Source organism: Pseudomonas sp. A39 (genome assembly GCF_058145955.1).
The window spans coordinates 1-56,660 of sequence record NZ_JBYVMD010000029.1; the positions used below are offsets into that span (position 1 = coordinate 1).

Annotated in this window: 55 protein-coding genes (1 of these 55 running past the window's edge); 46 read left to right on the top strand and 9 right to left on the bottom strand. The window is 60.6% G+C overall.

Translation table 11 applies throughout. The features are described from left to right. Window positions 1–9: 9 nt before the first annotated feature. From cheR to AC3ZU9_RS20585, 6 genes are all read left to right on the top strand, one after another. Window positions 10–822 (top strand): protein-glutamate O-methyltransferase CheR, encoded by an 813-nt coding sequence (cheR, locus tag AC3ZU9_RS20560; protein ID WP_252121106.1) that lies wholly within the window; start codon window positions 10–12, stop codon window positions 820–822. 310 nt (window positions 823–1,132) lie between these two features. Further along, window positions 1,133–1,540 (top strand): flagellar basal body rod protein FlgB, encoded by a 408-nt coding sequence (gene flgB / locus AC3ZU9_RS20565; protein WP_490091242.1) that lies wholly within the window; start codon window positions 1,133–1,135, stop codon window positions 1,538–1,540. Between the two features lie 3 nt (window positions 1,541–1,543). Continuing rightward, window positions 1,544–1,987, top strand: coding sequence for a flagellar basal body rod protein FlgC (flgC, locus tag AC3ZU9_RS20570; RefSeq protein ID WP_015885456.1), 444 nt, complete (start codon window positions 1,544–1,546; stop codon window positions 1,985–1,987). Between the two features lie 16 nt (window positions 1,988–2,003). Then, window positions 2,004–2,729 carry a flagellar hook assembly protein FlgD gene (flgD, locus tag AC3ZU9_RS20575; protein WP_093545481.1) on the top strand — a complete coding sequence of 242 codons (726 nt, stop codon included), beginning with the start codon at window positions 2,004–2,006 and terminating at the stop codon, window positions 2,727–2,729. Window positions 2,730–2,760: 31 nt separating this feature from the next. Next, the gene (gene flgE, locus AC3ZU9_RS20580) at window positions 2,761–4,065 is read left to right on the top strand and encodes a flagellar hook protein FlgE (protein ID WP_102061274.1); all 1,305 of its coding nucleotides are present in this window, start codon (window positions 2,761–2,763) and stop codon (window positions 4,063–4,065) included. A gap of 304 nt (window positions 4,066–4,369) precedes the next feature. Further along, window positions 4,370–5,317, top strand: coding sequence for a hypothetical protein (locus AC3ZU9_RS20585; protein WP_490091258.1), 948 nt, complete (start codon window positions 4,370–4,372; stop codon window positions 5,315–5,317). Window positions 5,318–5,409: 92 nt separating this feature from the next. On the opposite strand, the gene AC3ZU9_RS20590 is transcribed toward AC3ZU9_RS20585, so the two are convergent. Continuing rightward, a complete protein-coding gene (locus AC3ZU9_RS20590) occupies window positions 5,410–8,304 on the bottom strand; it encodes a ribonucleoside-diphosphate reductase subunit alpha (RefSeq protein WP_015885452.1) in 2,895 nt (964 codons plus the stop codon). 782 nt (window positions 8,305–9,086) lie between these two features. Here AC3ZU9_RS20590 and AC3ZU9_RS20595 point away from each other — a divergent pair. Both AC3ZU9_RS20595 and AC3ZU9_RS20600 read left to right on the top strand, forming a co-directional pair. Continuing rightward, a complete protein-coding gene (locus AC3ZU9_RS20595; protein WP_015885450.1) occupies window positions 9,087–9,812 on the top strand; it encodes a response regulator in 726 nt (241 codons plus the stop codon). Next, window positions 9,809–11,419: an ATP-binding protein gene (locus AC3ZU9_RS20600; protein WP_490091243.1), complete on the top strand. Its 1,611-nt coding sequence runs from the start codon at window positions 9,809–9,811 to the stop codon at window positions 11,417–11,419. The genes AC3ZU9_RS20595 and AC3ZU9_RS20600 overlap by 4 nt, the downstream gene beginning before the upstream one ends. Before the next feature lie 80 nt (window positions 11,420–11,499). Here AC3ZU9_RS20600 and AC3ZU9_RS20605 read toward each other — a convergent pair whose 3' ends face one another. Further along, window positions 11,500–12,216 (bottom strand): 4'-phosphopantetheinyl transferase family protein, encoded by a 717-nt coding sequence (locus AC3ZU9_RS20605; RefSeq protein ID WP_490091244.1) that lies wholly within the window; start codon window positions 12,214–12,216, stop codon window positions 11,500–11,502. 137 nt (window positions 12,217–12,353) lie between these two features. Here AC3ZU9_RS20605 and AC3ZU9_RS20610 point away from each other — a divergent pair, with 137 nt between their 5' ends. The 3 genes from AC3ZU9_RS20610 to AC3ZU9_RS20620 are packed head-to-tail and all read left to right on the top strand — an operon-like array spanning window position 12,354 to window position 14,701. Next, the gene (locus AC3ZU9_RS20610) at window positions 12,354–12,662 is read left to right on the top strand and encodes a hypothetical protein (RefSeq protein ID WP_043205769.1); all 309 of its coding nucleotides are present in this window, start codon (window positions 12,354–12,356) and stop codon (window positions 12,660–12,662) included. An 18-nt stretch (window positions 12,663–12,680) separates the two neighbouring features. After that, window positions 12,681–13,358, top strand: coding sequence for a response regulator transcription factor (locus AC3ZU9_RS20615; protein ID WP_015885446.1), 678 nt, complete (start codon window positions 12,681–12,683; stop codon window positions 13,356–13,358). After that, window positions 13,355–14,701, top strand: coding sequence for an ATP-binding protein (locus AC3ZU9_RS20620; protein WP_490091245.1), 1,347 nt, complete (start codon window positions 13,355–13,357; stop codon window positions 14,699–14,701). The genes AC3ZU9_RS20615 and AC3ZU9_RS20620 overlap by 4 nt, the downstream gene beginning before the upstream one ends. A 120-nt stretch (window positions 14,702–14,821) precedes the next feature. On the opposite strand, the gene AC3ZU9_RS20625 is transcribed toward AC3ZU9_RS20620, so the two are convergent. Further along, window positions 14,822–15,820 (bottom strand): AraC family transcriptional regulator, encoded by a 999-nt coding sequence (locus tag AC3ZU9_RS20625; RefSeq protein ID WP_015885444.1) that lies wholly within the window; start codon window positions 15,818–15,820, stop codon window positions 14,822–14,824. Between the two features lie 339 nt (window positions 15,821–16,159). Here AC3ZU9_RS20625 and AC3ZU9_RS20630 point away from each other — a divergent pair, with 339 nt between their 5' ends. The 3 genes from AC3ZU9_RS20630 (at window position 16,160) to AC3ZU9_RS20640 (ending at window position 19,204) form a co-directional block, all read left to right on the top strand. Continuing rightward, window positions 16,160–17,491: a dicarboxylate/amino acid:cation symporter gene (locus tag AC3ZU9_RS20630; protein WP_015885443.1), complete on the top strand. Its 1,332-nt coding sequence runs from the start codon at window positions 16,160–16,162 to the stop codon at window positions 17,489–17,491. A gap of 139 nt (window positions 17,492–17,630) precedes the next feature. Continuing rightward, the gene (locus AC3ZU9_RS20635; RefSeq protein ID WP_490091246.1) at window positions 17,631–18,617 is read left to right on the top strand and encodes an XdhC family protein; all 987 of its coding nucleotides are present in this window, start codon (window positions 17,631–17,633) and stop codon (window positions 18,615–18,617) included. After that, window positions 18,614–19,204, top strand: a complete 591-nt coding sequence (locus AC3ZU9_RS20640) for a nucleotidyltransferase family protein (RefSeq protein WP_102060962.1) — start codon at window positions 18,614–18,616, stop codon at window positions 19,202–19,204. The genes AC3ZU9_RS20635 and AC3ZU9_RS20640 overlap by 4 nt, the downstream gene beginning before the upstream one ends. Before the next feature lie 102 nt (window positions 19,205–19,306). On the opposite strand, the gene rne is transcribed toward AC3ZU9_RS20640, so the two are convergent. Next, window positions 19,307–22,504 carry a ribonuclease E gene (rne, locus tag AC3ZU9_RS20645; RefSeq protein ID WP_490091247.1) on the bottom strand — a complete coding sequence of 1,066 codons (3,198 nt, stop codon included), beginning with the start codon at window positions 22,502–22,504 and terminating at the stop codon, window positions 19,307–19,309. 759 nt (window positions 22,505–23,263) lie between these two features. Here rne and rluC point away from each other — a divergent pair. The 3 genes from rluC to AC3ZU9_RS20660 are packed head-to-tail and all read left to right on the top strand — an operon-like array spanning window position 23,264 to window position 25,877. After that, window positions 23,264–24,223: a 23S rRNA pseudouridine(955/2504/2580) synthase RluC gene (gene rluC / locus AC3ZU9_RS20650; RefSeq protein WP_015885439.1), complete on the top strand. Its 960-nt coding sequence runs from the start codon at window positions 23,264–23,266 to the stop codon at window positions 24,221–24,223. Beyond that, complete coding sequence (locus AC3ZU9_RS20655) at window positions 24,210–24,872, top strand: HAD-IA family hydrolase (RefSeq protein ID WP_490091248.1); 663 nt, start codon at window positions 24,210–24,212, stop codon at window positions 24,870–24,872. The genes rluC and AC3ZU9_RS20655 overlap by 14 nt, the downstream gene beginning before the upstream one ends. A gap of 21 nt (window positions 24,873–24,893) precedes the next feature. Continuing rightward, the gene (locus tag AC3ZU9_RS20660; RefSeq protein WP_490091249.1) at window positions 24,894–25,877 is read left to right on the top strand and encodes a S49 family peptidase; all 984 of its coding nucleotides are present in this window, start codon (window positions 24,894–24,896) and stop codon (window positions 25,875–25,877) included. Between the two features lie 72 nt (window positions 25,878–25,949). Here the strand turns inward: AC3ZU9_RS20660 and AC3ZU9_RS20665 are convergent, their stop codons facing one another. Further along, the gene (locus AC3ZU9_RS20665) at window positions 25,950–26,528 is read right to left on the bottom strand and encodes a Maf family protein (RefSeq protein ID WP_122810181.1); all 579 of its coding nucleotides are present in this window, start codon (window positions 26,526–26,528) and stop codon (window positions 25,950–25,952) included. Window positions 26,529–26,633: 105 nt separating this feature from the next. Here AC3ZU9_RS20665 and AC3ZU9_RS20670 point away from each other — a divergent pair, with 105 nt between their 5' ends. From AC3ZU9_RS20670 to AC3ZU9_RS20765, 20 genes are all read left to right on the top strand, one after another. Further along, window positions 26,634–27,164 carry a YceD family protein gene (locus tag AC3ZU9_RS20670; protein WP_015885435.1) on the top strand — a complete coding sequence of 177 codons (531 nt, stop codon included), beginning with the start codon at window positions 26,634–26,636 and terminating at the stop codon, window positions 27,162–27,164. Window positions 27,165–27,177: 13 nt separating this feature from the next. Next, entirely contained in the window at window positions 27,178–27,360 is a 183-nt protein-coding gene (gene rpmF, locus AC3ZU9_RS20675; RefSeq protein ID WP_003179396.1) for a 50S ribosomal protein L32, read from the top strand. A gap of 4 nt (window positions 27,361–27,364) precedes the next feature. Then, window positions 27,365–28,375, top strand: coding sequence for a phosphate acyltransferase PlsX (gene plsX / locus AC3ZU9_RS20680; protein WP_015885434.1), 1,011 nt, complete (start codon window positions 27,365–27,367; stop codon window positions 28,373–28,375). Window positions 28,376–28,501: 126 nt separating this feature from the next. Next, window positions 28,502–29,440 carry an ACP S-malonyltransferase gene (fabD, locus tag AC3ZU9_RS20685; protein WP_015885433.1) on the top strand — a complete coding sequence of 313 codons (939 nt, stop codon included), beginning with the start codon at window positions 28,502–28,504 and terminating at the stop codon, window positions 29,438–29,440. Between the two features lie 30 nt (window positions 29,441–29,470). After that, window positions 29,471–30,214, top strand: coding sequence for a 3-oxoacyl-ACP reductase FabG (gene fabG / locus AC3ZU9_RS20690; protein ID WP_015885432.1), 744 nt, complete (start codon window positions 29,471–29,473; stop codon window positions 30,212–30,214). Between the two features lie 191 nt (window positions 30,215–30,405). Next, entirely contained in the window at window positions 30,406–30,642 is a 237-nt protein-coding gene (gene acpP, locus AC3ZU9_RS20695) for an acyl carrier protein (RefSeq protein WP_003175607.1), read from the top strand. Window positions 30,643–30,771: 129 nt separating this feature from the next. Continuing rightward, window positions 30,772–32,016, top strand: coding sequence for a beta-ketoacyl-ACP synthase II (fabF, locus tag AC3ZU9_RS20700; protein ID WP_015885431.1), 1,245 nt, complete (start codon window positions 30,772–30,774; stop codon window positions 32,014–32,016). After that, the gene (pabC, locus tag AC3ZU9_RS20705) at window positions 32,016–32,831 is read left to right on the top strand and encodes an aminodeoxychorismate lyase (RefSeq protein WP_064055079.1); all 816 of its coding nucleotides are present in this window, start codon (window positions 32,016–32,018) and stop codon (window positions 32,829–32,831) included. Before fabF ends, pabC begins: the two co-directional genes overlap by 1 nt. A 1-nt stretch (window position 32,832) precedes the next feature. Further along, complete coding sequence (gene mltG, locus AC3ZU9_RS20710; RefSeq protein ID WP_102060957.1) at window positions 32,833–33,966, top strand: endolytic transglycosylase MltG; 1,134 nt, start codon at window positions 32,833–32,835, stop codon at window positions 33,964–33,966. A gap of 19 nt (window positions 33,967–33,985) precedes the next feature. Continuing rightward, on the top strand, window positions 33,986–34,618 hold the full coding sequence (gene tmk, locus AC3ZU9_RS20715; protein ID WP_015885428.1) for a dTMP kinase: 633 nt from the start codon (window positions 33,986–33,988) through the stop codon (window positions 34,616–34,618). Then, entirely contained in the window at window positions 34,611–35,600 is a 990-nt protein-coding gene (locus AC3ZU9_RS20720) for a DNA polymerase III subunit delta' (RefSeq protein WP_231808244.1), read from the top strand. Before tmk ends, AC3ZU9_RS20720 begins: the two co-directional genes overlap by 8 nt. 63 nt (window positions 35,601–35,663) lie before the next feature. Next, a complete protein-coding gene (locus AC3ZU9_RS20725) occupies window positions 35,664–36,449 on the top strand; it encodes a TatD family hydrolase (protein ID WP_490091250.1) in 786 nt (261 codons plus the stop codon). 494 nt (window positions 36,450–36,943) lie between these two features. Continuing rightward, a complete protein-coding gene (locus tag AC3ZU9_RS20730) occupies window positions 36,944–37,597 on the top strand; it encodes a TetR/AcrR family transcriptional regulator (RefSeq protein WP_015885425.1) in 654 nt (217 codons plus the stop codon). A 115-nt stretch (window positions 37,598–37,712) separates the two neighbouring features. After that, window positions 37,713–38,681, top strand: a complete 969-nt coding sequence (locus AC3ZU9_RS20735; RefSeq protein WP_015885424.1) for a GTP 3',8-cyclase MoaA — start codon at window positions 37,713–37,715, stop codon at window positions 38,679–38,681. A 138-nt stretch (window positions 38,682–38,819) separates the two neighbouring features. Continuing rightward, window positions 38,820–39,425: a DUF4823 domain-containing protein gene (locus tag AC3ZU9_RS20740; RefSeq protein ID WP_015885423.1), complete on the top strand. Its 606-nt coding sequence runs from the start codon at window positions 38,820–38,822 to the stop codon at window positions 39,423–39,425. Between the two features lie 16 nt (window positions 39,426–39,441). Further along, a complete protein-coding gene (locus AC3ZU9_RS20745; RefSeq protein WP_015885422.1) occupies window positions 39,442–40,002 on the top strand; it encodes a DUF1285 domain-containing protein in 561 nt (186 codons plus the stop codon). A gap of 70 nt (window positions 40,003–40,072) precedes the next feature. Beyond that, window positions 40,073–40,786: a GntR family transcriptional regulator gene (locus tag AC3ZU9_RS20750; RefSeq protein ID WP_046035657.1), complete on the top strand. Its 714-nt coding sequence runs from the start codon at window positions 40,073–40,075 to the stop codon at window positions 40,784–40,786. Then, entirely contained in the window at window positions 40,783–41,784 is a 1,002-nt protein-coding gene (locus AC3ZU9_RS20755; RefSeq protein WP_046035658.1) for an ADP-ribosylglycohydrolase family protein, read from the top strand. Before AC3ZU9_RS20750 ends, AC3ZU9_RS20755 begins: the two co-directional genes overlap by 4 nt. A gap of 136 nt (window positions 41,785–41,920) precedes the next feature. Further along, window positions 41,921–43,387, top strand: coding sequence for a purine-cytosine permease family protein (locus AC3ZU9_RS20760; RefSeq protein WP_015885419.1), 1,467 nt, complete (start codon window positions 41,921–41,923; stop codon window positions 43,385–43,387). Then, a complete protein-coding gene (locus tag AC3ZU9_RS20765; RefSeq protein WP_490091251.1) occupies window positions 43,380–44,297 on the top strand; it encodes a PfkB family carbohydrate kinase in 918 nt (305 codons plus the stop codon). Before AC3ZU9_RS20760 ends, AC3ZU9_RS20765 begins: the two co-directional genes overlap by 8 nt. 60 nt (window positions 44,298–44,357) lie before the next feature. On the opposite strand, the gene AC3ZU9_RS20770 is transcribed toward AC3ZU9_RS20765, so the two are convergent. Together AC3ZU9_RS20770 and AC3ZU9_RS20775 are read right to left on the bottom strand one after the other, a co-directional pair. Beyond that, window positions 44,358–44,624: a hypothetical protein gene (locus AC3ZU9_RS20770; RefSeq protein ID WP_015885417.1), complete on the bottom strand. Its 267-nt coding sequence runs from the start codon at window positions 44,622–44,624 to the stop codon at window positions 44,358–44,360. Window positions 44,625–44,675: 51 nt separating this feature from the next. Next, window positions 44,676–45,008: a hypothetical protein gene (locus AC3ZU9_RS20775; RefSeq protein ID WP_015885416.1), complete on the bottom strand. Its 333-nt coding sequence runs from the start codon at window positions 45,006–45,008 to the stop codon at window positions 44,676–44,678. 190 nt (window positions 45,009–45,198) lie between these two features. Between AC3ZU9_RS20775 and AC3ZU9_RS20780 the strand changes: the two genes are divergently transcribed. From AC3ZU9_RS20780 to AC3ZU9_RS20805, 6 genes are all read left to right on the top strand, one after another. After that, complete coding sequence (locus AC3ZU9_RS20780) at window positions 45,199–45,678, top strand: GNAT family N-acetyltransferase (protein ID WP_015885414.1); 480 nt, start codon at window positions 45,199–45,201, stop codon at window positions 45,676–45,678. A 174-nt stretch (window positions 45,679–45,852) separates the two neighbouring features. Beyond that, window positions 45,853–46,674 carry an SDR family oxidoreductase gene (locus AC3ZU9_RS20785; RefSeq protein ID WP_043205764.1) on the top strand — a complete coding sequence of 274 codons (822 nt, stop codon included), beginning with the start codon at window positions 45,853–45,855 and terminating at the stop codon, window positions 46,672–46,674. Window positions 46,675–46,706: 32 nt separating this feature from the next. Continuing rightward, entirely contained in the window at window positions 46,707–47,687 is a 981-nt protein-coding gene (locus AC3ZU9_RS20790) for a substrate-binding domain-containing protein (protein WP_043205762.1), read from the top strand. After that, window positions 47,684–49,183: an L-arabinose ABC transporter ATP-binding protein AraG gene (gene araG / locus AC3ZU9_RS20795; RefSeq protein WP_043205759.1), complete on the top strand. Its 1,500-nt coding sequence runs from the start codon at window positions 47,684–47,686 to the stop codon at window positions 49,181–49,183. The genes AC3ZU9_RS20790 and araG overlap by 4 nt, the downstream gene beginning before the upstream one ends. A 17-nt stretch (window positions 49,184–49,200) precedes the next feature. Continuing rightward, window positions 49,201–50,166, top strand: coding sequence for an L-arabinose ABC transporter permease AraH (gene araH, locus AC3ZU9_RS20800; RefSeq protein WP_046035678.1), 966 nt, complete (start codon window positions 49,201–49,203; stop codon window positions 50,164–50,166). Window positions 50,167–50,349: 183 nt separating this feature from the next. After that, window positions 50,350–51,153: an IclR family transcriptional regulator gene (locus AC3ZU9_RS20805; RefSeq protein ID WP_015885409.1), complete on the top strand. Its 804-nt coding sequence runs from the start codon at window positions 50,350–50,352 to the stop codon at window positions 51,151–51,153. On the opposite strand, the gene AC3ZU9_RS20810 is transcribed toward AC3ZU9_RS20805, so the two are convergent. Next, a complete protein-coding gene (locus AC3ZU9_RS20810; RefSeq protein WP_015885408.1) occupies window positions 51,154–52,206 on the bottom strand; it encodes an NAD(P)-dependent alcohol dehydrogenase in 1,053 nt (350 codons plus the stop codon). A 181-nt stretch (window positions 52,207–52,387) separates the two neighbouring features. On the opposite strand from AC3ZU9_RS20810, the gene AC3ZU9_RS20815 reads away from it, so the two are divergent. Continuing rightward, on the top strand, window positions 52,388–53,281 hold the full coding sequence (locus AC3ZU9_RS20815; protein ID WP_015885407.1) for an AraC family transcriptional regulator: 894 nt from the start codon (window positions 52,388–52,390) through the stop codon (window positions 53,279–53,281). Window positions 53,282–53,460: 179 nt separating this feature from the next. Here AC3ZU9_RS20815 and AC3ZU9_RS20820 read toward each other — a convergent pair whose 3' ends face one another. Further along, complete coding sequence (locus AC3ZU9_RS20820) at window positions 53,461–55,125, bottom strand: electron transfer flavoprotein-ubiquinone oxidoreductase (protein ID WP_015885406.1); 1,665 nt, start codon at window positions 55,123–55,125, stop codon at window positions 53,461–53,463. 522 nt (window positions 55,126–55,647) lie between these two features. Between AC3ZU9_RS20820 and AC3ZU9_RS20825 the strand changes: the two genes are divergently transcribed. Both AC3ZU9_RS20825 and AC3ZU9_RS20830 read left to right on the top strand, forming a co-directional pair. Then, window positions 55,648–56,397 (top strand): electron transfer flavoprotein subunit beta/FixA family protein, encoded by a 750-nt coding sequence (locus AC3ZU9_RS20825; RefSeq protein ID WP_015885405.1) that lies wholly within the window; start codon window positions 55,648–55,650, stop codon window positions 56,395–56,397. A gap of 2 nt (window positions 56,398–56,399) precedes the next feature. Then, window positions 56,400–56,660, top strand: the beginning of a protein-coding gene (locus tag AC3ZU9_RS20830; protein ID WP_122313494.1) for an electron transfer flavoprotein subunit alpha/FixB family protein. 669 nt of this gene lie beyond the right edge of the window; the window shows 261 of its 930 coding nt (coding positions 1–261); the start codon lies at window positions 56,400–56,402; its stop codon lies off the right edge, out of view.

Consider the following 56,660-nt stretch of genomic DNA (forward strand, 5'->3'; position numbering starts at 1 on the left):
ACGGGTAATTTGGATTTTGAACAGTTCCGGGTCTTCCTGGAAAAAGCCTGTGGCATATTGCTCGGTGAAAACAAGCAGTACTTGGTATCCAGCCGTCTCAACAAAATGATGGAGCAGCAGGGCATCAAGTCTTTGGGTGAGCTGGTACAGCGCATCCAGGGGCAGCCGCGCAGTGGGCTCAAGGAGATGGTGGTCGATGCCATGACCACCAACGAGACCCTGTGGTTTCGCGATACCTATCCGTTTGAAGTGCTCAAGAGCAAAGTGCTGCCGGAAGCTATCAAGGCCAGCCCGGGCCAGCGTCTGCGCATCTGGTCTGCTGCCTGCTCCTCGGGGCAGGAACCGTATTCGATTTCGATGTCCATCGATGAGTTCGAGCGAACCAACATGGGCCAGTTAAAGGCAGGCGCGCAAATTGTTGCCACCGACCTGTCCGGCACCATGCTCACCAACTGCAAGACCGGCGAGTACGACAGCCTGGCCCTGGGCCGTGGTTTGTCCCAGGAACGCCTGCAACGTTACTTCGACCCCAAAGGGGCCGGGCGTTGGGCGGTCAAGGCGCCGATCAAGAGCCGCGTGGAGTTTCGCTCGTTCAACCTGCTCGACAGCTACGCGAGCCTGGGCAAGTTCGACATGGTGTTTTGCCGCAACGTGCTGATCTACTTCTCGGCCGAGGTGAAGAAAGACATCCTGCTGCGCATTCACGGCACGCTCAAGCGCGGCGGCTATCTGTTCCTCGGGGCTTCCGAAGCGTTGAATGGCCTGCCGGACCATTACCAGATGGTGCAGTGCAGCCCTGGGATCATTTACCAGGCCAAGTAAGACGATCTCACTCGATCAATGTGGGAGGGGGCTTGCTCCCGATGGCGGTGGTTCAGTTGATATAGCTATCACTGACACACCGTCATCGGGAGCAAGCCCCCTCCCACATTTTTTTTTGCGGCAAATTTCAAGAGAGCGGCAACTCTCCATTGCCGCTTTACTGGCGCCACGCGGAAATCGCTTGCCGCTTTTCTGGCATCGTCGCCGGCAACCGCCTCTCAAGCCCTTGATATACGGGCCTCCATCAGATTGGCATGCACCTTGCTATAACCCTGTTAACGAAAAGCAGGTCAGCCTAAAGGTTTCCGCCATGAGCATCAGCTTCGATAAAGCGCTCGGTATCCACGAAAAAGCCCTGGGCTTCCGCGCCCAGCGTGCTGAAGTCCTGGCCAACAACATTGCCAACGCCGATACCCCGAACTACAAGGCTCGGGACCTGGACTTCTCTGCCGTGCTCGCCGCCCAGCAGGACAAGACCAAGAACGGCACCTTCGCCTTGAGCATGACCAACAGCCGTCATATTGAAGCGCAAGGCCTGAGCAGTGGTGACGAGTCGTTGCTGTATCGCACGCCGATGCAGCCGTCGATCGACCAGAACACCGTCGACGCGCAGCTGGAGCAATCGGCCTACGCCGAGAACTCGGTGAACTTCCAAGCCAGCTTCACCCTGCTTAACAGCAAATTCAAAGGGCTGATGTCAGCCCTGCGCGGAGAGTAAGCCATGTCCCTGTCCAGTGTTTTCAATATTGCCGGCAGTGGCATGAGCGCGCAGACCACGCGCTTGAACACCGTCGCCAGTAACATCGCCAACGCCGAGACCGTGTCTTCGAGCATTGACCAGACCTACCGCGCCCGTCACCCGGTGTTCGCCACCATGTTCCAGGGTGGCCAGAGCGGCGGCAGCGACTCGCTGTTCCAGGACCAAGGTGCCGCAGGCTCCGGCGTGCAGGTACTCGGTGTGGTTGAAGACCAGAGCAATCTGGAGGCCCGCTACGAGCCTAACCACCCGGCGGCCAACGAAAAAGGCTACGTGTACTACCCGAACGTCAACGTGGTCGAGGAAATGGCGGACATGATTTCTGCCAGCCGCTCGTTCCAGACCAATGCGGAAATGATGAACACCGCCAAAACCATGATGCAAAAGGTCCTGACCCTGGGTCAGTGATAAGGGGCGCCAAATAATGGCCATCGTTGATACGAGTAACACCACGGCAGTCCAGGACCTTTTCAATTCCAAGGTCAAGACTGCAACGGACAACAGCAGCGTCGGCGATGCCGCCAAGTCCGCGACGGGCAACCAGTCGCTGGGCAAGGACGCGTTCCTGCAACTGCTCGTGACCCAGCTGAAAAACCAGAACCCGCTGTCACCTCAGGACAACGGCGCGTTCGTGGCCCAGCTTGCACAGTTCAGTAGCCTGGAAGGCATCAACACCCTGAACGATTCGGTGAATAACATCTCCAGCAACTTCAGCTCCTCGCAAGCGCTGCAGGCGTCGTCGCTGGTAGGGCGGTCGATCATCATCCAGACCGACAAGGCCATGGTCGACACCAGCAAGAGCATGAACGGTTCCGTGGCGGTGACCTCGGCGGTGGGCAACGTCTCCGTCAAGATCACCGACAAAGATGGCACTGTGGTGCGCACCCTCGACATGGGGGCCCAGAGCGCCGGTACCCAAAGCTTCATCTGGGATGGCAAGAACGACAATGGCGAGGTCGCTCCTGCGGGCACCTACACCTTCAATGCCACTACCAAGAACGACAAGGGCGAGGCTGTCGCCCTGGCCACTTCGCTGCCTGCGACGGTAACGAGCGTGACCTTGAGCAAGACCGGCGGCGAGATGCTGCTGAACCTTGCAGGTGGCATGGGCAGCGTCAAGCTGTCGCAAATTCAGACTATCGGTACATAGAGCCGGCTAAATACGGCAGAGGGAGAGAAACATGTCTTTTAATATCGGCCTTAGCGGCCTCTATGCGGCCAACAAACAACTGGACGTGACCGGCAACAACATCGCCAACGTCGCGACCACTGGCTTCAAGTCGTCCCGCGCGGAATTCGCGGACATCTACGCCGCGTCCAAACTGGGCACCGGTCAGAACAGCATCGGCAACGGTGTAAACCTGGCGGCCGTGTCCCAGCAGTTCACCCAAGGTGACGTCAACAACAGCGGCGGCGTGCTGGACATGGCGATCCAGGGCGGTGGCTTCTTCGTCCAGAAGGGCAGCGACGGTTCGCTGGAATACACCCGCAGCGGTGCCTTCCGTGCCGACAAAGATGGCTACGTCACCAACAATACCGGCACGTCGCGCTTGCAAGGCTATGCCGCGGACGAGGACGGCAATATCGTCAAGGGCGGCCTGACCGACCTGCAACTGAACCTGTCGTACCTGCCACCCAAGGCGTCCACCAAGGTGGACTCCACCAGTAACCTGAACTCGTCGGCGCCGGTGATCAACCAGACCACTAATCCGTTTGACCCAAGCGAATCCAGTTCCTTCACCACCCAGAACAGCACCACCTTGTTCGATGCCCAGGGCAACTCCCACGAGATGGTGCAGTACATGGTGAAAACCGACGCCAACGAGTGGAAGGCCTACACGTTGATCGATGGCCGTAACCTGGATGGCACCAAGCCTACAACCACTGGCGCCACAGCGCCCGTGCCGGCAACCTTCAACTTTGACGGTGCCGGTAAGCTGCTGAGCATCGCCGGTGCGGGTGTGACTGGTACCACCCTGACGCTCACCGGCTGGGTACCGGGTAAGGTGACCAACGGTACATGGGCGCCAAACGACGCCACAGCGCCGAATATTGCCGTCAACCTGGGCAACGTCACCCAGTACAACTCGGCCAGCTACCGCAACCCGCCGACCACCGACGGTTACGCCACCGGCCAGATCACCGGCCTGAAAATCGACGGCAACGGCGTGATGTTCGCCACCTTCAGCAACCAGCAGAGCAAGGCCATCGGCCAGATCTCCCTGGCCAGCTTCAACAACGAACAAGGCTTGCAGCCTTCGGGCGGCACAACTTGGAGAGAGACCTTCGCCTCGGGCCAGCCAGGTTATGACACCCCGCAAGCCGGTACCCTGGGTTCGATCGTGGCCAACTCCCTGGAGAACTCCAACGTCAACCTGACCAACGAGCTGGTGGACCTGATCAAGGCCCAGAGCAACTATCAGGCGAACGCCAAGACCATCTCCACCCAGAGCACCATCATGCAGACCATCATTCAGATGACCTGATGCATCAATGCTCTACAAGAAGCCCCTCGTAAGAGGGGCTTTTTTTTGCGTGTAGGAATATAGCCCGCGACACCTAGGGTTACGCGCTGAATTGCCCGGTAAGGAACGCCTATTACCCGTCTTGCCACTGATCGGATCAGAGCCCAGGAGGTTCACCAATCAAGGGGAACGGAGTATGTGGAGTTCAGGCGTTTTTGGGCCAGGTGCTGGGCGGACAGTTCCTTTACCGGGTGTCGTGCGAGGGGATGCCACATCGGTCACGCCCACTGCTGAGGTAACTGCGGTCAAAAAGCTGCTCAACGAAATGTTTGAGGCGCAGCAAACAGGCAAGACGCAGACGGTTCAAGACTCGCGGGATAAATTAAACAAACTGCGCGAGCAAATGGGCGATGAGAAATTCAAGGAAATCCTTAACAAGCTGATCGACGAGGCTGATCAGCAGTTTCTTGAGTTTCTCAAGCGATTGCTGAAAGAGTTGTTCCCTGAGGATGATGAGGGCGTTACTCCGCCTCCGTCTCCGCCATCACCCGGTGGCGGTGGCGGTGGTGGCGGCGGCAGGGTTAATCCGAGCGATTTCGGCGGCAGTGAGCCGATGACCAACAAGCCCTTTACCGAGGGCGCGCGCCACTTTGATTACAAGCCTGACCCTAGCAACCCGGGTAAAAAACCCGGCATGGGCAGAGAAGCTGGCAATATCTGGAGTGGTTTCAAGCAGGGGCCGGACGGTAACTGTGTCACTGTTTCAGCCATAAAGTCGGCAATGATGAAGTTTGGCCAGAAACCTACCGATGTCTTTCAGGAAGTAAAGCAGGCAGGCGATGGTTATGACGTGAAGATGCGGGATGGGTTTGATCTGCATTTGTCAAAGGCTGAATTGAAGCAAGCAGCGAGTTATGCGCAATTTCAAGGTGATGATCCGGCCATGATGACCGACGCTAACTTCATGTACGCGGCGAGTGCCAAGCGCGCACAGATGGAGGGTAATGGCGTTGATGACAACCCCAATGATGCAAAGCGTAGTTTTGCCCACGCGATGCAAAGCCTGAACAATGGCGAAATGGGCTGGGAGGCGCTGGATCGGCTTGGTTTGAAGGGGCTCTACAGACAGTCATCCAGCTCTGAACTCGCAAGCGGTAAGCTAGGGGTCGTGGATTATGGCGGGCATTCAATGGCGGTGATTGGTGGTCACATTGAATTGTGGGGCCAGAAAGGCGGCAGGCCTCAGCAGGGCAATGCTTACGCTTTCATATAGTGGAAAAGAAAAAACCCCGGTAAACCCAATACATCCAGGGTTTATCAGGGGTTTTTTCAATCCCGGGCGTTCAAGCCCAAGAACGACTCAGCTTATTGGCAAGCTTCGCAATCCGGCTCGTCAATGGCGCAGGCCTTTGGCACTGGCGCCGGGCCGGCCGGAGCAGCGAGTACCGAATCGTCACCGTGGTTGCCGCTGGAAACAGCGTTCAACTTACCGGTGTTGATGGTCGACTTCTCGGTGCTGGTGGCGGCCAGGGCACGGAGGTAGTAAGTGGTTTTCAGACCACGGTACCAAGCCATGCGGTAGGTCACGTCCAGCTTCTTGCCCGATGCGCCGGCGATGTACAGGTTCAGCGACTGGGCCTGGTCGATCCACTTCTGACGACGGCTGGCCGCGTCAACGATCCACTTGGTGTCCACTTCGAAAGCGGTCGCGTAGAGCTCTTTGAGCTCTTGCGGGATGCGCTCGATCTGCTGCACGGAACCGTCGTAGTACTTCAGGTCGTTGATCATGACCGAGTCCCACAGGCCGCGGGCTTTCAGATCGCGAACCAGGTACGGGTTGATCACGGTGAATTCGCCCGACAGGTTCGATTTCACATACAGGTTCTGATAGGTCGGTTCGATCGACTGCGATACGCCGGTGATGTTGGCGATGGTCGCGGTCGGCGCGATGGCCATGATGTTGGAGTTACGAATACCTTTTTGTACACGGGCACGTACCGGCGCCCAGTCCAGGGATTCGTTCAGGTCAACGTCGATGTACTTCTGGCCACGTTGCTCGATCAGGATCTGTTGCGAATCCAGCGGCAGGATGCCCTTGGACCACAGTGAACCCTGGAACGTCTCGTAGGCACCGCGCTCATCGGCCAGGTCGCAGGAAGCCTGGATCGCGTAGTAGCTGACCGCTTCCATGGACTTGTCGGCGAACTCGACCGCAGCGTCCGAACCGTAAGGAATGTGCTGCAGGTACAGCGCGTCCTGGAAGCCCATGATGCCCAAGCCGACCGGACGGTGCTTGAAGTTGGAGTTCTGCGCCTGTGGCACCGAGTAGTAGTTGATGTCGATCACGTTATCGAGCATGCGAACGGCGGTGTTGACGGTGCGTTCCAGCTTGGCGGTGTCCAGCTTGCCGTTGACGATGTGGTTCGGCAGGTTGATCGAGCCCAGGTTGCAAACGGCGATCTCGTCCTTGTTGGTGTTCAAGGTGATCTCGGTGCACAGGTTCGAGCTGTGGACCACGCCCACGTGCTGCTGCGGGCTGCGCAGGTTGCACGGGTCTTTGAAGGTCAGCCATGGGTGGCCGGTTTCAAACAGCATGGACAGCATTTTGCGCCACAGGTCTTTAGCCTGGATGGTCTTGAACAGCTTGATCTTGCCTGGGTACTGGGACAGGGCTTCGTAGTACTCGTAGCGTTCTTCGAAGGCCTTGCCGGTCAGGTCGTGCAGGTCCGGCACTTCGGAAGGCGAGAACAGGGTCCACGGGCCGTCATCGAAGACGCGCTTCATGAACAGGTCAGGGATCCAGTTGGCGGTGTTCATGTCGTGGGTACGACGACGGTCATCACCGGTGTTCTTGCGCAGCTCGATGAACTCTTCAATGTCCATGTGCCAGGTTTCCAGGTAGGCACAGACAGCGCCTTTGCGCTTGCCGCCCTGGTTGACCGCAACGGCGGTGTCGTTCACGACTTTCAGGAACGGTACAACGCCCTGGGACTTGCCGTTGGTGCCCTTGATGTACGAACCCAGCGCACGCACCGGCGTCCAGTCGTTGCCCAGGCCACCGGCAAATTTGGAGAGCATGGCGTTGTCGTGGATCGCGTGGTAGATACCCGACAGGTCATCCGGCACGGTGGTCAGGTAGCAGCTGGACAGCTGTGGACGCAGGGTGCCGGCGTTGAACAGGGTCGGGGTCGACGACATGTAGTCGAAGGACGACAGCAGGTTGTAGAACTCGATGGCGCGGTCTTCTTTATGCTTCTCTTCGATCGCCAGGCCCATGGCCACGCGCATGAAGAACACTTGCGGCAGTTCGAAGCGGATACCGTCCTTGTGGATGAAGTAACGGTCGTACAGGGTTTGCAGGCCCAGGTAAGTGAACTGCTGGTCGCGCTCGTGGTTGATCGCCTTGCCGAGTTTTTCCAGGTCGAAGGTGGCCAGGATCGGGTTCAGCAATTCGAATTCGATACCCTTGGCGATGTAGGCCGGCAGGGCCTTGGCGTACAGGTCAGCCATCTCGTGGTGGGTGGCGCTGTCGGCTACGCCGAGGAAGCCCAGGCCTTCGGCACGCAGGGTGTCCATCAGCAGGCGAGCGGTCACGAACGAGTAGTTCGGCTCACGCTCGACCAGGGTACGGGCGGTCATCACCAGCGCGGTGTTGACGTCGGTCAGGGCCACGCCGTCGTACAGGTTTTTCAGGGTTTCGCGCTGGATCAGGTCACCATCGACTTCTTCCAGGCCTTCGCAGGCCTCGGTGATGATGGTGTTCAGGCGGCCCAGGTCCAGCGGCGCAAACGTGCCGTCGGCCAGGGTAATGCGGATCGACGGGTGAGCCTGTACCGCGGCTTCTTCGGCTGGCGTGCGCACGGCACGTTCCTTGGCGCGCGAGTCACGGTAGATCACGTAGTCGCGGGCAACTTTCTGCTCGCCGGCACGCATCAGGGCCAGTTCGACCTGGTCCTGGATTTCTTCGATGTGGATAGTGCCGCCCGAGGGCATGCGACGCTTGAAGGTCGCGGTGACTTGTTCGGTCAGGCGGGCAACGGTGTCATGGATGCGCGACGAAGCGGCAGCGGTGCCGCCTTCAACTGCAAGAAACGCTTTGGTGATGGCGACGGTGATTTTGTCATCGGTGTAAGGAACGACAGTCCCGTTACGCTTGATCACGCGCAGTTGGCCAGGTGCGGTGGCGGACAGATCCAGGTTCGAATCAGCGGCCTGCGGCACGGAGCCCTGCGGGTTCTCGCGAGTTGTGTCGGTTTGCATGGGGGGTTGTCTCCACGTTCTATATTTATTTGGGCACCATCACGGTGCCCACCGTTCCGTCCTGAAGCATTTACAGCAGGCCTGGGCCTGGCATAACAACTTCGGGACAGGAGGAAGGGAGCTGTTCGCGCCGCTTCCATGCCGAAGTCTTCGGTTCGGGGCTCAAAAGCCCTTGGCCGTATTCCTGGTGGGTGACAGTTGCCAGGTTCAAGCACTGCAACACCCGTACCGTTTTGCGCTGTTGGAGCGTGAAAACGGCTGCCATCCGCGTGAGCGGTTTGGGCTTTCGAAAAATGCTTTGGTTCAACCAAACGAGAGCAAGAAAGGGCTTGAGTTTCTTGTCTGATCTGTGTTTGGTTTTTTTCGCTCAAAACCCTACATGTAGGGTTTTTTTTGCGCCGAGCTACAAGATAATGCGTTTTGGGGGGCTTAGCAACGCACTACCTGTGGATAACGCTGTGGGTAAAATGTGTATGAAACGTGGAACACCCGTGTAGGCCGCATTGCTGCTGGATTCGGCCGTTTGTCACCGAATATTCCAAGGTAAAAACAGCTGATTGGATTTTTGAGGGCGCGAACCCTATCACAAAAAAATGCGATCACCGAATGCATTTCCAAGCTTGTGTTCCAGGGTTGCGGCATGGCTACAATCGGTCTTTGTTATGCCTTCCCAACATTACAAATAAGGTGTGGCTGGCGCAGATCAGAAATGTGAGCGCAAGCCCCTCCGACAATAGATCGCATGGTCAGGACGACCTTCTTTATAACAATGAGGATCACCCGTGGAGCAAGAAGCCTGGCAGGTATTGATCGTCGAGGATGACGAGCGGCTCGCCGAATTGACCCGCGAGTACCTGGAGAGCAACGGCCTGCAGGTGTCGGTGGAGGGCGATGGGGCCTTGGCGGCGGCGCGGATCATCGCTGAACAGCCGGACTTGGTGATCCTCGACCTGATGCTGCCCGGCGAAGACGGCCTGAGCATCTGCCGCACAGTGCGCGAGCGTTATGACGGCGTGATCCTGATGCTGACCGCGCGCACCGACGACATGGACCAGGTGCTGGGCCTGGACATGGGCGCCGACGACTACGTGTGCAAACCCGTACGCCCGCGCCTGTTGCTGGCGCGCATCCAGGCCCTGCTGCGGCGCAGCGAACCGGCGGAACCGACTGCCGTGGGAAGCCAGCGCCGCCTGCAATTCGGCCCGTTGGTGGTGGACAACGCGTTGCGCGAGGCCTGGCTGAATAATGCCGGCATCGAGCTGACCAGCGCCGAATTCGACTTGCTGTGGCTGTTGGTGGCGAATGCCGGGCGCATCCTGTCCCGCGAAGAAATCTTCATCGCCCTGCGCGGCATCGGCTACGACGGCCAGGACCGTTCCATCGATGTGCGCATCTCGCGTATTCGCCCGAAAATCGGCGACGACCCGATCCACCCGCGCCTGATCAAGACCATCCGCAGCAAAGGCTACCTGTTCGTCCCCGAAGCCGCCGCCGACATGCCGCTGTGAACTCGATCTTCCTGCGCATCTACGGCGGTATGTGCGCGGCGCTGATCCTGGTGGCGCTGCTCGGCGTGCTGGCCCTGCACCTGCTCAACGAGGTGCGCAGCGGCCAATACCGCGAGCGCCTGGCCCACGGCACCTTCGCGTTGATGGGCGATAACCTGCAGCCCATGAGCCCCATCGAGCGCCAACGCGCCCTGGCGGTGTGGGAACGTTTGCTGGGTATCCCGCTGCAATTGCGCCCCCTCGCGGATACGCAACTGGACTCGAGCCAGCGCAACCGCCTGCAACGTGGGCAGGTGCTGGTGGAGCAGACCGGGCCGCATGCCGCGCGGGTGCTGCGATGGGTCAGTGATCAGGATCAACTGGTGCTGGAGGGAGAGGTGCAGCAGATCAGCGAGCAACTTGCCCGCGCGACCATCTACCTGCTCGCCGACGAACTGGTGCGCTTCCCGGTGGCGGAACAACCGCAACGCCTGGCAGACATAAAAGAAGCCAAGGGTTTTGGCTTTGACATGCACCTGATGACCCTCGACCAGACTGATATGGATGAAGACCAGCGCCGCCGCGTATCGGAAGGCGACACGGTGATGGCCTTGGGCAAGGGCGGCGATTCGATCCGCGTGTTTGCCGGCATGGTCGGCACGCCGCGGGTGCTGGAAATCGGCCCGTTGTATCAGATGAGTCCTTACCCGGCGCAATGGCTGGTGCTGATTGCCTTGATCGGCCTGACGCTGATCGGTCTGATCGTCTATCTATTAGTGCGTCAGCTTGAACGCCGGTTGCGCGGCCTGGAAGCCGCTGCCACGCGCATCGCCAAGGGCAACCTGGAAGTCCGCGTGCCGGCTCGCGGCGCTGACTCGGTGGGGCGCCTGGCCGCGGCGTTCAACGGCATGGCCGAGCACTTGCAACAGTTGCTGGCGATCCAGCGCGAACTGGTGCGCGCGGTGTCCCATGAGCTGCGCACGCCGGTGGCGCGCTTGCGCTTCGGCCTGGAGATGGTCGGCGATGCCACCACCCCCGAGGCGCGGCGCAAATACCTGGAGGGCATGGACAGCGATATCCAAGACCTTGATGGCCTGGTGGACGAAATGCTGACGTATGCACGTCTGGAGCAAGGCTCGCCGGAGCTGAATTTCCAGCGGGTCGACCTCAATGCGCTGCTCGATCAGGTGATCGGCGAATTATCGCCACTGCGCCCGCAGGTCAACGTGACCCGGGGTATTTGCCTGTCTTCGGTGCATTGGGATGACGCCTGGGTGGATGCCGAGCCGCGTTATCTGCATCGGGCGCTGCAGAACCTGGTGAGCAATGCCATGCGCCATGCCCAGGGGCAGGTGTTGATCAGTTATCAGGTCGGCCAGGTGCGCTGCCGCATCGATGTGGAGGACGACGGCCCCGGCGTGCCGGAAAGTGCCTGGGAGCGCATTTTCACGCCGTTCCTGCGCCTGGATGACAGCCGCACCCGTGCTTCGGGTGGGCATGGCCTGGGGTTGTCGATTGTGCGGCGAATCATTTATTGGCACGGCGGGCGGGCGTTGATCGGCAAGAGCAATAATTTGGGTGGGGCCTGCTTCAGCCTGAGTTGGCCACGGGATCAGGATAAATCCTGATGTCGCTATCGGGAGCAAGCCCCCTCCCTCAGTCGATGGCATCCCAACGCTGGAACTCGGTCGAGTGTGGGAGGGGGGGCTCAGGCGCTGATGGCCACCAGGCTCAACAGCTGAGCTTCATGCAGCGCAAATTGTGCGCTCAGCTCTTTGCCATGGAACCACTCGGCAGACAGGTCCGTCAGCAGGCGCAGGCGCACATGGCCTGCAGCTGACCACTCCACCACCTCGGCATGCTCAAAGTAGAAGCGCTTCTGCACGATCGGGTAGAGCGCCTTGAACAGGCTCTCCTTGGCCGAAAACGTCAGCGTCACCAGCAGCGCATGCTGTTCACGCGGCAGCGAGCCCATGCGGTGCAGCTCCTCCACCGTGAGAATTTCCCCCGCCAACCGCTCCGCCCGCTCCAGGCTCAGCACATTCTCCAGGTCCATCCCCAGCCCGCGCCATTGCGCCTTGTGCGCGACGATCGCGGCGGCATGCCCGGTGCTGTGGGTGATAGAGCCGCAGATATGTGCGGGCCACACCGGTGCGCGGTCTTCACCGATCGCGGGGATGTAGTTGAGGTGATCGAGTTGTTGCAGCGCCGCGCGGGCGCACAGACGGCCGGCCAGGAACTCGGCCTGACGCTTGGCCACTGAGCGCTGGATACTGGCCGGCGGCGGTACGGCGCTGCGCTGGAAGTCGCCTGCCGTTAATAAGGCAGGGTCGAAGCGGGTGCTGAGCAATACCGTGCCCGGCAAGGGCTCAGGCAGGGGCCAGTGGGCGTCGAGTGGGGTGCAGCAAGCGGGTAGGGGATTCATGGGCCGGTATTTTGCCGAGTTCAAACGCTTGCGGATAGCCCGCTGCGGTTCAGGTGAGGTTCAGAGCCTGTTCAGGGGGAGTTCAGGGGCGCCTGCGTAGTCTGGGCTGCAACAGCCAAACGCGTAGAGGTAACACCATGACTGCGATCAAAAAGCTGATGTTGGCGTTAACCATGCTCAGTGCCACCGCCGGGGTCCAGGCCTCGGACGGCGCCTTTGCCGCATTCGGACGTGAGAAAACCAAGAAAGCCAGCGCGCTGATCCAGCGTGTCAGCTTCGAAGACGCCGGCAGCCAACCCACGCCTTGGGGCCAGTCCCTGGGCCTTGCAACCCCGCAGCCGGACTACCGCGCCGGCTATGAACACCTGACCGGCCAGTTCAATGGTATTAAACTGCGCCCGCAAGACCTGCAGGGCCGCTATGATATCCCTCTGTCGGACAGTTGATTTGCTTTGGAGAGCCTTATGAAATTGCTGGTGGTGGAAGATGAGGCGCTGCTGCGTCATCACCTGTTGACCCGCCTGACCGACAGCGGGCATGTGGTCGAGGCCGTGGCCAATGCCGAAGAGGCCCTGTACCAGACCGGCCAGTTCAACCATGACTTGGCGATCATCGACCTGGGCCTGCCCGGCATGGGCGGCCTGGACCTGATCCGCCAGTTGCGTACCCAGGCCAAGACCTTCCCGATCCTGATCCTCACCGCGCGCGGCAACTGGCAGGACAAGGTCGAAGGCCTGGCGGCCGGCGCCGACGACTACGTGGTCAAGCCGTTCCAGTTCGAAGAGCTGGAGGCGCGCATGAACGCCTTGCTGCGTCGTTCCAGTGGCTTTACCCAGTCGACTATCGTTGCCGGGCCTTTGCTGCTGGACCTCAACCGCAAGCAGGCGTCCCTTGACGAACAGCCCTTGGCGTTGACGGCCTACGAATACCGCATCCTCGAATACCTGATGCGTCATCACCAGCAAGTGGTCGCCAAGGACCGCTTGATGGAACAGCTCTACCCCGATGACGACGAGCGCGATCCGAATGTCATTGAAGTGCTGGTCGGCCGCCTGCGTCGCAAGCTGGAAGGCCCGGGCGGGTTCAAACCGATCGACACCGTGCGTGGCCTGGGCTACCTGTTCAATGAGCGCTGCCGTTGATTCGCTCGCTACGCGTGCGCTTGATGCTGGCGGCCGCCACCCTGGCCGTGTTGTTTATGCTCGGGTTGTTGCCGGCCATGCAGGGCGCGTTCAGCCTGGCGCTGCAAGACTCCATCGAGCAACGCCTGGCGTCGGATGTCACCACTCTGATCTCTGCCGCGCGGGTCGAAAACAACCGCCTGCTGATGCCGGCGCAGTTGCCGGACGAGCGCTTCAACCTGACCGATAGCCGTCTGCTGGGCTATATCTACGACCGTGAAGGTCATCTGGTATGGCGTTCGCGGGCGACCAAGGAAGAAAATATCAACTACAAGCCGCGCTACGACGGGCGCGGCAATGAATTTGCGCGGATTCGCGAGGCCAACGGCCAGGAATTCTTCGTGTATGACGTCGAGGTCAGGCTGCTCGGTGGCAAGAGCGCGGCCTTCAGCATCGTCGCCCTGCAACCGGTGCGCGAATACCAACTGACCCTCGAAGGCCTGCGCGAAAACCTCTACCTGGGCTTCGGCGCAGCGCTGCTGGTGCTGCTGACCTTGTTATGGCTGGGCCTGACCTGGGGCCTGCAAGCGCTGCGGCGGCTGAGCCAGGAACTCGACCAGATCGAAGGCGGCACGCGCGAAAGCCTCTCCGAGCAACACCCCCGCGAACTGCTGCGTCTCACCGGCTCTCTCAACCGCCTGCTGCACAGCGAGCGTGAGCAACGGACGCGCTACCGCGATTCCCTCGACGACTTGGCCCACAGCCTGAAAACCCCGCTGGCGGTCTTGCAGGGGGTGAGCGAAGACATGGCCCAGCGTCCTGAAGATCGCGATCAGGCCTGGGTGTTGCAATCGCAGATCGAGCGCATGAGCCAGCAGATCAGCTACCAGTTGCAGCGGGCCAGCCTGCGCAAAAGCGGGCTGGTGCGCCATCAGGTACGCCTGGCGCCGGTGCTGCAAAGCCTGTGCGATACGCTGGACAAGGTCTACCGCGATAAACGCGTCACGGTGTCTTTTGAGTTGCCGGAAGAATGCGATGTGCCGATCGAGAAGGGCGCCTTGCTGGAGTTGCTCGGCAACCTGCTGGAAAACGCCTACCGCCTGTGCCTGAGTGAGGTGCGTATCAGTCTGGTGGAAAGTCTGGAAGGCACCGAGTTGTGCATTGAGGATGATGGCCCTGGGGTACCGCCGGATCAGCGTGCGCGGATTCTGCAAAGGGGTGAACGGCTGGATCGCCAGCATCCGGGGCAGGGGATTGGCTTGGCGGTGGTCAAGGATATTATTGAAAGTTATGGCGCGCGGTTGACCTTGGGCGATTCGCCGTTGGGCGGCGCCGCGTTCAAGATTCACTTCCCCGCCTTTTGATCTTTACTGGTTTTACAGGCCTCATCGGGGGCAAGCCCCCTCCCACATTATTAATGTGTGAACACGTTCAAAGGTGGGAGGGGGCTTGCCCCCGATACCGCCAGTCCAGGCGCTGCCCCTCTAACTCTCCTGCGCGCGATACGCCCCCGGCGTCAACCCCGTCCACTTCTTGAACGCTCGATGAAACGCCGACGGTTCGGAAAAACCCAACTGCTCGGCAATCGCCTGCAATGACAAATCCTCCCGGCCCAAATGATAGATGGCGATGTCCCGCCGCAGCTCATCCTTGAGCGCCTGAAAACTGTTGCCTTCTTCGCGTAAATGCCGGCGTAGGGTCTGGGGGCTGATGTGCAAATGCTGGGCGACGGCTTCCAGGTCGGGCCAGGAGGTGCGGTCGCGACTCAGCAAGCGGCGTAGCTGGCTGCTCAAGCTGTCGCCTTCATCCGGCCGGGACAGCAAGTCGGCGGGTGAGCGCTCTAGGAAGTGCTTGAGTGTGCGTTCGTCCTGCAACAGCGGCAGGCTCAGGTAGCGGCTATGAAACACCAAGCTGCTGGTCGGTGCACCAAACACCTGGGTACAGGGAAAGAGCAGGTCGTATTCGCTGGCGTGAGCCGGCATCGGGTAGCTGAAGGTGGCCTCATGCAGCCGGATACGCTGGCCTATCAGCCAGCTGCCCAAGCGATGCCAGATCACCAGCAGGCATTCGCTGAGAAAGTGATCCGGGTCCCACAGCGTCGAATCGTCCAGGCTCAAGCGCGCCATATCGCCTTCGCGTGTCAGCTGCCAGCGCGGTCCCTGTGGGAATAGGCTATAAAATAGTAAGCCGCGTTCCAGAGCCTTCTCCAAGGTGCGGCAGTGGATCAGCGCGTGGCACATCATGGCGAAGGTCCCGCGTTTGCTCGGGCCTTCAGCGAAACCCAGGTATTCGTCGTCCAGCGCCAGCCAGAGCATTTGCAGCAGCCGGGTAAATTGCTCCGGCGCGATGCGGGCGCGGGGTTCGGTCAACAGTTCCGGGGTGATGCCCACCTGTTGCAGCAGCCCTGAATAGTCGTAACCGGCCCGCCGCGCCCCGCCAAGGGCTGCCCGGGCGTAATGACTGGCGATGGTACGTTCACGCATGCGCAGGCCTCGTCCATGGAAGGACGGATGGTAGCCATCACTGCAGAGGGCGAGCAAGGCGGATATCCGCCAAATTGTAGGACGGGATTGGACGGTGCGGCGGAAATCCGCCACGTGTTACGGCGCTTAGGAGGGCGTCTGCAAACCTCAAGCCCTGATGTCTAAAGGCCTGTAAGGTTTTTCAGCAAAGTGGCACGGCGTTTGCGATAAGGATGACAGCGCAGGCTGGACCTACAGACCTCGCAAACAACAAATCCCTCCAGTGCAGGAGGGTTCGCAATTCAAGTGTCGTGGGCAATGGCGGATATTTGCCACACGGGACGATTGAGGAACTTTGCAATGACGACTCGTCAGCCAATCTACAAATCCCTGTATTTCCAGGTGATCGTTGCCATCGTTATCGGTATTTTGCTCGGTCACTTCTACCCGGAGACCGGTGTGGCCCTCAAGCCACTGGGTGACGGGTTCATCAAACTGATCAAAATGGTCATCGCCCCGATCATCTTCTGCACCGTTGTCAGCGGTATCGCTGGCATGCAAAGCATGAAATCGGTCGGCAAAACCGGCGGCTACGCGCTGCTCTACTTCGAAATCGTTTCCACCGTCGCGCTGTTGATCGGCTTGATCGTGGTCAACGTTGTGCAACCGGGCGCCGGCATGCACATCGACGTAGCGACCCTGGACGCCTCCAAAGTAGCGGCCTATGTCACTGCCGGTAAAGACCAGAGCATCGTCGGCTTTATCCTCAACGTGATCCCTAACACCATCGTCGGCGCCTTCGCCAACGGCGACATCCTGCAAGTGCTGATGTTCTCGGTGATCTTCGGTTTCGCCCTGCATCGCCTGGGTGCCTACGGCAAGCCGGTCCTGGACTTCATCGATCGCTTCGCCCACGTGATGTTCAACATCATCAACATGATCATGAAGCTCGCGCCAATCGGTGCCCTGGGCGCCATGGCGTTCACCATCGGCGCCTACGGTGTAGGTTCCCTGGTGCAACTGGGCCAGCTGATGATCTGCTTCTACATCACCTGCCTGCTGTTCGTACTGGTGGTGCTGGGCGGTATCTGCCGCGCCCACGGTTTCAGCGTGATCAAGCTGATCCGCTACATCCGTGAAGAGCTGCTGATCGTTCTGGGTACTTCGTCTTCCGAATCCGCATTGCCACGCATGCTGATCAAGATGGAGCGTCTGGGCGCTAAGAAATCCGTCGTTGGCCTGGTGATCCCGACTGGCTACTCGTTCAACCTCGACGGTACGTCGATCTACCTGACCATGGCTGCTGTGTTCATCGCCCAGGCGACTGACACCCACATGGACATCACCCACCAGATCACCCTGCTGCTGGTGCTGCTGCTGTCCTCCAAAGGCGCTGCAGGCGTGACCGGTTCGGGCTTCATCGTACTGGCAGCGACCCTGTCGGCCGTAGGCCACCTGCCGGTTGCCGGCCTGGCGCTGATCCTGGGTATCGACCGCTTCATGTCCGAAGCCCGTGCGCTGACTAACCTGGTGGGTAACGCCGTTGCCACCATCGTTGTGGCCAAGTGGGTCAAGGAACTGGACACCGACAAGCTGCAAAGCGAGCTGGCGTCTGGCGGTACCGGTATCTCGGAAACCCGCGAAATCGATGACCTGGGCGTGGCCGAAGGCCCTGCACCCGTGGTCAAGTAAATCGCTGATGGCGTGAACTAACGCCGAGCGCAACGCACAAACGCCCCGACTGGTTCGGGGCGTTTGCGTTTCTGGCGCGTCACTTTGGGTCTTTTGTTTTACAGTAAGTAAATCGCTTTTAACGCTTGCAGGAGGTTTTGTGGACAGTGTGGATTTGAATGTCCTGCGCAGCGTGCTCGAGTGGCGCCGCGCCGGGCAGCAAGTCGTGTTGTACAGCGTCGTTCAGACGTGGGGCAGTGCCCCGCGTCCACCGGGCGCCATGCTGGCGCTGAGGGGCGATGGTGTGGTGATCGGCTCGGTGTCGGGCGGCTGCATCGAGGACGACTTGATTGCGCGCCTGCAGGATGGGCGCTTGCCTGCGGATGGGCCGCCGGTCCAGCTAGTGACCTATGGCGTTACCCGTGATGAGGCCGCGCGTTTTGGCCTGCCGTGTGGCGGCACCTTGCGCTTGACCGAAGAGCGTGTGGGCGACTGGGCGTGGGTGTTGGAGCTTTTGGCGCGGTGTGAAGATCATCAGATCGTCGCGCGTGAGCTTGACCTAGCCAGCGGTGACGTGACCTTGAGCAGCGCAAGCAAGACCGATGCAGTCACCTTCGACGGCGAGCGCCTGCGGGCCATTTATGGTCCGCGCTGGCGCTTGCTGCTGATCGGCGCCGGGCAGCTGTCCCGCTATGTGGCAGAGATGGCGCGCTTGCTGGATTTCGAAGTGCTCATCTGCGACCCGCGCGACGAGTTCGTCTACGGTTGGGAAGAGCAGCACGGCCGGTTCGTACCGGGCATGCCTGATGAGGCCGTGCTGAATATCCAAACGGATGAACGCACTGCCATCGTCTGCCTCACCCATGATCCGCGCCTGGACGATATGGCGTTGCTGACGGCGTTGAATTCCTCGGCGTTCTACATTGGCGCGCTGGGTTCACGGGTCAACAGCCAGAAACGTCGGGAAAACCTCGCCGCGCTGGGGTTGTCTGCCGAGGCCATCGCACGTTTGCATGGGCCGATTGGTTTGCATATCGGCAGTCACACCCCGTCGGAGATCGCGTTGTCGCTGATGGCGGAAATTGTCGCGATCAAGAATGGCGTGGCGCCGATGCAGAAAAAGCCGTTGCCGGTGGTGGCGCAGTGACAGTCACTGCGATAGTGCTCGCGGCGGGGCAGGGCAGTCGTTTCCGCGCTGTGGCGGGGGCTGGCCAGGATAAGTTGCTGGCCGATTGTGTGGGTTTGGATGGTGTGGCGCGGCCGGTGATCGAGCAGGTGCTGGTGAATTTGCCGGGCAATGTGGTTGAGCGCTGGGTGGTGACTTCACCAGATCGGCTTGAAGTGATTCGTCTGGCAGAGGCCTACGGTTGCAAGGTGTTGCTGCTGCGCTCGGCCGGCATGGGTGACAGCCTTGCGGCGGCGGTTGCGGCCAGCGGTGAGTCGGAAGGCTGGTTGGTGCTGCTGGGGGATATGCCGTTTATTCGGGCATCGAGCATTGAACAGGTGATTGATGGGCTGGAGGAAGGGTGTATTAGTGTGCCGGTACAGGATGGGCAATATGGGCATCCTGTCGCGTTCAGCCAGGCATTTCGGCCAGGGCTGATGGAACTGACCGGTGATCGCGGGGCCAAGCCGTTGTTTGCGCAGGCGACGCTGCTTGAAGTACCTGTTGATGATCCGGGCGTGCTCTGGGACGTCGACCTGCCGCAGTCGTTGAATTTCTCCCCACTCTAGCTGTAGGTGCTGGCTGTATTCCAGGCCGGAAACTCAGTGTCTGGCACTCAATAAAAAGCCCCGCCTGATCACTCAGGCGGGGCTTTTTAATTGCTGACGGAATCAGACGAGAGGTTTGCTCTCTTGCTCTGCTTCCTGTGCTGCGGCAGCAGCAGCAGCAGCTTCCGCTTCCTTGCGACGACGACGCACTTCACGTGGGTCGTTCGGGGCACGGCCGTTTTCGGTCAGGGCACTGACCGGTGCTGCTTCAACCACTGGCGCGGCAACTTCGGCAACCACCGGCGCTTCAACCACGGGTGCAGGTTCAACGACCGGAGCAGGCTCAACCACGGGGGCTGGCTCGGCAACCACGACTTCGGCAACCGGTGCCGGCGCGTCTTCTACCACTGGGGCAGGTTCTGGCGCTTCAACCGGCGCGGCAGGCTCGGCAGTCCATTGGAAGGCGGTCTGTTCTTCACGAACTTCACGAACTTCTGGAGCCGCCTCGACAACCGGAGCTTCAACGACTGTTTCAGTCACTGGCTGAGGTTCAATCGCCGGTGCTTCTTCAACCGCTGCCACTTCAACTTCTGGCTGGGCTTCTTGAACCGGAGCAACTTCTACTTCCGGAACAACTTCCACTTCCGGCACAACCGGCGCTTCGATTGGGGTGGTGGCTTCGACAGCCGGCGCTTCTACAACTGGCGCTTCAGCAACCGATGCTTCAACAGCAGGTGCTTCAACAGCAGGTGCTTCAACGATTGGCGTCTCGGCAACAGGTGTTTCTGCGATGACGGTCTCTTCGACAGCAGCAGTAGCGCGCTCAGCCTGCTCGTGGGCCTGGGCTTCAGCAGGTGCGCTGATGACCGAGCTGGCAACGGCAGCGGTAACAGCCAGGCCGGCAGCCAGTTCGGCGCCCGTCGGTTCGCTGGTAGCGGCTTCTGCGTTTTCGCCGGTCTCTTCCGAGCCTTCGATCACGTTGCCGTTGGCATCACGCTGACGCTCACGACGGTTGCTGCGACGACGCTGGCCACGGGAGCGGCGGCGTGGACGATCGCCTTCGGCGCCTTCCTGACCGTCTTCCTGCGGTTGCTCTTCGCCGGTCAGTACTTCTTCTTCGCTGGCGGCGGCAGCAGCTTGCTCGGCACGTGGTTGACGCTCTTCACGCGGAGCGCGAGGTTGGCGTTCTTCACGTGGCGCGCGTTCTTCACGCGGCTGGCGAGCCGGGCGTTCTTCGCTGACGGCTTCGGCGGCGACGGCAGGAGCGGCATCCAGCGGCTCGCGCAGTTCACGCACACGTTCTTCACGCTCGCCACGTGGCTTGCGATCTTCACGCGGAGCACGTGGGGTGCGTGGTGCACGCTCTTCACGCGGTGCGCGTTCTTCACGGGCTACGGTCGGGGTTTCTTCACGGGCTTCGCGAGGCGCACGCTCTTCACGTGGCGCGCGTTCTTCACGCGGTGCACGTTCTTCGCGAGGCTTGCGTTCTTCGTCACGGCGACCGTTACGGTTACGGCTCTGCTGGCGACCGTTGCGACGCTCTTCGTTGCGCGCCGGGCGTTCGGTGGCAGGTTTTTCAACCACCACCGGAGCAACGGGCTCTTCCTTGGTCGCGAACAGGCTGACCAGCGACTTCACCAGGCCCTTGAACAGGCTTGGCTCAGGCAGGGCGGCCGGTGCGGCAGCCGGTGCAGCCACTTCAGTCGGCACCGGTGCGTTGGCGCGGGCAGGGGCGGTCTTCACAGCGGCTTCCTGGCGAACCAGGGTGCGGGTCGCAGCAGCCGGCTGGACTTCTTCCACTTCGGCGGCGGCAGCGGCGATTTCGTAGCTGGACTGGCCGCTGTGGGCTTCCGGGCTGTCATCACGCAGGCGCTGCACTTCGAAGTGCGGCGTCTCGAGGTGATCGTTCGGCAGGATCACGATACGGGCACGGGTGCGCAGTTCGATCTTGGTGATCGAGTTGCGTTTTTCGTTGAGCAGGAACGCGGCGACCGGGATCGGCACTTGTGCGCGGACTTCGGCGGTGCGGTCTTTCAGGGCTTCTTCTTCGATCAGGCGCAGGATCGCCAGGGACAGCGATTCAACGTCACGGATGATACCGGTGCCGTTGCAACGCGGGCAGACGATGCCGCTGCTTTCGCCCAGGGACGGACGCAGGCGCTGACGGGACATTTCCAGCAGGCCGAAGCGCGAGATGCGGCCAACCTGTACGCGGGCACGGTCAGCTTCCAGGCATTCGCGGACTTTCTCTTCCACGGCGCGCTGGTTCTTGGCGGGGGTCATGTCGATGAAGTCGATCACGATCAGGCCGCCGATGTCGCGCAGGCGCAGTTGGCGGGCGATTTCTTCAGCCGCTTCCAGGTTGGTCTGCAGGGCGGTTTCTTCGATGTCGCTACCTTTAGTGGCGCGCGCCGAGTTGATGTCGATGGACACCAGGGCTTCGGTCGGGTCGATCACAATGGAGCCACCGGAAGGCAGTTCGACCACGCGCTGGAAGGCGGTCTCGATCTGGCTTTCGATCTGGAAACGGTTGAACAGTGGAACGCTGTCTTCGTACAGCTTGATCTTGCTGGCGTACTGCGGCATCACCTGGCGGATGAAGGTCAGGGCTTCGTCCTGCGCTTCAACGCTGTCGATCAGCACTTCGCCGATGTCCTGGCGCAGGTAATCGCGGATGGCGCGGATGATCACGTTGCTTTCCTGGTAGATCAGGAACGGCGCGGAACGATCCAGGGACGCTTCTTTGATGGCGGTCCATAGTTGCAGCAGGTAGTCGAGGTCCCACTGCATTTCTTCGCTGCTGCGGCCCAGGCCGGCAGTGCGAACGATCAGGCCCATGTCGGCCGGTGCGATCAGGCCGTTCAGCGCTTCACGCAGTTCGTTGCGCTCTTCGCCTTCGATGCGACGGGAAATACCGCCGGCACGTGGGTTGTTCGGCATCAGGACCAGGTAACGGCCTGCCAGGCTGATGAAGGTGGTCAGGGCGGCGCCCTTGTTGCCACGTTCTTCTTTTTCGACCTGAACGATGACTTCCTGGCCTTCGCTCAGGACGTCCTTGATGTTCACGCGGCCTTCAGGCGCTTTCTTGAAGTATTCGCGGGAGATTTCTTTGAGGGGCAGGAAGCCGTGGCGCTCGGAGCCGAAATCGACAAAGGCAGCCTCAAGGCTTGGTTCGATGCGAGTAATACGGCCTTTATAGATATTGGCCTTCTTCTGCTCGCGTGCACCGGATTCGATGTCCAGGTCGTAGAGGCGTTGGCCATCTACCAGTGCAACACGCAACTCTTCGGGTTGAGTTGCGTTAATCAGCATTCTTTTCATGTTGTACCGTCGGTTTCCGGGCTGCCGGAAACGGCGTTCGGCACACACGACTTCTCACGGTCGGTGTCAGGTGCGTCAAGAGTGGTTGGCCACTCCAGTGTCCAGCAATAACAGGCCAATTGGGCCGGTATCGCGACGGACGCGTCCTGCTTGTTAGCGGTGGTGACAAAGGCACCACTTCAACAAAAGCTAAGGTCAGGAGGAGGAATCAACCGGCGACTGTGGACGAGATGAAGCGTCTAAATATAAGCCTAGTGCTACACGGTCCGACGGTTGTGCATCTCCACCCTACACGTATCCCTGATAATTCGGGTGCTGCCGCGCGCAGAATCCGCAGCGGGTTGGCATTTACCGTGTACTCCAATGGGGAGTCCACGCTCATGGCTAAACAAGACTAGGTGTGGGCGATCGCGCTCTCACTCAGCTCTTAACAGGCGTTGTTTCCGAAGCATTCGCCATGGTGTGGCTCAAGACTGACTGCACTTTGTGAACTGGCCGTAAATATCGGCGCAAAACGCGAGTAATCACTCTGCGTACTGCACTCGCTTCAGGCCTCATGTCACCTGCGCTTGTTACAATCCCGAGCCTTCCAAGGTGGCGAAAGCCCCGTAGGACGGCCTCGCGTCCTGATGAATTGCGATGGTCAGGGCCGGCAATTTGCCGCAAGTCCTCTGTCCAGGCCGCTTTTGGCGGCGTTCGCGACTATAGCAGCAATGATTAAGTGCTTCAATTCCATAAAAAATTGTTATCATCGCCGCCATGACGACTACCGCCCCCCAGACCCCCAGCGTCCAGCTGCTCGAGGTCTCGCCGGAATATGCCGGCCAACGCATCGATAATTTTCTCCTGGCCAGGCTCAAAGGCGTGCCCAAGACCTTGATCTACCGCATCTTGCGTAAAGGTGAAGTGCGGGTGAACAAGGGCCGAATCAAGCCCGAGTACAAGTTGCAGGCGGGCGATATCGTCCGTGTGCCGCCGGTGCGCGTGCCTGAGCGTGATGAGCCTGTCCCGCTGGCCCAAGGTCTGTTGCAGCGCCTTGAGGCGTCGATTGTCTTCGAAGACAACAAGCTGATCGTGATCAACAAGCCCTGCGGTATTGCGGTTCACGGCGGCAGTGGCCTGAATTTCGGCGTGATCGAAGCCTTTCGTCAGTTGCGTCCGGACGCCAAGGAGCTGGAATTGGTCCATCGCCTGGACCGTGACACCTCCGGCCTGCTGATGATCGCCAAGAAACGCAGCATGTTGCGTCATTTGCACACCGCCCTGCGTGGCGATGGCGTAGACAAGCGCTACATGGCGCTGGTGCGCGGCAACTGGGCCAGCTCGATCAAAAGCGTTCGCGCGCCCTTGCAGAAGAGCAACCTGCGCTCCGGCGAGCGCATGGTCGAGGTGGACGAGGAGGGTAAAGAAGCCCTGACCCTGTTCAAGGTGCTGCGTCGCTTCGGTGACTTCGCCACCATGGTCGAGGCCAAGCCGGTAACCGGCCGTACCCACCAGATTCGCGTACACACCTTGCATGCGGGTCATTGCATCGCCGGTGATACCAAATACGGCGACGAGGGTTTCTCCAAGGAAATCCGTGATTTAGGCGGCAAGCGCCTGTTCCTGCACGCCTACATGCTCACCGTGCCGCTGCCCGATGGTGGCGAATTGAAGCTGCAGGCGCCGGTCGATGAGATGTGGGCCAAGACCGTGGAGCGTTTGAGTGTCGCACCCTGATTACAAGCTGCTGATCTTCGATTGGGACGGCACCCTGTGTAATTCCATTGGTCGGATCGTCGAATCGATGCACACCGCGTCGACCCGTTCGGGGTTCGCGCTGTGTACTGACCACGCGGTCAAGGGCATTATCGGGCTCGGCTTGCCTGAGGCCATTCGCACCTTGTACCCCGAGATCAGCGACGCTGAGTTGGTTGCATTCCGAGATCATTACGCCGATCACTACATCGCCCTGGAGGTCACGCCTTCGCCGTTGTTCGAGGGGGTGGTGCAGTCGCTGGATGCGTTCCGCGCCGAGGGTTATCACCTGGCGATCGCTACCGGCAAGGCCCGTCGCGGGCTGGACCGGGTGCTCAAGGCCCACGGTTGGGAAGATTATTTCGATATCACCCGCGCCGCCGATGAAACTGCCAGTAAGCCTCATCCTCTGATGCTGGAGCAGATCCTGGCGCACTGCGGTGTGTCGCCACGCCAGGCGTTGATGGTGGGGGATGCCTCCTTTGACCTGATGATGGCACGCAATGCTGGCATGGACAGTGTGGCGGTCAGTTATGGCGCCCAGGCGGCCGAGGCCTTGCAGCACTATGAGCCCAGGCTGACGATTGATCATTTTTCCGAATTGCAGGCCTGGCTCAGCCGGGCCCAATAAGTCTTTGCTGGGGTTGATGGCATGAGTGACGAGTGGAAAGCGCCCGAAAAGGCTGAAAACGGTGATGACAAAAGCTGGAAGCTGCTGGAGAAAACCCTCCTGGCCAGCGTCCAGGAACAGCGTCGTGCGCGGCGTTGGGGGATTTTCTTCAAGCTGCTGACATTTGTCTGGTTGATTGCCATGCTGGCGTTGTTCAGCCCGCTCATGGACATGGAAAAAAGCGCGACCCGTGGCGCCCACTACACCGCCCTGATCGAAGTGCGCGGGGTGATTGCCGACAAGGAATCCGCCAGCGCCGACAACATCGTCAGCAGCCTGCGTGCCGCGTTCGAGGACTCCAAGGTCAAGGGCGTGATCCTGCGCATCAACAGTCCGGGCGGCAGCCCGGTGCAGTCGGGTTATGTGTATGACGAGATTCGCCGTCTGCGTGGCCTGCATCCGGATATCAAGCTGTACGCGGTGATTTCCGACCTGGGTGCTTCGGGTGCCTATTACATTGCCAGCGCCGCTGACCAGATCTATGCCGACAAGGCCAGCCTGGTAGGTTCCATCGGTGTAACGGCGGCCGGTTATGGGTTTGTCGGCACCATGGAGAAGCTGGGGGTGGAGCGCCGCACCTACACCTCGGGTGAGCACAAATCGTTCCTTGATCCGTTCCAGCCGCAAAAAGCTGATGAAACCCAGTTCTGGCAAGGCGTGCTCGACACCACTCATCGCCAGTTCATCGCCAGCGTGAAGCAAGGGCGTGGCGATCGCCTGAAAGATAAAGACCATCCGGAGCTGTTCTCCGGGCTCGTGTGGTCCGGCGAGCAGGCGTTGCCGCTGGGCTTGATCGACGGCCTGGGCAGTGCCAGTTCGGTGGCGCGGGATGTGATTGGCGAGAAGGAGTTGGTGGATTTCACGGTTGAGGAATCGCCGTTTGATCGGTTCTCCAAGAAACTCGGTTCGAGTGTGGCTGAGAAGCTGGCGCTGTACATGGGCTTCCAAGGCCCGACGCTACGCTGAAGTCTCAAGCCTGGTGTAGTTCCAAATGTGGGAGGGGGGAAGCCCTCTCCCACATTTGGTTGTGTGCTGTTCTTAGGGGATTTGCACGCCCTCTGCCAGCAGCATGTCTATCAGGCGAATCAGCGGTAAGCCGACAAGGCTGGTGGCGTCCGGCCCTTCGGTACCCTGGAACAGGCTCACACCCAGCCCCTCTGCCTTGAAGCTGCCCGCGCAGTCATACGGCTGCTCGATGCGCAGGTAGCGCTCGATACGCTCAGCGTCCAGCTCGCGCATGTGCACTGTAAAAGGTACGCAGTCGACTTGGCAGTGCCCTGTCTCGCTGTTCAGCAGTGCCAGCCCGGTGAGGAAACTCACGCGTTTGCCGCTGGCAGCCAGTAACTGTTCGCGAGCATTTTCGAACGTGTGCGGTTTGCCGATGATCCGACCTTCCAGCGCGGCGACCTGGTCCGAGCCGATAATCAAATGCCCCGGATGACTGGCGGCCAGGGCGCGGGCTTTTTGTTCGGCCAGGCGCTTGACCAGCTCGACGGCGGATTCATTTTTACGGTGGCTTTCGTCGATATCCGGCGAGCTGCAGATGAACGGCAGGTGCAGGCGGCTCAGCAATTCCCGGCGATAAACCGAGCTGGATGCGAGTAATAAAGGCAGCATGGGCGTCTCCTCAGGGCGGCAGCGGATTCTAGCGGCGTGACCGGCTGACGCACAGGGCTGAATTTCCTTTGACATGGCTGGGTGCATCCCTATAATGCTGCGCCTATGTTGAATGACCCGATTCCACCTCACGTTGACCCGCGCAAATTGGCTGATCGTGGCACTTCCCTTCAAGGTGAGTTGCTGTTGGCCGATTTGGAGAGACTCTGCGACCCGCTTTCCGACACCGTCGGTACGGTCCAGGCTAAATTCGTTTTTGAACGAGATGAACGTAAATCTGTGGTAATTCACAGCTTTATCGACACCGAAGTCAAAATGGTTTGCCAGCGTTGTCTTGAGCTGGTCACCCTGCCGATCCACAGCGAGTGCAGTTATGCCGTGGTGAAGGAGGGTGCGAATACCCAGTCGTTGCCGAAAGGTTATGACGTGCTGGAACTGGGCGAAGATCCATTGGATCTGCATGCACTGATCGAGGAGGAGCTTCTGCTCGCCTTGCCCATTGTGCCTGCTCATCATCCGGAAGAATGCCAGCAGCCGGAGGGGCTCGATGACGAGTCCGAACCGAGCGAGGACGAGGTAACGCGGTCCAACCCGTTCAGTGTATTGGCGCAGTTAAAGCGTGACCCAAACGTTTAGGAGTTAATCAATTATGGCTGTTCAGCAGAACAAAAAATCCCGCTCCGCCCGTGACATGCGTCGTTCGCACGACGCTCTCGAGGCTAGCACCCTGTCCGTAGAAAAGACCACCGGTGAAGTTCACCTGCGTCACCACGTATCGCCAGAAGGCGTATACCGTGGCCGTAAAGTGATCGACAAGGGCGCTGACGAGTAATCACTTGTCTGCTCTAGTCATCGCGATAGACGCAATGGGCGGGGACTTCGGTCCCCGCAGCATTGTTCAGGCCTGCATTGCCAGCCTGTCCGCCACTCCCTCGCTGCACCTGACCCTCGTCGGTCAACCCTCCTTACTTGAAGAACTGATTGCCAGCCATCCGGCGGTGGATCGCGCGCGCCTGACGGTTACAGCGGCCAGCGAAACCATCGGTATGGATGAAAAGCCGGCGGCGGCCCTGCGTGGCAAGCCCGACTCGTCAATGCGGGTGGCCCTTGAGTTGCTGCGCGACGGCAAGGTGCAGGCCTGTGTCAGCGCCGGTAACACCGGGGCGTTGATGGCATTGTCGCGTTATGTGCTCAAGACGTTGCCCGGCATCGACCGGCCAGCGATGGTGGCGGCGATTCCGACGCAGAAAGGTTATTGCCAACTGCTGGACTTGGGCGCCAACGTCGATTGCAGTGCCGAGCACCTGTTCCAGTTTGCCGTGATGGGCTCGGTGGCCGCCGAAGCGCTGGGCGTAGCCCGCCCGCGGGTAGCCTTGCTGAATATCGGCACCGAAGACATCAAGGGCAACCAGCAGGTCAAGCTGGCGGCCACCTTGCTGCAAGGCGCGCGGGGTCTGAACTACGTCGGTTTTATCGAAGGCGATGGCTTGTACCGTGGCGAAGCCGACGTAGTGGTGTGCGACGGTTTTGTCGGCAACATCCTGCTCAAATCCAGCGAAGGCCTGGCGACCATGATCGCCACGCGTATCGAAGCGTTGTTCAGGCAGAATCTGGTGTCACGCATGGTGGGCGCCCTGGCGCTGCCGTTGATGCGCCGCCTCCAGGCTGATCTGGCCCCGGCGCGGCATAATGGCGCGAGTTTCCTGGGGTTGCAGGGCATCGTGGTGAAAAGTCATGGCTCGGCAGGCGTCGAGGGCTTTCAAAGCGCGATTGCGCGGGCCTTGATCGAGATCCAGGAGAACCTGCCGCAACGCTTGCATGGGCGTCTTGAGGATCTGTTGCCTTAGGCGAATCGGCCCGGGAGTGCTTAAATGTGACCGGCCAGTTCAATTGACCATCCAATCTGTCAGTTTCGTGCGCTCCCACCGTAGGAGTGCGCATTTTTGACGACCAGATCATTAGGGGCTTGTTACATGTCTACATCCCTCGCATTCGTCTTTCCAGGGCAGGGTTCGCAGTCCCTCGGCATGTTGGCCGAGCTGGGCGCGCAATACCCATTGATCCTGGACACCTTCAAGGAAGCTTCCGACGCCCTGGGTTACGACCTGTGGGCACTGACCCAGCAGGGGCCGGAAGAACAACTCAATCAAACCGATAAAACCCAACCGGCCATCCTGACCGCTTCGATCGCCTTGTGGCGCTTGTGGCTGGCGGAAGGCGGCGCGCGCCCGGCATTCGTCGCCGGTCACAGCCTGGGCGAATACAGCGCCCTGGTGGCGGCGGGCAGCCTGACCCTCGGTGAAGCGGTCAAGCTGGTCGAGCGTCGTGGTCAACTGATGCAGGAAGCCGTTCCGGCCGGGCAGGGCGGCATGGCCGCTATCCTGGGCCTGGACGATGCCGTGGTGATCGAAGCCTGCGCCGAAGCGGCCCAAGGCGAGGTCGTCAGCGCAGTGAACTTCAACTCCCCTGGCCAGGTGGTGATCGCCGGTGCCAAGGCTGCCGTTGAGCGTGCCATCGAAGGCTGCAAGGCGCGTGGCGCCAAGCGCGCATTGCCGTTGCCGGTGAGCGTGCCATCGCACTGCGAGTTGATGCGCCCGGCGGCCGAGCGTTTTGCCGAGTCCATCGCCGCCATCAACTGGCAGGCGCCGCAGATCCCGCTGGTGCAGAACGTCAGCGCGGCAGTGGCCGCCGACCTCGAGACCCTCAAGCGCGATCTGCTGGAACAGCTCTACAAGCCCGTACGCTGGGTTGAGTCGGTCCAGACCCTGGCTGCCAATGGCGCCACCGAGCTGGTCGAGTGCGGCCCGGGCAAAGTCCTGGCCGGCCTGAACAAACGCTGCGCCGACGGTGTGTCGACCGCTAACCTGAATACCCCGGATGCCTTCGCTGCCGCTCGCGCGGCACTGGCCTGAACCCTGATCCCGAACTTAGGAGAAGCCTGCATGAGTCTGCAAGGTAAAGTTGCACTGGTCACCGGCGCTAGCCGTGGCATTGGCCAGGCGATCGCCCTGGAGCTGGGCCGTCAGGGCGCCGTTGTGATCGGCACCGCCACTTCCGCCTCGGGTGCCGAGCGTATCGCCGCGACCCTGAAGGAAAACGGCGTGCAAGGCACCGGTCTTGAGCTGAACGTGACCAGCGATGAGTCCGTGGCTGCGGTATTGGCCGAGATCACTGCACAGTTCGGCGCACCGGCTATTCTGGTGAATAACGCCGGTATCACCCGCGATAACCTGATGATGCGCATGAAAGACGACGAGTGGTACGACGTGGTCGACACCAACTTGAACAGTCTGTTTCGCCTGTCCAAGGGCGTTTTGCGTGGCATGACCAAGGCGCGTTGGGGCCGAATTATCAATATTGGCTCCGTAGTGGGTGCCATGGGCAACGCAGGCCAAGTAAACTATGCAGCCGCCAAGGCCGGTCTGGAAGGTTTCAGTCGTGCATTGGCGCGTGAAGTCGGCTCGCGGTCGATTACGGTCAACTCGGTGGCCCCAGGGTTCATCGACACCGATATGACCCGCGAACTGCCGGAAGCACAGCGTGAAGCCTTGCTGACGCAGATTCCGCTGGGCCGTCTGGGCCAGGCTCAAGAGATCGCGAATGTGGTCACTTTCCTGGCATCTGACGGTGCGGCATACGTGACTGGGGCTACAATCCCGGTGAACGGCGGGATGTACATGAGTTAAATTGTGACGGATCGCTTCAAAAAAATGTCATACGAGCTGTCTAAAATCCGTTATAAAGCTGCAACTTAATTTATAGGCAGGTGGCCGACCGGGTACAGGGTGAAGCTTTCAGTTGAAAAGCTGAAATGGCTTTCTATACACTTACCCACTGGCCAGCTGCCTGAATTTGTCCATTAGGAGTTAAACAAGGTATGAGCACCATCGAAGAGCGCGTCAAGAAAATCGTCGCCGAGCAACTGGGCGTTAAAGAAGAAGAAGTGGTCAACACTGCTTCCTTCGTAGAAGACCTGGGTGCCGATTCCCTTGACACCGTTGAGCTGGTGATGGCTCTGGAAGAGGAATTCGAGACCGAAATCCCGGACGAAGAAGCTGAAAAAATCACTACTGTTCAAGCTGCTATCGACTACGTTACTAGCCACCAGGCGTAATAGTTTGTAGTCGTCGCTTGCTGTCAGGGAAAAACCGCACTGCTGTAACGGCGTGCGGTTTTTTCTTTAAGCGCTGATGAAAAGTCGGTTCTGATGCAAAGTGTCGTCATCAAGAAAAAGGAGAGTGCTGTGTCGCGTAGACGCGTCGTAGTCACCGGTATGGGTATGTTGTCGCCACTGGGCACGGATGTGCCGAGCAGTTGGCAGGGCATTCTGGCTGGCCGCAGTGGTATTGGTCTGATCGAACACACGGACCTTTCTGCCTATTCCACCCGTTTTGGCGGCTCGGTAAAGGGTTTTAATGTCGAGGAATATCTCTCGATAAAAGAGTCCCGCAAACTCGACCTGTTCATTCAATACGGCCTGGCAGCCGGTTTTCAGGCGGTGCGTAACGCCGGCCTGGAAGTCACCGACGCCAACCGTGACCGCATCGGCGTGGCCATGGGTTCGGGTATTGGCGGTTTGACCAATATCGAAGAAACCAGCCGCACCTTGCACGATTCCGGCCCCCGTCGAATTTCACCGTTCTTCGTGCCGGGTTCGATCATCAATATGATTTCCGGTTTCCTGTCCATCCACTTGGGCGCACAGGGACCTAACTACGCCATTGCCACCGCCTGCACCACCGGTACGCATTGCATTGGCATGGCGGCGCGCAACATCGCCTATGACGAAGCCGACGTGATGATCGCCGGCGGCGCCGAAATGGCGGCCTGCGGCCTGGGCATGGGCGGCTTCGGCGCGTCCCGTGCGCTGTCGACCCGCAACGATGAGCCGACCCGTGCCAGCCGTCCGTGGGACAAGGGCCGTGATGGCTTCGTATTGTCCGACGGTGCCGGTGCGCTGGTGCTGGAAGAGTTGGAACACGCCAAGGCGCGTGGCGCCACCATTTACGCCGAGCTGATCGGCTTTGGCATGAGCGGTGACGCCTACCACATGACCTCGCCACCGTCCGACGGTGCCGGTGCTGCGCGTTGCATCACCAACGCCCTGCGCGATGCGAAGGTCAACCCGGACCAGGTGCAGTACATCAATGCCCACGGCACCTCGACCCCGACGGGCGACCTGGCGGAAGCCGAAGCCATCAAGTCGGTGTTCGGTGAGCACGCGTACAAGCTGGCGGTCAGTTCCACCAAGTCCATGACCGGCCACTTGCTGGGCGCGGCGGGCGCGGTTGAAGCGATCTTCAGCGTCATGGCCATCAAGGATCAGGTCGCTCCGCCGACCATCAACCTGGATGAGCCGGACGAAGGTTGCGACCTGAACTTCGTGCCTCACGAAGCGCAGCCCATGCCGATCGACGTGACAATCTCCAACTCGTTCGGGTTTGGCGGTACCAACGGTTCCCTGGTGTTCCGCCGGTTCGCCGAGTGATGCACAGCTGGGTCGACGGTCAGCCAGCGGACAGCGTGCCTCTGAAAGATCGTGGCCTGGCGTATGGCGATGGGCTGTTCGAGACCCTCGCCGTCAAGGCCGGGCAGCCTGTGCTGCTCGACCGCCACCTGCAACGCCTCGAAGAGGGGTGCAGGCGCCTCGCTTTGGTTGCGGATCAGGTGCTGATCCGCAGCGAAGTGCTGGCATTTGCTGCCGCCCTCGGCGATGGCGTTCTCAAATTGATCCTCACCCGTGGCGACAGCCTGCGCGGTTATGGCATTACCCCTGGCGCCCCGGCGCGCCGTATCTTGCAGGGCAGTCCGCCCGCTACCTATCCCAATGCCCATGCAGCCGACGGCATCCGCCTGTTTGCCTGTGCTACCCGCTTGGCTGAGCAGCCGTTGCTCGCCGGCCTCAAGCACCTCAATCGCCTGGAGCAGGTGATCGCCCGCGCCGAGTGGCAGGATGCCGAGCATGCCGAAGGCTTGATGCTGGATGTGTCTGGACGCGTCATCGAGGGCGTATTCAGCAACCTGTTCCTGGTGCGCAACGGCTTGTTACTAACCGCCGATCTGAATCGTTGTGGGGTTGCCGGCGTGATGCGCGCCGAGATTCTGGCCCAGGCGCAAACCCTGGGCGTCCCGGTGGCCGTGGCCGACATCAGCCTTGAGCAGTTACAGCAGGCCGATGAAGTCTTTGTGTGCAACAGCGTTTATGGCATTTGGCCGGTGCGTGGGTGCGCTGCGATGAGCTGGCCGGTTGGGCCGCTCACCCGTAAACTGCAGGGCATTGTTCGCGCACTATTGGATATTTGAGTTGATACGAAAACTGGTTGTACTGCTGCTGATCGCCTTGTTCTCGGCGGCGTTGCTGTTGGGCTATTCGGCCTGGAAGTTCGATTCTGCCTTGAAGCAGCCCTTGAACCTGACCCAGGAGCAATTGCTCGATGTACCGGCGGGGGCGACCCCTACCGGCACCTTCAATCGCCTGGAAGCCGACGGCGTGCTTGAAGGCGCTTTCTGGTTGCGCCTGTACTGGCGCTTCAACCTCGACGGCCAGCCACTGCACAGCGGCGAATACCGCATGACACCCGGTATGACGGCGCAGGGCTTGATCGGCCTGTGGCAGCGCGGTGAAGTGGTGCAATACAGCCTGACACTGGTGGAAGGCTGGAACTTCCGCCAGGTGCGCTCGGCCCTGGCCAAGCATGAAAAGATCGTGCAAACCCTCTCGGGCCTGACTGACAGCGAAGTGATGGACAAGCTCGGTCATCCCGGCGTGTTTCCCGAAGGGCGGTTCTTCCCGGATACCTATCGTTTTGTGCGGGGCATGACCGACGTCGAATTCCTCAAAAAAGCCTATAACCGCCTGGACGATGTCCTCGCCCAGGAGTGGAGCAAGCGCGCCGCCGATGCGCCCTACACCGACCCTTATCAAGCGCTGATCATGGCCTCGCTGGTGGAAAAAGAGACCGGCGTGCCTGAAGAGCGTGGGCAGATCGCCGGGGTGTTTGTGCGTCGCCTGAAGATCGGCATGCTGCTGCAGACCGATCCGACGGTCATCTACGGCCTGGGCGAGCGCTACAACGGCAAGCTGACCCGCGCTCACCTCAAGGAAGCCAACCCCTACAACACCTACATGGTCGCCGGGCTGCCGCCGACGCCCATCGCCATGGTCGGTCGTGAGGCGATCCATGCCGCGCTGAACCCGGTGCCGGGCAGCAGCTTGTATTTTGTCGCAAGGGGTGACGGCAGCCATATTTTCTCCGATGACCTGGATGCGCATAATGCCGCCGTGCGTGAGTTCCAGCTCAAGCGCCGCGCCGATTACCGCTCCAGCCCGGCGCCGGTGGTGAAGCCTGCGGAAGATGCAGCGCCACCGGCCGATGCGCCCGCCGAAACGCCGGCGGCTCCTGCACCCGACGCCGCCGCACCGCAAAGCCCGCAATGACTCTGACTAAGGACTGCCTGTGACTGGCTTGTTTATTACCCTGGAAGGCCCCGAAGGCGCCGGCAAAAGCACCAACCGCGATTACCTGGCCGAGCGTTTGCGCAGCGAAGGCATCGAGGTGGTGTTGACCCGCGAACCGGGTGGTACGCCACTGGCGGAGCGCATCCGCGAAGTGCTGCTGGCGCCGGGTGAAGAACAGATGAACCCGGACACCGAGCTGCTGCTGGTGTTTGCCGCGCGCGCCCAGCACCTGGCCGAAGTGATTCGTCCGGCCCTAGCCCGTGGTGCCGTGGTGATTTGCGACCGGTTTACCGATTCCACCTACGCCTACCAAGGCGGTGGCCGCGGCTTGTCCCTGGCGCGCATCGCCACCCTGGAAACCTTCGTCCAAGGCGATTTGCGCCCTGACCTGACGCTGGTGTTCGACCTGCCGGTGGAAGTCGGCCTGGCCCGTGCCAGTGCCCGTGGCCGTCTGGACCGTTTCGAGCTGGAAGGCCAGGCTTTCTTCGACGCAGTCCGTACCGCGTTCCTCACACGCGCCGCCGCCGAGCCTGAGCGTTATTACCTGCTGGACGCTGCCCAGCCGCTGGCCCACGTGCAGCAAGCCATCGATGCGTTGTTGCCGACCCTGCTGGAGCGCGCCCGTGGCTGAAGCCTACCCGTGGCAGGACAGCCTGTGGCAACAACTGGCCGGCCGCGCCCAGCACGCGCACGCCTACCTGTTGCATGGGCCGGTGGGGATCGGCAAGCGTGACCTGGCCGAGCGGCTCATGGCCAGCTTGCTGTGCCAGCGTCCGGTCAACCTGGAAGCCTGCGGTGAGTGCAAGTCGTGCCTGTTGCTCAAGGCCGGGAGCCACCCGGATAACTACGTGCTGGAACCCGAGGAAGCCGACAAAGCGATCAAGGTCGACCAGGTGCGTGACCTCGTCAGCTTCGTGGTGCAAACCGCGCAGATGGGCGGGCGCAAGGTGGTGCTGATCGAGCCGGTGGAGGCGATGAACATCAACGCCGCCAACGCGTTGCTCAAAAGCCTGGAGGAGCCGTCCGGCGACACCGTGTTGTTGCTGGTGAGTCACCAGTCCAGCCGTCTGTTGCCGACTATCCGCAGCCGGTGCGTGCAGCAGGCGTGTCCGCTGCCGAGCGAGGCCATGAGCCTTGAGTGGCTGGGGCAGGCGTTGCCGGACTGCACCGAGGACGAGCGCGTCGAGTTGCTGACGCTGGCCGCCGGCTCGCCGTTGGCGGCGGTGAAGCTGCAAGCCCAGGGCGTGCGTGAGCAGCGCGCCCTGGTGGTGGATGGCGTGAAGAAACTGATCAAGCAGGAAATGTCCGCCACCCAATTGGCAGAAACTGCCTGGAAGGACATTCCCTTGCTGTTGCTGTTCGACTGGTTCTGCGACTGGTCGAGCCTGATCCTGCGTTACCAGCTGACCCAGGATGAAAACGGCCTGGGTCTGCCGGACATGCGCAAGGTGGTGCAGTACCTGGCGCAGAAAAGCGCCCAGGACAAAGTCCTGACTATCCAGGACTGGATTCTCGCGCAGCGCCAGAAAGTACTCGGCAAGGCCAACCTGAACCGCGTGCTGCTGCTTGAAGCGCTGCTGGTGCAGTGGGTCGGTTTGCTCGGCCGCCGTTAATTTCCGTGGCCGGCGGGTGTATCGTCGGCCAGACACTTTTCGTGACTGAAGTTGTAGATACCTATGCTCGTAGATTCCCATTGCCACCTTGACCGCCTCGACCTGGCCCAGCACGACGGCTCCCTTGATGCCGCGCTCGAAGCCGCACGCCAGCGCGGGGTAGGGCACTTCCTGTGCATCGGCGTCAGCGCCGAAAACGCCGCCGACGTTAAAGCCCTCGCCGAGCGTTATGCCGATGTGGATTGCTCGGTGGGTATCCATCCGCTGGACCTCAAGCCCGGCGAAGCCCCGGCCCTCGACTGGTTGCTGGGCGAACTGAACCACCCGCGCGTGGTGGCCATCGGCGAAACCGGCCTGGATTACCACTACGAACCCGAAGCCGCCGACTTGCAGCAGGCGTCCTTCCGCCTGCACCTGCAAGCCGCCCAGCAGACCGGCAAACCGGTGATCGTCCACACCCGTGGCGCCCGTGCCGACACCCTGACCTTGCTGCGCGAAGCCGCGCTGCCGCAGGCCGGTGTGTTGCATTGTTTTACCGAAGACTGGGACATGGCCAAGGCAGCCCTGGACCTGGGGTTCTACATTTCGCTGTCGGGCATTGTCACCTTCCGCAACGCCGACGCCCTGCGCGACGTCGCACGCCAAGTGCCGGCCGACCGTCTGCTGGTGGAGACCGATTCGCCGTACCTGGCGCCGATCCCCCATCGCGGCAAGCCGAACTTGCCGGAGTATGTGCGCGATGTGGCGGAGTACCTGGCGATGCTGCGCGGTGAGTCCTACGAGCGCTTTGCCGAACAGACCACCGAGAACTTCAAGCGTCTGTTCCCGCTGGCTCACGTCGCCGGCTGACGCACAACCTTCAAAAGCCGACAAGCCCGCTCACTACAGCATTGTGTAGATAACTAAATCGCAGGCAAAAAAAACCCGGGTTCTGGGGGGGCGAATCCGGGCTAAGACCATTAGGAGTAAAACAAGGGCACGCGGTCCGTTGGTACCCAGGTCGGCGCTTCACTTGGGGGAGATGTCACGCCGACAGTTGAAGTATTGATCAGTATCCGATTCAGTCCAGTCGCGACTGGTCGTTTTTTAAACAGATTTGGAATACGCGCGCTTCGCTTGAGTTCTCATCAGGCCGGTGCACGGGTGCGGTTTTTGCGTGTTATTTCTGACTGATATCAATGAAAACGTTGGCGTGCTGAAAGTAAAGTGCATTCCGGGTTCACATAGACATTGCCCAACGACCGTTCAGTCGGGATAATCCCTCGCATCGGGTAAATCGTATCGTCACGTATACGTGGCCTTGCGTAACCCTCCCTCTATCGACCTCTGCAGACCTCTTACTCATGCACAAAGAACCCCGTAAGGTCCGTGAGTTTCGCCGCCGTGAGCAGGAAATTCTCGATACCGCACTCAAGCTGTTCCTCGAACAAGGTGAAGACAGCGTCACCGTCGAGATGATTGCGGATGCCGTGGGTATCGGCAAAGGCACGATCTACAAGCACTTCAAGTCCAAGGCCGAGATCTACCTGCGGCTGATGCTCGACTACGAGCGCGACTTGAACGAACTGCTGCATTCGGCCGACGTCGACAAGGACAAGGAAGCCCTGTCCCGCGCCTACTTCGAGTTCCGCATGCGCGACCCGCAGCGCTACCGCCTGTTCGACCGCCTGGAAGAGAAGGTGGTCAAGGGCCACCAAGTGCCGGAGATGGTCGAGGAACTGCACAAGATTCGCGCCTCGAACTTCGAACGCCTGACGCTGCTGATCAAAGGCCGCATCAGCGAAGGCAAGCTGGAAGACGTGCCGCCGTATTTCCACTACTGCGCCGCGTGGGCGTTGGTGCACGGCGCCGTGGCGCTGTACCACTCGCCGTTCTGGAGCAATGTGCTGGAAGACCAGGAAGGTTTCTTCCAGTTCCTGATGGACATCGGCGTGCGCATGGGCAACAAGCGCAAACACAGTTCCGAGCAGCCACCGCTGGAATCGCCGTCCACGTAATGATTTGCTGCCACGCGTAGTACCCCAGGAATATACTCAGGCATGGACTCTTGCTAAAAGCTGATTTATCAGTCAGCTTTTAGTGCGCCCGAATCATCCTCTGCCGGAGTGTTCCATGATCGTTGATCGTCAAGGCAGGCGTTTTCGCAATTTGCGGATCAGCCTGACCTCAGCCTGTAATTACGCGTGTACCTACTGCGTGCCGAATGGCAAGCGGCTGGTGGCTGCCCAGGACGAACTCTCGGCCGAGGCCATGGCCCGTGGCGTGGAATACCTTATTGAAGCGGCCGGCATCGACCGCCTGCGCATCACCGGCGGTGAGCCGTTGGTCAGCCCCAAGCTGGAGGCCTTCATGGGCGCAGTCGGGCAGATGGGCCTCAGTGACATCAGCTTGACCACCAACGGCCAACTGCTGGCGCGCAAACTGCCATTGCTGGTGGAGGCCGGGATCAAGCGCATCAACGTCTCCCTCGACACCCTGGACCCCGACGCCTTCCGCAGCATCGCCCGTGGCGGCGACCTGGCCACCGTGCTTGATGGCATGGACCAGGCCCGTGCCGCCGGGATCAAGATCAAGGTCAATATGGTGCCATTGCGCGGCCAGAACCTCGACCAAGTCATGCCGCTGCTCGACTACTGCCTGGAGCGTGGCTACGAGCTGCGTTTTATCGAGCTGATGCGCATGGGCCACCTGGCCAAGGATTCCAACGCGTTCCTGCAGCAATTTGTCAGCCTGCAGCAACTGTTGAGCCTGATCGGCGAGCAGTATGAATACCTGCAAGCCAACGCTCCCGTGGACGCCACCGCGGTGCGCTACGAAGTGCCGGGCAAGGGTTTCTTTGGTGTGATCGCTAACGAAAGCGTGCCGTTCTGCCGTACCTGTTCACGGTTGCGGTTGTCGTCCACCGGTTGGCTGCACGGGTGCCTGTCGTCCAGCAACCGTCACTATGTCGGCGACCTGCTGGACAAGCCGCGCCATCAAGCACTGCCGGCGCTGCAAGGTCTGTTGATGAAGGCTTTGGGTGACAAGCAGGAAGTAGCGTTCTCGGGCGGCGCCACGATCATGAAAATTATCGGCGGCTGACCCACCCCCAAGGCAACACACAACCCAGTGTGGGAGGAGCCCCCTCCCACATTTGTCATATGTTGCTACCAAATGGCGCAAAACCTGCATCTCACGCCCATTCGCCGGTTTTCCGTCACCGGCTTCTGGAGGATTAGGATGCGTAGTCTGGTTTTGTTGCTGGTGTCGTTGACGCTGAGTGGTTGCATGACCGTCAGCGATATGGCCGAAGGCACCCGTTATCAGATGAGTGACGCCGGCTTGCTGGACCACAGCGATACCCGTCGCACCGCCTCGATTCGCGTGCAGCCGGACTCCTTTATCTTTATTGCCCAGGGCGCCTTCGTACCACCGGGCAGCGCCTATCCGCGCCCGAACGTGGTGGCCGAGGAAGCCTTCAACGGTTTTGTCGAATATTTCCCCATGGTGCGCCGTGCCCGCCAGCCGGAAGGCTTGGAACAGGCGATGGCCGAAGCCCGCGCGGCGGGCGCTCACTACCTGCTGTACTGCCGCTTCGCCAAGGCCGATGACCGCATCGGTAACGCGGATGAGTGGGCCGATCAGGAAGCCCTCGACCGCGTTGGCCTGGACAGCGGTGTCATCCAGATCATGTTGATCGAGACCAGCACCCAGTATTTGATTGATACTGCACGTATTCGCAGTCGTGGCGGTTTACTGACGTTCCACGATAACAAGCCAGAAGATTTGATTGCCCGTCCGCTGGCGCAGTACGCCCGAGGCCTGCTGGGGATGAGCAATCAATAAGCACCAGGAGAGCACCATGACCGATTCCGCCAAGGCCAACGACTTGTTGGCCCAACTGCCCAAAGGCAAAGGACCGGCGCCGGTGCACCTGTGGAACCCGGACTTCTGCGGCAATATTGACATGCGTATCGCCCGTGATGGCACCTGGTTCTACCAGGGCACGCCGATCGGGCGTAAGCCGATGGTCAAGTTGTTCTCCAACATCATTCGCCGCGATGGCGATGATTACTTTCTGGTCACTCCCGTAGAAAAAGTCGGCATCACCGTCGATGATGCGCCGTTTGTCGCCGTTACTCTGGAGGTAGAAGGGCAGGGCGAAGGTCAGTTGCTGCGTTTCACCACCAACGTGGACGACCAGATCGAGGCTGGCCTGGAACACCCGCTGCGGGTCGTGATTGACCCCGTTACCCAGGCGCCTGCCCCTTACCTACGGGTGCGCACCAACCTTGAAGCCTTGGTGCATCGCAATGCGTTCTACCAGTTGGTGGAGCTGGCGGTGAGCCGTCCGATCAACGGTCAGAACTGGCTTGGCGTCTGGAGCGGCGGGGCGTTTTTCCCCATCGGCCTGGAGCCCTGAAGTCGGTTTTTTCTTTTTCCTGAAATAATTTGCTTGCTGCCAACGGGTGCTTTCGGTTATCAATTTGTACATGATTAGACATGTTCGATTTGATAAGAAAAAACGCGTCGTCGACGAGCTCATCCGCCGTATCGAGGGTGGGGTGATGGCCGACGGTGTCCTGCTGCCGGGCGAGCACCAATTGGCCGAAGAGTTCGCGGTCAGCCGCGGTACCCTGCGCGAAGCCCTCGCCGAGCTCAAGCGGCGCAATTACATCGCGACCCAAAGCGGCGTCGGCTCCATCGTCACCTTTGACGGCATGGTGCTCGACCAACGCAGCGGCTGGGCCCAGGCCCTGGCCGACACCGGCGCGCGGGTGAACACCGACATCCTGCGCCTGGAAGCGGTGACCCGCCCGGACCTGTTCAGCCGTTTCGGCAGCGACCAATTCATTGCGCTCGACCGCCGGCGACGGACCACTGATGGTACGGCCGTGTCCCTGGAGCGCTCGCTGATGCCGGCTTCCGGTGGCCTGGAAAGCCTGCCTCGGGTTGGCTTGATCGACGATTCCCTGACCATCACCCTGGCCGCCTACGGCTACGTTGGCGCCGAAGGTGACCAGTGGATCGGCGCCGAACCGCTCAGCGACGAAGACGCCGAGTTGCTTGGCCGCCCCGCAGGCACGGTGTTCCTCAAGGCCTCGCGTACGACTTACGACCGTCGCGAGCGTTTCATGGAATACGTCGAAAGCTTGCTCGACCCGCTGCACTTTCGCCTGCACCTTCAGTTTGGACACTCGAAATGATCCCGCACAATCGCGCCCTCGGCGCTTTCTACGGCTTGGCGTTGGGCGATGCCCTGGGCATGCCGACCCAGTCCCTGAGCCGCGAACAAGTCCGAGCGCGTTTTGGTGCCATCACCGGCCTGGAAGATGCCGATGCCGACCAGCCTATCGCGCCCAACATGCCGGCGGGCTCCATCACCGATGACACCGAGCAGGCGATCCTGGTCGGCGAATTGCTGGTGGAAGGCCAAGGCAAAATCGAACCCACCGTGCTCGCCCAGCGCCTGATCGACTGGGAAGCGGTGATGCGCGCCAAGGGCTCCCAGGACTTGCTCGGCCCCTCCACCAAACGTGCGATCGACATGATCCTCGCCGGGCACACACCGGAAGAATCCGGGCGCTACGGCACTACCAACGGCGCAGCGATGCGTATCACCCCGGTAGGCATTGCCGCCGATGTCAGCGACCCGGTGCAGTTTATCCAGGCGGTGATCCAGGCGTGCCAAGTCACCCACAACACCACATTGGGCATCTCCAGCGCTGCGGCGGTGGCGGCGGTGGTCTCGGCCGGTATCAACGGCGTGGACCTGGGCGAAGCGCTGAACATCGGCACGCACGTCGCGCAGCAGGCGGAAGGCCACGGTCATTGGATCGCCGGTGGGCGGATTTCCACCCGCATCAGTTGGGCACGGACCTTGAGCGTCGGCAGTGGCGACAAGGCCCTGTTCGCCGACCTGCTGTACGAACTGATTGGCACCTCCGTGGCTTCCCAGGAGTCGGTGGTGGTGTCGTTTGCCCTGGCCCAGCAAGTGGCGGTGGGCGAGATGAATGCGTTCGAAGCACTGTGCCTGGCGGCCAGTCTTGGCGGTGACACCGATACCATCGCCGCGATTCTTGGCGCCATGCTCGGTGCGTGCCTGGGCATGCAGTGCTGGCCTGAGGCGATGATCCAACAGGTCAAGCAAGTCAATGGCCTGGATGTGCAGCCGTTGGTTCAAGCGTTGCTCAAATTGCGATAAGCGCCGCAGGCAAACATGTGGGAGCGAGCAAGCCCGCCCCCACATTCGATAGCGTCGAGTCATGGAGACCGAATAGACATTTCGCTTTGATTCTCTGCCACAACCACAACAATACAGGCACCAGGAGCACCCCATCATGAGCAGCACCTCTTCCGGCCAAAGCGCCGGGCAATTGGAAACGCGCGGCATCGAACCGGTCCCTGAGGCCGAGTGCAACGGTCATCCGTTGCAATTGTTCTGGGTGTGGTTCGCGGCCAACATCAGCATCCTCGGCTTGCCGCTTGGCGCAACCCTGGTTGCATTTCGTGGCCTGGCCATCTGGCAGGCCGTCATCGTCGCGATCCTTGGCGCCGCCGGTTCTTTTGCGGTGGTGGGCATCATCTCCATCGCCGGCCGTCGCGGCCGTGCCCCGAGCCTGACGCTTTCCCGCGCCATCTTCGGTGTGCGTGGCAATATCGGCCCGACGTTGGTGTCGCTGATGTCACGGCTGGGCTGGGAAACGGTCAACACCACCACCGCCGCCTTTGTGCTGCTGTCGTTGTGTTCGATCCTGTTCGGTTCACCGGTAGAGGCGAAAAGCGCGCCGGTCCTCACGCTGATCTTCATCGCCATCTTTGTGTTGCTGACCCTGTCCGTTTCCGGCCTGGGCCACGCGACCTTGCTGGTGATCCAGAAGTGGGCCACCTACGTGTTCGGCGCCTTGAACATCCTGGTCGGCGGTTTCCTCTGCGCCACCATCGATTGGAGCGCAGTGTTCAACGCTACCCCGGCACCGCTCAGTGCGATGATCATCGGCGTCGGCACCATGGCCGCCGGTACCGGTATTGGCTGGGCCAACGCCGGTGCCGACATGTCGCGTTACCAGCACCGCAGCGTCAAGGCGGTGCGTCTGGTGGCGTCGGCCGCGTTTGGTGCGGGCATTCCGCTGGTGTTGCTGATCACCCTCGGCGGCTTGCTGTCGGTGGGCAACAATGACTTGGCCTCGGCCACCGACCCGATCATCGCGATCCGCGACATGCTGCCGACCTGGATGGCGGTGCCGTACCTGATCACCGCGTTCGGCGGGCTGCTGCTCTCCAACAACCTCTCGGTGTACTCGGCCGGCCTCACCACGCTGACCCTCGGCTTGAAGGTCAAGCGCGTGCATGCGGTAATCGTCGACATCGTGGCGATCTTCGCCGGCTCGATCTACTTCATGCTGATCGCCGACAGCTTCTACGGCCCCTTCATCACCTTCATCTCGCTGCTGGCGGTGCCGATTACCGCGTGGGTCGGTATCTTCGTGGTCGACCTGATACACCGTCACTACTACAGCCCCAAGGACCTGCTGGACGTCAGCCCCAGCAGCGCCTATTGGTATCGCGGCGGCGTGGAGTGGCGTGCGTTCGGCGCCTGGGCCGTGGCGATCGTGTTGGGTTTCAGCTTCACCACCATCGGCACCACCGCCGAAAACATCTGGTTCGCCGGGCCGTTGTCGGACTCCTGGCTGGGCCACAACGGCCTGGGCTGGATCGTCACCTTCCTGGTGGCCGGCGGGATTTATGCGGTACTGGGCGGTGCGTCTGACCGTCGCCCGGCTTTAGTCGAGAGCGCTAATGTCTAGATTGCTGCACACCGGCCAGGTCATTGTCGACCTGGTCATGGCCCTTGATACCTTGCCCGCCACCGGCGGCGACGTGCTCGCGCAATCGGCCAGTTTCGAAGCCGGCGGTGGCTTTAACGTAATGGCCGCCGCGCGGCGTAATGGGTTGCCGGTGGTCTACCTGGGGCGACATGGCAACGGGCGCTTCGGCGACCTGGCGCGAGCGGCGATGCAGGCCGAGGGTGTGGAGATGGCCCAGGCGCCCAGCACGGATAAAGACACCGGCTTGTGTGTGTCGCTGACCGAGGCCACCACTGAGCGCACGTTCATTTCCCATATCGGCGCCGAAGGTGATTTGAGCGCCGAGGACTTGGCGGGCGTGCTGCCGCAATCGGACGATTATGTGTACGTCAGCGGCTACAGCTTATTGCTGGAAGGCAAGGCACAGGCATTGCTCGATTGGCTCTTGGCGCTACCGCCTGACATCACTGTGGTGTTCGACCCGGGGCCGTTGGTCAAGGCACCGGATTCGGCGCTGATGGTGGCGTTGTTGCCGCGTATTGATATCTGGACGAGCAACGGTCCGGAAGCGCTGGCGTTTACCGGTGCGCGTACGGTTGCGCAGGCGCTGGTCGATCTCAATCGTCACTTGCCCGCAAGCGCTTTGCTGGTGGTGCGTGATGGGCCGAACGGTTGCTGGGTCAGCCGCGAGGGCCAGGCGGAACATGTACCGGGCTTTAAGGTGAGGGCGGTAGACAGCAACGGCGCAGGGGATGCCCATGCCGGTGTGTTTATCGCAGGGTTGGCCAATGGCCTGGCACCCGCTCAAGCGGCACAGCGGGCGAATGCGGCGGCGGCACTGGCCGTGACGCGTTGGGGCCCGGCCACGTCCCCTGGCACCGCCGAAGTCGACGCCCTACTCGAGCAGTAAATACAGTCGAGAAATGTGAGAGGGGGCAAACCCTCTCCCACATTTAGCTCATTAGAAAGGCTACTGGCTGGTTTCAGACTCCAGCTTGCGCGCCTCATCCACACCCGACGCGGTCAGCTTGATCGGCAAATTCAACGCGTATTCACCGGCGTCGTCGGTGGTCACATGCCCATCCTTGATCAACCCGCGGTCTTGCAGAAATGCCAAGGCACTGGCGACCACTTTCTCTCCACGGTAGTTATCCAGCACCTCCTTGCCCAACCCATGGGGGTGAGCGTGCAGCAGGCGGGTGAGGACTTCTTTTTCAAGGTCTTTGTCGACGTTCATGCGTACCTCTTCACTGGGAAATGATCGGGTGTTGGTCTTGCGTGCGATGAATCAAGGCGCAGGTTGTTTTGGCGCACCTGGGACGTTGGAATCATCGCCCTTGTTGATGTTCGGCTGATTGATCGCAGGGCCCATCTTGCCGTTGCCGACGGCAGCAGGCGCCTGGCGCTGGGTGTCATTGCCCTGGGTGCGAGGATCGGCGCCCGGCTGGATGATCGCACCACCATTGGTGTCGAGGCCCGTGCCCATGGATTTCTGCGATTCGGTGGTGGCATCAGGCGTTGGATCGGTCGGTCCGGTGGTCGAGCTGGCGGCAAAGGCGCTCAGCGACGCAGCAGACAGCAGGCCGGTGAGGGCGAGGGCAGCAAACTTGGAATTTTTCATGAGGGTGTCTCCATATGATTAATGTCCTTACCTACTATTGGTCAGCCCTGGTTTCGTGTTCGTGCCTTGATGGCGACGAACGGTCTTGTGTCACCTGTAAGATTTTGTGTGTCGGTGACCACGAAATTGCGCTGCAACTCGTCATGAAAGCGCCTTAGTATGTGTGCTTTGAAATTGCTAAGGCTCGCCCATGACCATCCAGATTCGCCCCGCCGTGCCCAGCGATGCTGCGCAGATCCTGACGTTCATCACTGAGCTGGCCGAGTACGAGAAGGCCCGGCACGAAGTGATCGCGAGTGTGGTGGACATCGAGCGCAGCCTGTTCAGCGAGGGCGCCACCGCCCATGGCCTGATCTGCTCGCGCGATGACGTGCCGATTGGTTTTGCGGTGTTCTTTTTCAGCTATTCCACGTGGCTGGGCAGTAACTGCCTGTACCTGGAAGACCTCTACATCAACCCGGAACAGCGCGGCGGCGGGGCGGGCAAGAAGCTGTTGCGCCACCTGGCGAAGATCGCCTTCGATAACGGCTGCGGCCGCTTCGAATGGAGCGTGCTGGACTGGAACGAGCCGGCGATTGCCTTCTACAAATCCATCGGCGCCCAGCCGCAGGAGGAGTGGGTGCGCTATCGCATGGAGGGTGATGCGCTGCGCGACTTTGCACTGGGCTAACCCCCTTTCTTCAAACACTGAAGATCAACCGTGGGAAGGGCTTTGCCCCCTCCCACATTTTTTTTGCTTTTGCTCATAATATGGGATGCAAATTTATATATTGAGATATTTCAAATGATGGGTTTATAGTCGGCTGCATCAGCACTCACTACCAAAAATAAAACAGGTGAAGCGATGCAGGCACAACCGTTGTCACTTCCCGCCGTGCCCGAGCCAACCTACGGCGAGCGCCTCAAAGGCAAAGTGGTGATCATCACCGGCGCCGCCCAAGGCATTGGCGAGGCCATCGTTGCGTGCTTTCAGGCCCAACAGGCGCAGTTGGTCATCGCGGATATCCAAGGCGACAAAGTCGCACAGGTCGCCGCCCACTGGCGCGAACGCGGTGCCGATATCTACGCGCAAGCCGTCGATATCACCTCCAAAGAGCAATGGCAGTCGCTGGTGAACCTCGCCATCGAGCGCTTCGGCCGCGTGGACGTGCTGGTCAACTGCGCCGGCGTCAACGTGTTCCGCGACCCGCTGGAAATGACTGACGAGGACTGGCGCCGCTGCTTCGCCATCGACCTCGACGGCGCCTGGTACGGTTGCCGCACGGTGCTGCCGCACATGATCGAGCAGGGCATCGGTAACATCATCAATATTGCCTCCACCCATTCCAGTCACATCATTCCCGGCTGCTTTCCCTATCCCGTCGCCAAGCACGGCCTGCTCGGCCTCACGCGTGCCCTCGGCATTGAATACGCGCCCAAGGGCATCCGCGTGAATGCCATCGCGCCGGGCTACATCGAAACCCAGCTCAACGTCGATTACTGGAACGCTTTCCCCGACCCCCAGGCCGAGCGCCAGCGCGCGTTCGACCTGCACCCGCCCAAGCGCATCGGCCAGCCGATTGAAGTGGCGATGACTGCGCTGTTCCTGGCGACCGACGAGGCGCCCTTTATCAATGCCACCTGCCTGATGATCGATGGCGGGCGGTCGGTGATGTACCACGACTAAATCGTTTTCCAATAACAAGAATGAGGTGGTTCATGTTCAAGAAGACCCTAGGCGCCCTGGCGCTTGCGATGGCGTTCAGCGGCGTTGCGTTCGCCGAAGAAGTGAAGATCGGTTTCCTGGTCAAACAGGCCGAAGAACCTTGGTTCCAGACGGAGTGGGCCTTCGCCGAAAAAGCCGGCAAGGAACATGGTTTTACCGTGATCAAGATCGCCGTGCCGGATGGTGAGAAGACCCTCTCGGCGATCGACAGCCTGGCCGCCAATGGCGCGAAAGGCTTTGTGATCTGCCCGCCTGACGTGTCCCTCGGCCCGGCCATCGTTGCCAAAGCCAAGGTCAATGGCCTCAAGGTAATGGCGGTGGATGACCGCTTTGTCGATGCCAAAGGCAACTTCATGGAAGACGTGCCCTACCTGGGCATGGCCGCGTTCGAAGTGGGCCAGAAGCAGGGCGCGGCCATGGCCGCCGAAGCGAAAAAACGTGGCTGGGACTGGAAAGACACCTACGCCGTGATCAACACCTATAACGAACTCGACACCGGCAAAAAACGCACCGACGGTTCGATCAAATCCCTTGAAGAGGCGGGGATTCCCAAGGACCATATCTTGACCGCCGCCCTCAAGACCCTGGATGTTCCCGGCAGCATGGACGCCACCAACTCGGCCCTGGTCAAGCTGCCCAGCGGCGCGAAAAACCTGATCATCGGCGGCATGAATGACAACACCGTGCTTGGCGGCGTGCGTGCCACTGAAAGCGCCGGCTTCAAAGCGGCCAACGTGATCGGTATCGGCATCAATGGCACCGACGCCATCGGCGAATTGAAGAAAGCCGACAGCGGTTTCTTCGGCTCGATGCTGCCTAGTCCGCATATCGAGGGCTATAACACGGCGCTGGCGATGTACGAGTGGGTCACCACCGGTAAAGAGCCCGCCAAGTACACCGCGATGGACGAAGTGACTCTGATTACCCGCGCCAACTTCCAGGAAGAACTGACCAAAATCGGGCTGTGGAAATGACCGGCGCGGCCTTGCGCTTCAATGGCATCGGCAAGGAATTTCCCGGTGTGAAAGCGCTGGCGCAGATCAGCTTTGAAGCGCGGCCGCGTGAGGTGCACGCGTTGATGGGCGAAAACGGCGCGGGCAAGTCGACCCTGCTGAAAATCCTTGGCGGCGCCTACATCCCCAGCAGTGGCACGCTGCAGATCGGCGAGCAGACCATGGCCTTCAAAAACGCCGCCGACAGCATTGCCAGCGGCGTGGCGGTGATTCACCAGGAACTGCACCTGGTGCCGGAAATGACCGTGGCCGAGAACCTGTTCCTCGGGCATTTACCGTCGCGTTTCGGTGTGGTCAATCGCAGCCTGTTGCGTAAGCAGGCTCTGGCCTGCCTCAAGGGGTTGGCGGATGAAATTGATCCGGAGGAAAAGCTCGGCCGCCTGTCCCTGGGCCAGCGTCAACTGGTGGAAATCGCCAAGGCGCTGTCCCGTGGTGCCCATGTGATCGCGTTCGACGAACCCACCAGCAGCCTCTCGGCGCGCGAGATCGACCGCCTGATGGCAATCATCACGCGCCTGCGCGACGAGGGCAAAGTGGTGCTCTACGTGTCGCACCGTATGGAAGAAGTGTTCCGCATCTGCAATGCCGTCACGGTGTTCAAGGACGGCCGCTACGTGCGCACGTTCGACGACATGAGCGCGCTGACCCATGACCAGTTGGTGACGTGCATGGTCGGTCGCGATATCCAGGACATCTACGACTACCGGCCGCGTGAGCGGGGCGAAGTGGCGCTCAAGGTCGACGGTTTGCTTGGCCCAGGGCTGCGTGAGCCGGTCAGTCTGCAGGTGCACAAAGGCGAGATTCTTGGCCTGTTCGGCTTGGTCGGGGCGGGGCGCACGGAGCTGTTTCGGCTGCTGAGTGGTTTGACCCGCAGCACCGCAGGAAGCCTTGAGCTTTGTGGGCAAAAACTGCCGCTGCATTCACCTCGCGATGCCATTGCCGCCGGCGTGCTGCTGTGCCCGGAAGACCGCAAGAAGGAGGGCATCATTCCGCTGTCCAGCGTGGCCGAGAACATCAATATCAGTGCACGCGGTGCCCATTCCACGTTCGGCTGGCTGCTGCGTGACGGCTGGGAAAAGCGCAACGCTGACCAGCAAATCCAGGCGATGAAAGTCAAAACGCCGAATGCCGAACAGAAAATCATGTACCTGTCCGGCGGCAACCAGCAGAAGGCCATTCTTGGCCGCTGGCTGTCGATGCCGATGAAAGTGCTGCTGTTGGACGAGCCGACCCGTGGCATCGATATCGGCGCCAAATCGGAGATCTACCAGATCATCCATAACCTGGCGGCCAGTGGTATTGCGGTGATCGTAGTGTCCAGCGACCTGATGGAAGTGATGGGCATCTCCGACCGTATCGTGGTGATGAGCGAAGGTGCCCTCACGGGTGAATTGACCCGCGATCAAGCGGATGAGGCTCGGCTGTTGCAACTGGCTCTCCCGCGTTCGCGGGCTTGAAGAATTCGAGGTGAATGATGTCTGAGGTAAAAACTGCAAAGGGCTTCTGGCCGGGGTTCAATCAGCGCAAGTTTCTCGATGATTGGGTGATGCTGCTCGCCGCGCTGGGTATCTTTTTGCTCAGTGCGTTGTTTATCGACAACTTCCTTTCACCGCTGAACATGCGTGGCTTGGGCCTGGCGATTTCAACGGTGGGCATTGCCGCTTGCACCATGCTGTTCTGCCTGGCATCGGGGCACTTCGATCTGTCGGTGGGCTCGGTGATTGCCTGCGCCGGCGTGGTGGCGGGCATTGTGATTCGCGACACCGACAGCGTGGCTCTCGGCGTGTCGGCGGCACTGGCCATGGGGCTGGTGGTGGGGCTGATCAATGGCATCGTCATCGCCAAGCTGCGCATCAATGCGTTGATCGCCACGTTGGCGACCATGCAGATCGTGCGCGGCCTGGCCTATATATTCTCCAACGGCAAGGCCGTCGGCGTGATGGACGAAGGTTTCTTCGTGTTCGGCAACGGCCAGCTGCTGGGTGTGCCCGTGCCGATCATCATCACCGTGCTGTGCTTTGTGTTCTTCGGCTGGCTGCTGAATTACACCACCTATGGGCGCAACACCATGGCGATTGGCGGCAACCAGGAAGCTGCACTGCTGGCCGGGGTGAACGTCGATCGCACCAAGATCATCATCTTCGCCGTACACGGTTTGGTTGGCGCTTTGGCTGGAGTCATCCTCGCGTCGCGCATGACCTCCGGCCAGCCGATGATCGGCCAGGGCTTTGAGCTGACAGTGATCTCCGCCTGCGTGCTGGGCGGGGTATCGCTGAGCGGCGGCATCGGCATGATCCGCCATGTGATTGCCGGGGTGTTGATCCTGGCGATCATTGAGAACGCGATGAACCTGAAGAACATCGATACCTTTTACCAGTATGTGATCAGGGGTTCGATCTTGTTGCTGGCGGTGATCATCGACCGTATGAAGCAACGCTGATCCCGAGCCCTATGAAGATTCAAATGTGGGAGGGGGCTTGCCCCCGATAGCGGTGGGTCAGTGGATACATGTTTTTCTGATGTGCCGCCATCGGGGGCAAGCCCCCTCCCACATTTGGATCGCCACTGTATTGAGGGTCGGTATTTGCCATAATGCCCCCGCTTTCACACTAATAGGCCCGATATGCAGGAAAACGCCCACACCCCCGTCAAAGAAGCCGCCCCCACCGGCACCCAGACCCTGCTGCGAGGCCTGGGCGTGGTGCAGGCGGTGGCGGCCGGTGCGCGGGATCTAAAAGAGATCGCCCGGCGTATCGGCACGACCCGCAGCACCACGCACCGACTGGCCAGTTGCCTGGTGGAGGAACGTTACCTGCGCGTGGTGCCGCAAGTCGGTTACCTGCTGGGGCCAAAGTTGATCGAGCTGGGTTTTCAGGCGCGCGAGGAGCTGCCATTGGTGACCTTGGCCATCCCGTACCTGGATGAGCTGTCGGCACTGACCGGCGACACCATCCACCTGGCCATCCGCGAATACGACGACGTGCTGTACCTGCACAAGAACCCCGGTCGCAACGGCCCGGAAATGCGCTCACGGGTGGGCCATCGCATGCCGTTGGCGCGTACGGGCGTGGGCAAGGCGATGCTGCTGGATGACGCTGTCGAGGAGTGGCAGCGTTTGTATGAGACCAGCCTGCCGGCGGGTGGGAAAAACCTGCAATGGCCGCAACACCCGGAGCAATCCTGGGCACAGTTCGAGCAGCGCATGCGTGAATACGTGGTGGGCGGTTATGCGTTCGATCTGGAAGACAACGAACCGTCGATTCGCTGCGTGGCGGCACCGGTGCGCGATGCCAGCCGGCGAATCGTCGCCGGCATCAGCATCGCCAGTACCGTGCCCTACATGCCGCTGGAGAAGATGGCCGAGCTGATCCCTGTGATCAAACAGGTGGCAGCGCGGCTGTCAGCGGAGTTGGGCGCTAAAGGCTGATCAGACCTTCAAGGTCGCCATGTCGATGACAAAGCGGTACTTCACATCGCCGGCGATCATGCGGCTGTAGGCTTCGTTGATGTTGCGGATGTCGAGCATTTCGATGTCGCAACTGATGCCGTGCTCGGCGCAGAAATCCAAGACTTCCTGGGTTTCGGCAATGCCACCGATCAAGGAACCGGCCAGGACTTTGCGGCCCATGATCAGCTTGGCGGCGTTGACCGGTGGGTCGACCGGTTCGATCAGGCCGACCAGGATGTGCACGCCGTCAAAGCGCAGCACGTCGAGGTAGGGGTTCAGGTCGTGCTGCACCGGGATGGTGTCCAGCAGGAAGTCAAAGTGCCCGGCGGCCGCTTTCATCTGCTCGGCGTCGGTGGACACGATCACGTGATCGGCACCCTGGCGACGGCCTTCTTCAGCCTTGCTTGCGGAGCGGGTGAACAAGGTCACTTCTGCGCCAATCGCCTTGGCCAGCTTGATGCCCATATGGCCCAGGCCGCCCATGCCCAATACGCCGACCTTGTCGCCGGCCTTGATGCCGTAGTGCTTGATCGGCGAGTACATGGTGACACCGGCGCACAGGATCGGCGCGGCGCTGGCCAGGTCGAGCTTGGCTGGGATCTTCACCACGAAGTGTTCGCTGACCACGATGCTGTCGGAATAACCGCCCATGGTGTTGCTGCCGTCTACGCGGTCCGGGGTGGCGTAGGTCATGGTCGGGCCTTCGAGGCAATATTGCTCCAGGTCCGCTTTGCACGCGTCGCAGTGACGGCACGAATCAACCATGCAGCCCACGCCCACCAGGTCGCCGACTTTATGCGCGGTGACGTTGGCGCCGACGGCGGTGACCTTGCCGACGATCTCGTGGCCCGGCATCAGTGGGTACACGGCGATGCCCCATTCGTTGCGCGCCTGGTGGATGTCGGAGTGGCACACGCCGCAGTACAGGATCTCGATGGCCACGTCATCCACGCGCGGGCTGCGGCGCTGGAAGGACATGGGGGCGAGGGGAGTGGTGGCCGACTGAGCGGCATAACCGATGGCGGTGTACATGGTGGAACCTCGCAAAAGCGTTGGAAAGTGAGGCGGGCCATTTTCCGCGCCGGTCCCGGATGCGGCCATGGTGATTGCTCCGAGTCTCATGCCTATTCGTCCGGGAGTGCCCTGTGTTTGGGTTTTTGTGTCGCCGGACCTGCGATGATGCTCTCATCCCTTTTCAGCGAAGTTTTTTGCCATGTTGTTGACCCGCCATCTTGATGCCAACGCCCCGCTGGTTGCCCTGATTGAGGGGCTGACGCCCCGTGACGGTTTCTCGCCGACACACTTGCCCGGTGTGCAGGTATTGCGTGCCAGTTGCGACGTGGCACGCGGGCCGCAGATCTATGAGCCGAGCCTGATGTTTGTCGCCCAAGGCAGCAAAGTCGCCTACCTGGGCCCGCGTACGCTGGAGTATGGCGCCGGGCACTACCTGATCCAGGCGATGCCGGTGCCCTTCGAGTGCGAGACGTTTGCCATGGCGCCGGATGCGCCGCTGCTGGGCGTGACGGTGGGCATTGATCGCGTGGTGCTGGGCGAGTTGGTGATGGCCATGGGCATTCAGGCCGGGCCGCCGCCGACGGCGCAGACGCTGGAGTCGATGAGCTCGGTGGTGCTCGATGATGCGATGCGCGGGTGTGTCGAGCGGTTGTTGCAGTGCCTGCACGATCCGCTGGAAAGCCGGATCATGGGCCCGGCACGGGTACGAGAATTACTCTTCACTGCATTGCGTGGGCCACAGGCGGATGTGTTGCGGGCGTTGGTGGAACAGCAGGGGCAGTTTTCGCGGATTGCGACGGCGTTGAATCACCTGCATGCCCATTATGCCGAGCCGCTGAATATCGAGACGCTGGCGGGGTATGCGCACATGAGTGCGTCGACTTTTCATGAGCACTTCAAGCGCTGCACGCTGTTGTCACCGGTGCAATATCTGAAGCGTCTGCGGTTGCTCAAAGCCCAGCAATTGCTGTTGGTGGAAGGCATGGGGGTGGCGCAGGCGGCGCATAACGTGGGGTATCAGAGCACGTCGCAATTCAGTCGAGAGTACAAGCGCTACTTCGAGCGCAACCCTGGCGAAGAGCGGGCTGCATAGTCATTCCAGGCAAAGCACATATCCAAATGTGGGAGGGGGCTTGCTCCCGATGGCGGTGTACCCGTCAGCAAATCTGTAGCTGACCCACCGCTACCGGGAGCAAGCCCCCTCCCACATTTGACCGGATTTGCACTCACAAAAAAGGCTCCCGATTTGGGAGCCTTAATGTGCAAGCCAGCTTACATATTCGGGTAAGTCGGCCCACCCGCACCTTCCGGCGTGACCCAGGTGATGTTCTGCGAAGGGTCCTTGATGTCACAGGTCTTGCAGTGCACGCAGTTCTGGGCGTTGATCTGGAAGCGCTTCTCGCCATCTTCTTTCGTGATCACTTCATACACGCCGGCCGGGCAGTAGCGCTGCGCCGGTTCATCGTAGAGCGGCAGGTTGGTGCCGATCGGGATGCTCGCGTCTTTGAGCTTCAAGTGGCACGGTTGCTCTTCTTCGTGGTTGGTACCGGAGATGAACACCGAGCTCAGCTTGTCGAAGCTCAGCTTGCCGTCGGGTTTGGGGTAGTCGATCTTCTTGCTGTCTTTGGCCAGCTTGAGGCAGGCGTAGTCCGGCTTGGTGTCGTGCAGGGTGAACGGCATCTTGCCGCCCAGGATGTTCTGGTCGAACCAGTTGAAGCCGGCGCCGATGATCGGGCCGAACTTGTGCATCGCCGGGCCGAAGTTGCGGCTGGCGAACAGTTCTTCGTAGAGCCAGCTGGACTTGAAGCTGTCGACGTAAGCGGTCAGTTCATCACCGCCTTCGGACTCGGCAAACAGGCGGTCGGCCACGGCGTCGGCGGCGAGCATGCCGGACTTCATCGCGGTGTGGCTGCCTTTGATCTTGGCGAAGTTCAGCGTGCCCAGATCGCAACCGATCAGCGCGCCGCCCTTGAAGACCATCTTCGGCAGCGAGTTCAGGCCGCCTTTGCAGATGGCACGGGCGCCGTAGCTGATGCGCTTGCCGCCTTCGAGGTACTGGGCCAACACCGGGTGGTGCTTGAGGCGCTGGAACTCATCGAAAGGCGAGAGGAAGGTGTTGCTGTAGGACAGGTCGACGATCAGGCCGACGACCACCTGGTTGTTTTCCAGGTGATACAGGAACGAGCCGCCGGTGTTTTCGGCGCTCATGATGTCCAGCGGCCAACCGGCGGTGTGCACCACCAGGCCTGGCTGGTGCTTGGCCGGGTCGATTTCCCAGATTTCCTTCAAGCCGATGCCGTAATGCTGGGCGTCGGCGTCGCTGTCCAGGTTGAAGCGCTGGATCAGTTGCTTGCCGATGTGGCCACGGCAACCTTCGGCGAACAGCGTGTACTTGCCACGCAGTTCCATGCCTGGGGTGTAGACGCCTTCTTTGGGGTTGCCTTCACGGTCAACGCCGAGGTCACCGGTGATGATCCCACGGACCACGCCGTTTTCATCGAACAGCGCTTCCTGGGCGGCGAAGCCTGGGTAGACTTCCACGCCGAGGTTCTCGGCCTGCTGGGCGAGCCAGCGGCACAGGTTGCCCAGGGAGATAATGTAGTTGCCTTCGTTGTGCATGGTCTTGGGCACAAAGAAGTCGGGAACCTTGGTGGAGGCTTCGGGGCTGCGCAGTACATAGATGTCATCGCGCACCACGGGGGTGTTGAGTGGGGCGCCGAGTGCTTTCCAGTCCGGGAACAGTTCGTTCAGGGCACGTGGTTCGAACACAGCACCGGACAGGATGTGTGCGCCGACTTCGGAGCCTTTCTCGACCACGCAGACGCTGATTTCCTTACCGGCTTCGGCGGCCTTCTGCTTCAGTCGGCAGGCGGCAGACAGGCCCGCCGGGCCAGCGCCGACGATGACCACGTCGAATTCCATGTATTCGCGTTCCACAGGCTATCTCCTACTCAAGGCTCAACAGGCTTTTTTTCTAATGGGTGGAGGTTCGGTGTCGTGTCCGTCATCACTGCGCCAAATGGCAGGGGATGACCCACCTTTCTCTCTAGGTGGCGCATTATATCTACACCACTGCCAGCGTCCAATACAAACGTTTGTTTGAATTGCCCGCAGGCTAGGTAAATCAAAGAGGCGCGGCTTATGACTGGCTATTTTGCCGTATTGACCAGAATAGGCGTTCCGGTCAATATACGGTCGGTTTTGCGCTTACCGTAGGCAGACAGCAGGTTTCAAGAGCACGTCCAAAAGCACGACAGGTGACGCGCGCCCAAACGATGGCGCGCAGTTTACACGCTGCGATAAAGAATGACCTCTCAGTCACCACTGACGAACGGTCATCATTTCCCGTGAGCAAGGTCATCCGCCGACGTTTTTGGAGGTGCCCTTGTGTGCCGATGAGCATCAACCGCCAGGTTCGCCTAGGCGACTTTCTTTTCACCGGAGAGTAACGAGGAATCCATGAAGGTTCTTGTAGCTGTCAAACGCGTTGTCGATTACAACGTGAAAGTTCGCGTCAAGGCGGACAATTCCGGCGTCGACCTCGCTAACGTCAAGATGTCGATGAACCCTTTCTGCGAAATCGCCGTGGAAGAAGCCGTACGCCTGAAAGAGAAAGGCGTGGCGACTGAAATCGTCGTGGTTTCCATCGGCCCGACCACTGCTCAAGAGCAGCTGCGTACCGCCCTGGCGCTGGGCGCCGACCGCGCTATCCTGGTCGAGTCCGCTGAAGAGCTGACCTCCCTGGCCGTGGCCAAGCTGCTCAAAGCGGTTGTCGACAAGGAACAGCCTCAACTGGTGATCCTCGGCAAACAAGCCATCGACAGCGACAACAACCAGACGGGCCAGATGCTGGCTGCACTGACCGGTTACGGCCAGGGCACCTTTGCTTCGAAAGTCGAAGTGAACGGCGACAGCGTAGCGGTGACCCGTGAAATCGACGGCGGCGCGCAGACGGTTTCGCTGAAACTGCCAGCCATCGTCACCACCGACCTGCGTTTGAACGAGCCGCGTTATGCGTCCCTGCCAAACATCATGAAAGCCAAGAAGAAGCCTCTTGAAGTGCTGACTCCGGATGCTTTGGGCGTTTCCACCGCCTCCACCAACAAGACCGTCAAGGTTGAAGCACCGGCTGCACGCAGCGCGGGCATCAAGGTCAAGTCGGTGGCTGAACTGGTCGAGAAACTGAAAAACGAAGCGAAGGTAATCTAACCATGACTATCTTGGTAATCGCAGAACACGACAACAAGGTTGTGGCCCCGGCCACCCTGAACACTGTCGCCGCCGCCGCCAAAATCGGTGGTGATATCCACGTCCTGGTCGCCGGCCAAAACGTTGGCGCCGTGGCTGAAGCCGCTGCAAAAATCGCTGGCGTGAGCAAAGTACTGGTCGCCGACAACGCGGCCTATGCTCATCAACTGCCGGAAAACGTCGCCCCGCTGGTTGCAGAGCTGGGCGCCGGCTACAGCCACATT

Coding starts and splice junctions, on each gene's coding strand:
- araH (WP_046035678.1), top strand. CDS start 49,201: ATGTCTGAGGTAAAAACTGCAAAGGGCTTCTGGCCGGGGTTCAATCAG.
- AC3ZU9_RS20770 (WP_015885417.1), bottom strand. CDS start 44,624: ATGAACGTCGACAAAGACCTTGAAAAAGAAGTCCTCACCCGCCTGCTG.
- AC3ZU9_RS20805 (WP_015885409.1), top strand. CDS start 50,350: ATGCAGGAAAACGCCCACACCCCCGTCAAAGAAGCCGCCCCCACCGGC.
- AC3ZU9_RS20615 (WP_015885446.1), top strand. CDS start 12,681: ATGAAATTGCTGGTGGTGGAAGATGAGGCGCTGCTGCGTCATCACCTG.
- AC3ZU9_RS20785 (WP_043205764.1), top strand. CDS start 45,853: ATGCAGGCACAACCGTTGTCACTTCCCGCCGTGCCCGAGCCAACCTAC.
- AC3ZU9_RS20605 (WP_490091244.1), bottom strand. CDS start 12,216: ATGAATCCCCTACCCGCTTGCTGCACCCCACTCGACGCCCACTGGCCC.
- AC3ZU9_RS20825 (WP_015885405.1), top strand. CDS start 55,648: ATGAAGGTTCTTGTAGCTGTCAAACGCGTTGTCGATTACAACGTGAAA.
- AC3ZU9_RS20590 (WP_015885452.1), bottom strand. CDS start 8,304: ATGCAAACCGACACAACTCGCGAGAACCCGCAGGGCTCCGTGCCGCAG.
- AC3ZU9_RS20745 (WP_015885422.1), top strand. CDS start 39,442: ATGACCGATTCCGCCAAGGCCAACGACTTGTTGGCCCAACTGCCCAAA.
- rpmF (WP_003179396.1), top strand. CDS start 27,178: ATGGCTGTTCAGCAGAACAAAAAATCCCGCTCCGCCCGTGACATGCGT.
- AC3ZU9_RS20760 (WP_015885419.1), top strand. CDS start 41,921: ATGAGCAGCACCTCTTCCGGCCAAAGCGCCGGGCAATTGGAAACGCGC.
- AC3ZU9_RS20660 (WP_490091249.1), top strand. CDS start 24,894: ATGAGTGACGAGTGGAAAGCGCCCGAAAAGGCTGAAAACGGTGATGAC.
- rne (WP_490091247.1), bottom strand. CDS start 22,504: ATGAAAAGAATGCTGATTAACGCAACTCAACCCGAAGAGTTGCGTGTT.
- AC3ZU9_RS20630 (WP_015885443.1), top strand. CDS start 16,160: ATGACGACTCGTCAGCCAATCTACAAATCCCTGTATTTCCAGGTGATC.
- pabC (WP_064055079.1), top strand. CDS start 32,016: ATGCACAGCTGGGTCGACGGTCAGCCAGCGGACAGCGTGCCTCTGAAA.
- AC3ZU9_RS20730 (WP_015885425.1), top strand. CDS start 36,944: ATGCACAAAGAACCCCGTAAGGTCCGTGAGTTTCGCCGCCGTGAGCAG.
- fabG (WP_015885432.1), top strand. CDS start 29,471: ATGAGTCTGCAAGGTAAAGTTGCACTGGTCACCGGCGCTAGCCGTGGC.
- AC3ZU9_RS20740 (WP_015885423.1), top strand. CDS start 38,820: ATGCGTAGTCTGGTTTTGTTGCTGGTGTCGTTGACGCTGAGTGGTTGC.
- flgD (WP_093545481.1), top strand. CDS start 2,004: ATGGCCATCGTTGATACGAGTAACACCACGGCAGTCCAGGACCTTTTC.
- flgE (WP_102061274.1), top strand. CDS start 2,761: ATGTCTTTTAATATCGGCCTTAGCGGCCTCTATGCGGCCAACAAACAA.
- AC3ZU9_RS20665 (WP_122810181.1), bottom strand. CDS start 26,528: ATGCTGCCTTTATTACTCGCATCCAGCTCGGTTTATCGCCGGGAATTG.
- AC3ZU9_RS20790 (WP_043205762.1), top strand. CDS start 46,707: ATGTTCAAGAAGACCCTAGGCGCCCTGGCGCTTGCGATGGCGTTCAGC.
- AC3ZU9_RS20765 (WP_490091251.1), top strand. CDS start 43,380: ATGTCTAGATTGCTGCACACCGGCCAGGTCATTGTCGACCTGGTCATG.
- AC3ZU9_RS20775 (WP_015885416.1), bottom strand. CDS start 45,008: ATGAAAAATTCCAAGTTTGCTGCCCTCGCCCTCACCGGCCTGCTGTCT.
- AC3ZU9_RS20755 (WP_046035658.1), top strand. CDS start 40,783: ATGATCCCGCACAATCGCGCCCTCGGCGCTTTCTACGGCTTGGCGTTG.
- araG (WP_043205759.1), top strand. CDS start 47,684: ATGACCGGCGCGGCCTTGCGCTTCAATGGCATCGGCAAGGAATTTCCC.
- AC3ZU9_RS20750 (WP_046035657.1), top strand. CDS start 40,073: ATGATTAGACATGTTCGATTTGATAAGAAAAAACGCGTCGTCGACGAG.
- AC3ZU9_RS20815 (WP_015885407.1), top strand. CDS start 52,388: ATGTTGTTGACCCGCCATCTTGATGCCAACGCCCCGCTGGTTGCCCTG.
- AC3ZU9_RS20780 (WP_015885414.1), top strand. CDS start 45,199: ATGACCATCCAGATTCGCCCCGCCGTGCCCAGCGATGCTGCGCAGATC.
- AC3ZU9_RS20735 (WP_015885424.1), top strand. CDS start 37,713: ATGATCGTTGATCGTCAAGGCAGGCGTTTTCGCAATTTGCGGATCAGC.
- fabD (WP_015885433.1), top strand. CDS start 28,502: ATGTCTACATCCCTCGCATTCGTCTTTCCAGGGCAGGGTTCGCAGTCC.
- acpP (WP_003175607.1), top strand. CDS start 30,406: ATGAGCACCATCGAAGAGCGCGTCAAGAAAATCGTCGCCGAGCAACTG.
- AC3ZU9_RS20725 (WP_490091250.1), top strand. CDS start 35,664: ATGCTCGTAGATTCCCATTGCCACCTTGACCGCCTCGACCTGGCCCAG.
- AC3ZU9_RS20810 (WP_015885408.1), bottom strand. CDS start 52,206: ATGTACACCGCCATCGGTTATGCCGCTCAGTCGGCCACCACTCCCCTC.
- AC3ZU9_RS20670 (WP_015885435.1), top strand. CDS start 26,634: ATGTTGAATGACCCGATTCCACCTCACGTTGACCCGCGCAAATTGGCT.
- rluC (WP_015885439.1), top strand. CDS start 23,264: ATGACGACTACCGCCCCCCAGACCCCCAGCGTCCAGCTGCTCGAGGTC.
- flgC (WP_015885456.1), top strand. CDS start 1,544: ATGTCCCTGTCCAGTGTTTTCAATATTGCCGGCAGTGGCATGAGCGCG.
- AC3ZU9_RS20625 (WP_015885444.1), bottom strand. CDS start 15,820: ATGCGTGAACGTACCATCGCCAGTCATTACGCCCGGGCAGCCCTTGGC.
- AC3ZU9_RS20585 (WP_490091258.1), top strand. CDS start 4,370: ATGTTTGAGGCGCAGCAAACAGGCAAGACGCAGACGGTTCAAGACTCG.
- flgB (WP_490091242.1), top strand. CDS start 1,133: ATGAGCATCAGCTTCGATAAAGCGCTCGGTATCCACGAAAAAGCCCTG.
- AC3ZU9_RS20610 (WP_043205769.1), top strand. CDS start 12,354: ATGACTGCGATCAAAAAGCTGATGTTGGCGTTAACCATGCTCAGTGCC.